The organism is Streptomyces sp. NPDC020747 (genome assembly GCF_044334695.1).
GTDB lineage: Bacteria > Actinomycetota > Actinomycetes > Streptomycetales > Streptomycetaceae > Streptomyces.
Genome location: NZ_JBIRTJ010000013.1, coordinates 218048 through 272094 on the forward strand (window position 1 = coordinate 218048; position 54047 = coordinate 272094).

Annotated in this window: 75 protein-coding genes and 1 pseudogene (2 of these 76 running past the window's edge); 69 read left to right on the plus strand and 7 right to left on the minus strand. The window is 68.1% G+C overall.

The annotated features are described in order from the left end of the window. From ACH4YP_RS31780 to ACH4YP_RS31960, 37 genes are all read left to right on the plus strand, one after another. Nucleotides 1–12 carry the 3' portion of a hypothetical protein gene (locus tag ACH4YP_RS31780; protein WP_398494134.1) on the plus strand. 501 nt of this gene lie to the left of the window's left edge, so 12 of the gene's 513 nt are visible here — the last part of the coding sequence; its start codon lies off the left edge, out of view; the stop codon is at nt 10–12. Further along, nucleotides 9–329, plus strand: coding sequence for a hypothetical protein (locus ACH4YP_RS31785; protein WP_398494135.1), 321 nt, complete (start codon nt 9–11; stop codon nt 327–329). The genes ACH4YP_RS31780 and ACH4YP_RS31785 overlap by 4 nt, the downstream gene beginning before the upstream one ends. Beyond that, nucleotides 326–577 carry a hypothetical protein gene (locus ACH4YP_RS31790; RefSeq protein WP_398494137.1) on the plus strand — a complete coding sequence of 84 codons (252 nt, stop codon included), beginning with the start codon at nt 326–328 and terminating at the stop codon, nt 575–577. The genes ACH4YP_RS31785 and ACH4YP_RS31790 overlap by 4 nt, the downstream gene beginning before the upstream one ends. 132 nt (nt 578–709) lie before the next feature. Then, nucleotides 710–991 (plus strand): hypothetical protein, encoded by a 282-nt coding sequence (locus ACH4YP_RS31795; protein ID WP_398494139.1) that lies wholly within the window; start codon nt 710–712, stop codon nt 989–991. 333 nt (nt 992–1324) lie between these two features. Next, the gene (locus tag ACH4YP_RS31800; protein ID WP_398494140.1) at nt 1325–1720 is read left to right on the plus strand and encodes a hypothetical protein; all 396 of its coding nucleotides are present in this window, start codon (nt 1325–1327) and stop codon (nt 1718–1720) included. 40 nt (nt 1721–1760) lie between these two features. Further along, a complete protein-coding gene (locus ACH4YP_RS31805) occupies nt 1761–2219 on the plus strand; it encodes a hypothetical protein (RefSeq protein WP_398494142.1) in 459 nt (152 codons plus the stop codon). Next, nucleotides 2219–4669, plus strand: a complete 2451-nt coding sequence (locus ACH4YP_RS31810; protein ID WP_398494144.1) for a hypothetical protein — start codon at nt 2219–2221, stop codon at nt 4667–4669. Before ACH4YP_RS31805 ends, ACH4YP_RS31810 begins: the two co-directional genes overlap by 1 nt. After that, entirely contained in the window at nt 4666–4953 is a 288-nt protein-coding gene (locus tag ACH4YP_RS31815; RefSeq protein ID WP_398494146.1) for a hypothetical protein, read from the plus strand. Before ACH4YP_RS31810 ends, ACH4YP_RS31815 begins: the two co-directional genes overlap by 4 nt. 3 nt (nt 4954–4956) lie before the next feature. Further along, on the plus strand, nt 4957–5349 hold the full coding sequence (locus ACH4YP_RS31820) for a hypothetical protein (RefSeq protein WP_398494148.1): 393 nt from the start codon (nt 4957–4959) through the stop codon (nt 5347–5349). Between the two features lie 13 nt (nt 5350–5362). After that, nucleotides 5363–6487, plus strand: a complete 1125-nt coding sequence (locus tag ACH4YP_RS31825) for a hypothetical protein (RefSeq protein WP_398494150.1) — start codon at nt 5363–5365, stop codon at nt 6485–6487. Continuing rightward, on the plus strand, nt 6484–8226 hold the full coding sequence (locus ACH4YP_RS31830; RefSeq protein ID WP_398494152.1) for a right-handed parallel beta-helix repeat-containing protein: 1743 nt from the start codon (nt 6484–6486) through the stop codon (nt 8224–8226). Before ACH4YP_RS31825 ends, ACH4YP_RS31830 begins: the two co-directional genes overlap by 4 nt. Further along, a complete protein-coding gene (locus ACH4YP_RS31835; protein ID WP_398494154.1) occupies nt 8223–8915 on the plus strand; it encodes a glycosyltransferase family 2 protein in 693 nt (230 codons plus the stop codon). The genes ACH4YP_RS31830 and ACH4YP_RS31835 overlap by 4 nt, the downstream gene beginning before the upstream one ends. Next, nucleotides 8912–9694 (plus strand): class I SAM-dependent methyltransferase, encoded by a 783-nt coding sequence (locus tag ACH4YP_RS31840; protein WP_398494155.1) that lies wholly within the window; start codon nt 8912–8914, stop codon nt 9692–9694. Before ACH4YP_RS31835 ends, ACH4YP_RS31840 begins: the two co-directional genes overlap by 4 nt. Continuing rightward, nucleotides 9691–10941 (plus strand): hypothetical protein, encoded by a 1251-nt coding sequence (locus tag ACH4YP_RS31845; protein WP_398494157.1) that lies wholly within the window; start codon nt 9691–9693, stop codon nt 10939–10941. Before ACH4YP_RS31840 ends, ACH4YP_RS31845 begins: the two co-directional genes overlap by 4 nt. Beyond that, the gene (locus tag ACH4YP_RS31850; protein WP_398494159.1) at nt 10938–11135 is read left to right on the plus strand and encodes a hypothetical protein; all 198 of its coding nucleotides are present in this window, start codon (nt 10938–10940) and stop codon (nt 11133–11135) included. Before ACH4YP_RS31845 ends, ACH4YP_RS31850 begins: the two co-directional genes overlap by 4 nt. Continuing rightward, complete coding sequence (locus ACH4YP_RS31855) at nt 11132–11725, plus strand: class I SAM-dependent methyltransferase (protein ID WP_398494160.1); 594 nt, start codon at nt 11132–11134, stop codon at nt 11723–11725. Before ACH4YP_RS31850 ends, ACH4YP_RS31855 begins: the two co-directional genes overlap by 4 nt. 90 nt (nt 11726–11815) lie before the next feature. Continuing rightward, nucleotides 11816–12271 (plus strand): helix-turn-helix domain-containing protein, encoded by a 456-nt coding sequence (locus ACH4YP_RS31860; RefSeq protein WP_398494162.1) that lies wholly within the window; start codon nt 11816–11818, stop codon nt 12269–12271. Next, on the plus strand, nt 12268–12951 hold the full coding sequence (locus ACH4YP_RS31865) for a glycosyltransferase family 2 protein (protein ID WP_398494163.1): 684 nt from the start codon (nt 12268–12270) through the stop codon (nt 12949–12951). The genes ACH4YP_RS31860 and ACH4YP_RS31865 overlap by 4 nt, the downstream gene beginning before the upstream one ends. A 14-nt stretch (nt 12952–12965) precedes the next feature. Continuing rightward, the gene (locus tag ACH4YP_RS31870) at nt 12966–13148 is read left to right on the plus strand and encodes a hypothetical protein (protein ID WP_398494165.1); all 183 of its coding nucleotides are present in this window, start codon (nt 12966–12968) and stop codon (nt 13146–13148) included. Nucleotides 13149–13174: 26 nt separating this feature from the next. Beyond that, a complete protein-coding gene (locus ACH4YP_RS31875; protein ID WP_398494166.1) occupies nt 13175–13483 on the plus strand; it encodes a hypothetical protein in 309 nt (102 codons plus the stop codon). A gap of 12 nt (nt 13484–13495) precedes the next feature. Then, nucleotides 13496–13927, plus strand: a complete 432-nt coding sequence (locus tag ACH4YP_RS31880) for a hypothetical protein (RefSeq protein WP_398494168.1) — start codon at nt 13496–13498, stop codon at nt 13925–13927. 21 nt (nt 13928–13948) lie between these two features. Beyond that, nucleotides 13949–14137, plus strand: a complete 189-nt coding sequence (locus ACH4YP_RS31885; protein ID WP_398494170.1) for a hypothetical protein — start codon at nt 13949–13951, stop codon at nt 14135–14137. After that, a complete protein-coding gene (locus ACH4YP_RS31890; protein ID WP_398494172.1) occupies nt 14137–14847 on the plus strand; it encodes a hypothetical protein in 711 nt (236 codons plus the stop codon). The genes ACH4YP_RS31885 and ACH4YP_RS31890 overlap by 1 nt, the downstream gene beginning before the upstream one ends. Before the next feature lie 2 nt (nt 14848–14849). After that, nucleotides 14850–15053, plus strand: a complete 204-nt coding sequence (locus ACH4YP_RS31895) for a hypothetical protein (RefSeq protein WP_398494173.1) — start codon at nt 14850–14852, stop codon at nt 15051–15053. Between the two features lie 3 nt (nt 15054–15056). Further along, nucleotides 15057–15299, plus strand: a complete 243-nt coding sequence (locus ACH4YP_RS31900; RefSeq protein WP_398494175.1) for a hypothetical protein — start codon at nt 15057–15059, stop codon at nt 15297–15299. A 547-nt stretch (nt 15300–15846) separates the two neighbouring features. Then, entirely contained in the window at nt 15847–16326 is a 480-nt protein-coding gene (locus ACH4YP_RS31905) for an HNH endonuclease (RefSeq protein ID WP_398494177.1), read from the plus strand. Nucleotides 16327–16525: 199 nt separating this feature from the next. After that, complete coding sequence (locus ACH4YP_RS31910; protein ID WP_398494178.1) at nt 16526–17125, plus strand: DNA primase; 600 nt, start codon at nt 16526–16528, stop codon at nt 17123–17125. A gap of 17 nt (nt 17126–17142) precedes the next feature. Then, complete coding sequence (locus ACH4YP_RS31915) at nt 17143–17574, plus strand: hypothetical protein (protein WP_398494180.1); 432 nt, start codon at nt 17143–17145, stop codon at nt 17572–17574. Further along, nucleotides 17564–19243, plus strand: coding sequence for a Terminase (locus tag ACH4YP_RS31920; RefSeq protein WP_398494182.1), 1680 nt, complete (start codon nt 17564–17566; stop codon nt 19241–19243). The genes ACH4YP_RS31915 and ACH4YP_RS31920 overlap by 11 nt, the downstream gene beginning before the upstream one ends. A gap of 26 nt (nt 19244–19269) precedes the next feature. Continuing rightward, nucleotides 19270–20655 carry a phage portal protein gene (locus ACH4YP_RS31925; RefSeq protein WP_398494304.1) on the plus strand — a complete coding sequence of 462 codons (1386 nt, stop codon included), beginning with the start codon at nt 19270–19272 and terminating at the stop codon, nt 20653–20655. Further along, complete coding sequence (locus ACH4YP_RS31930; protein ID WP_398494184.1) at nt 20655–21440, plus strand: hypothetical protein; 786 nt, start codon at nt 20655–20657, stop codon at nt 21438–21440. Before ACH4YP_RS31925 ends, ACH4YP_RS31930 begins: the two co-directional genes overlap by 1 nt. Nucleotides 21441–21582: 142 nt before the next feature. Further along, nucleotides 21583–22230 carry a hypothetical protein gene (locus tag ACH4YP_RS31935; RefSeq protein ID WP_398494185.1) on the plus strand — a complete coding sequence of 216 codons (648 nt, stop codon included), beginning with the start codon at nt 21583–21585 and terminating at the stop codon, nt 22228–22230. 71 nt (nt 22231–22301) lie between these two features. Next, on the plus strand, nt 22302–23252 hold the full coding sequence (locus ACH4YP_RS31940; RefSeq protein WP_398494187.1) for a phage major capsid protein: 951 nt from the start codon (nt 22302–22304) through the stop codon (nt 23250–23252). Nucleotides 23253–23315: 63 nt separating this feature from the next. Further along, a complete protein-coding gene (locus tag ACH4YP_RS31945) occupies nt 23316–24323 on the plus strand; it encodes a glycosyltransferase family 4 protein (protein WP_398494306.1) in 1008 nt (335 codons plus the stop codon). A 1-nt stretch (nt 24324) separates the two neighbouring features. After that, the gene (locus ACH4YP_RS31950; RefSeq protein ID WP_398494188.1) at nt 24325–24939 is read left to right on the plus strand and encodes a hypothetical protein; all 615 of its coding nucleotides are present in this window, start codon (nt 24325–24327) and stop codon (nt 24937–24939) included. Then, nucleotides 24936–25937 carry a glycosyltransferase family 4 protein gene (locus ACH4YP_RS31955; RefSeq protein ID WP_398494189.1) on the plus strand — a complete coding sequence of 334 codons (1002 nt, stop codon included), beginning with the start codon at nt 24936–24938 and terminating at the stop codon, nt 25935–25937. The genes ACH4YP_RS31950 and ACH4YP_RS31955 overlap by 4 nt, the downstream gene beginning before the upstream one ends. Further along, nucleotides 25930–26283 carry a hypothetical protein gene (locus ACH4YP_RS31960; protein WP_398494190.1) on the plus strand — a complete coding sequence of 118 codons (354 nt, stop codon included), beginning with the start codon at nt 25930–25932 and terminating at the stop codon, nt 26281–26283. The genes ACH4YP_RS31955 and ACH4YP_RS31960 overlap by 8 nt, the downstream gene beginning before the upstream one ends. Here ACH4YP_RS31960 and ACH4YP_RS31965 read toward each other — a convergent pair. Then, nucleotides 26280–26603, minus strand: coding sequence for a DUF4429 domain-containing protein (locus ACH4YP_RS31965; protein ID WP_398494192.1), 324 nt, complete (start codon nt 26601–26603; stop codon nt 26280–26282). The two genes, ACH4YP_RS31960 and ACH4YP_RS31965, sit on opposite strands and share 4 nt — an antisense overlap. Before the next feature lie 35 nt (nt 26604–26638). Here ACH4YP_RS31965 and ACH4YP_RS31970 point away from each other — a divergent pair, with 35 nt between their 5' ends. From ACH4YP_RS31970 to ACH4YP_RS32055, 18 genes are all read left to right on the plus strand, one after another. Further along, nucleotides 26639–26965 carry an HK97 gp10 family phage protein gene (locus ACH4YP_RS31970; RefSeq protein ID WP_398494193.1) on the plus strand — a complete coding sequence of 109 codons (327 nt, stop codon included), beginning with the start codon at nt 26639–26641 and terminating at the stop codon, nt 26963–26965. Next, nucleotides 26965–27357: a hypothetical protein gene (locus ACH4YP_RS31975; protein ID WP_398494195.1), complete on the plus strand. Its 393-nt coding sequence runs from the start codon at nt 26965–26967 to the stop codon at nt 27355–27357. Before ACH4YP_RS31970 ends, ACH4YP_RS31975 begins: the two co-directional genes overlap by 1 nt. Nucleotides 27358–27417: 60 nt before the next feature. Beyond that, a complete protein-coding gene (locus ACH4YP_RS31980) occupies nt 27418–28020 on the plus strand; it encodes a phage tail protein (protein WP_398494197.1) in 603 nt (200 codons plus the stop codon). A 90-nt stretch (nt 28021–28110) separates the two neighbouring features. Next, entirely contained in the window at nt 28111–28536 is a 426-nt protein-coding gene (locus ACH4YP_RS31985; RefSeq protein WP_398494199.1) for a hypothetical protein, read from the plus strand. A gap of 74 nt (nt 28537–28610) precedes the next feature. Next, nucleotides 28611–28940 (plus strand): hypothetical protein, encoded by a 330-nt coding sequence (locus ACH4YP_RS31990; RefSeq protein WP_398494201.1) that lies wholly within the window; start codon nt 28611–28613, stop codon nt 28938–28940. A gap of 19 nt (nt 28941–28959) precedes the next feature. Next, nucleotides 28960–33837 carry a hypothetical protein gene (locus tag ACH4YP_RS31995; RefSeq protein WP_398494203.1) on the plus strand — a complete coding sequence of 1626 codons (4878 nt, stop codon included), beginning with the start codon at nt 28960–28962 and terminating at the stop codon, nt 33835–33837. 10 nt (nt 33838–33847) lie between these two features. After that, complete coding sequence (locus ACH4YP_RS32000) at nt 33848–36082, plus strand: hypothetical protein (protein WP_398494204.1); 2235 nt, start codon at nt 33848–33850, stop codon at nt 36080–36082. A gap of 3 nt (nt 36083–36085) precedes the next feature. Next, nucleotides 36086–37177 (plus strand): DUF5047 domain-containing protein, encoded by a 1092-nt coding sequence (locus ACH4YP_RS32005; protein ID WP_398494205.1) that lies wholly within the window; start codon nt 36086–36088, stop codon nt 37175–37177. Beyond that, on the plus strand, nt 37174–37842 hold the full coding sequence (locus ACH4YP_RS32010; protein ID WP_398494207.1) for a hypothetical protein: 669 nt from the start codon (nt 37174–37176) through the stop codon (nt 37840–37842). The genes ACH4YP_RS32005 and ACH4YP_RS32010 overlap by 4 nt, the downstream gene beginning before the upstream one ends. Before the next feature lie 8 nt (nt 37843–37850). Further along, the gene (locus ACH4YP_RS32015; protein ID WP_398494209.1) at nt 37851–38474 is read left to right on the plus strand and encodes a hypothetical protein; all 624 of its coding nucleotides are present in this window, start codon (nt 37851–37853) and stop codon (nt 38472–38474) included. A 38-nt stretch (nt 38475–38512) separates the two neighbouring features. Beyond that, nucleotides 38513–38938 (plus strand): hypothetical protein, encoded by a 426-nt coding sequence (locus ACH4YP_RS32020; protein ID WP_398494210.1) that lies wholly within the window; start codon nt 38513–38515, stop codon nt 38936–38938. Nucleotides 38939–38961: 23 nt separating this feature from the next. Then, complete coding sequence (locus ACH4YP_RS32025) at nt 38962–39393, plus strand: hypothetical protein (protein WP_398494212.1); 432 nt, start codon at nt 38962–38964, stop codon at nt 39391–39393. 15 nt (nt 39394–39408) lie between these two features. Further along, nucleotides 39409–40320, plus strand: a complete 912-nt coding sequence (locus ACH4YP_RS32030; protein ID WP_398494214.1) for an N-acetylmuramoyl-L-alanine amidase — start codon at nt 39409–39411, stop codon at nt 40318–40320. Beyond that, nucleotides 40317–40892 carry a 3'-5' exoribonuclease domain-containing protein gene (locus tag ACH4YP_RS32035; protein ID WP_398494215.1) on the plus strand — a complete coding sequence of 192 codons (576 nt, stop codon included), beginning with the start codon at nt 40317–40319 and terminating at the stop codon, nt 40890–40892. Before ACH4YP_RS32030 ends, ACH4YP_RS32035 begins: the two co-directional genes overlap by 4 nt. A 7-nt stretch (nt 40893–40899) precedes the next feature. Continuing rightward, nucleotides 40900–41217, plus strand: coding sequence for a hypothetical protein (locus ACH4YP_RS32040; protein ID WP_398494217.1), 318 nt, complete (start codon nt 40900–40902; stop codon nt 41215–41217). Then, nucleotides 41218–41655 carry a hypothetical protein gene (locus ACH4YP_RS32045; protein ID WP_398494219.1) on the plus strand — a complete coding sequence of 146 codons (438 nt, stop codon included), beginning with the start codon at nt 41218–41220 and terminating at the stop codon, nt 41653–41655. Beyond that, nucleotides 41645–41998, plus strand: coding sequence for a hypothetical protein (locus ACH4YP_RS32050; protein WP_398494221.1), 354 nt, complete (start codon nt 41645–41647; stop codon nt 41996–41998). The genes ACH4YP_RS32045 and ACH4YP_RS32050 overlap by 11 nt, the downstream gene beginning before the upstream one ends. Before the next feature lie 14 nt (nt 41999–42012). After that, nucleotides 42013–42177 carry a hypothetical protein gene (locus ACH4YP_RS32055; RefSeq protein WP_398494223.1) on the plus strand — a complete coding sequence of 55 codons (165 nt, stop codon included), beginning with the start codon at nt 42013–42015 and terminating at the stop codon, nt 42175–42177. A 67-nt stretch (nt 42178–42244) separates the two neighbouring features. On the opposite strand, the gene ACH4YP_RS32060 is transcribed toward ACH4YP_RS32055, so the two are convergent. Next, on the minus strand, nt 42245–42493 hold the full coding sequence (locus ACH4YP_RS32060; protein WP_398494224.1) for a hypothetical protein: 249 nt from the start codon (nt 42491–42493) through the stop codon (nt 42245–42247). A gap of 116 nt (nt 42494–42609) precedes the next feature. Between ACH4YP_RS32060 and ACH4YP_RS32065 the strand changes: the two genes are divergently transcribed. Continuing rightward, a complete protein-coding gene (locus ACH4YP_RS32065) occupies nt 42610–43584 on the plus strand; it encodes a tyrosine-type recombinase/integrase (protein ID WP_398494226.1) in 975 nt (324 codons plus the stop codon). 418 nt (nt 43585–44002) lie between these two features. Here the strand turns inward: ACH4YP_RS32065 and ACH4YP_RS32070 are convergent, their stop codons facing one another. After that, nucleotides 44003–44341, minus strand: a complete 339-nt coding sequence (locus ACH4YP_RS32070) for a DUF6233 domain-containing protein (protein ID WP_398494228.1) — start codon at nt 44339–44341, stop codon at nt 44003–44005. A gap of 57 nt (nt 44342–44398) precedes the next feature. Here ACH4YP_RS32070 and ACH4YP_RS32075 point away from each other — a divergent pair, with 57 nt between their 5' ends. The 5 genes from ACH4YP_RS32075 (at nt 44399) to ACH4YP_RS32095 (ending at nt 46152) form a co-directional block, all read left to right on the plus strand. Then, a complete protein-coding gene (locus ACH4YP_RS32075; protein WP_398494230.1) occupies nt 44399–44770 on the plus strand; it encodes a hypothetical protein in 372 nt (123 codons plus the stop codon). Beyond that, nucleotides 44760–45122, plus strand: coding sequence for a hypothetical protein (locus ACH4YP_RS32080; protein ID WP_398494231.1), 363 nt, complete (start codon nt 44760–44762; stop codon nt 45120–45122). Before ACH4YP_RS32075 ends, ACH4YP_RS32080 begins: the two co-directional genes overlap by 11 nt. Next, the gene (locus ACH4YP_RS32085; protein ID WP_398494232.1) at nt 45100–45309 is read left to right on the plus strand and encodes a hypothetical protein; all 210 of its coding nucleotides are present in this window, start codon (nt 45100–45102) and stop codon (nt 45307–45309) included. The genes ACH4YP_RS32080 and ACH4YP_RS32085 overlap by 23 nt, the downstream gene beginning before the upstream one ends. A 220-nt stretch (nt 45310–45529) precedes the next feature. Next, the gene (locus tag ACH4YP_RS32090) at nt 45530–45781 is read left to right on the plus strand and encodes a hypothetical protein (RefSeq protein WP_398494234.1); all 252 of its coding nucleotides are present in this window, start codon (nt 45530–45532) and stop codon (nt 45779–45781) included. Continuing rightward, nucleotides 45778–46152 (plus strand): hypothetical protein, encoded by a 375-nt coding sequence (locus ACH4YP_RS32095; protein WP_398494235.1) that lies wholly within the window; start codon nt 45778–45780, stop codon nt 46150–46152. Before ACH4YP_RS32090 ends, ACH4YP_RS32095 begins: the two co-directional genes overlap by 4 nt. Here ACH4YP_RS32095 and ACH4YP_RS32100 read toward each other — a convergent pair. Then, nucleotides 46149–46355: a hypothetical protein gene (locus tag ACH4YP_RS32100; RefSeq protein ID WP_398494237.1), complete on the minus strand. Its 207-nt coding sequence runs from the start codon at nt 46353–46355 to the stop codon at nt 46149–46151. The genes ACH4YP_RS32095 and ACH4YP_RS32100 overlap by 4 nt on opposite strands. A 79-nt stretch (nt 46356–46434) precedes the next feature. On the opposite strand from ACH4YP_RS32100, the gene ACH4YP_RS32105 reads away from it, so the two are divergent. The 3 genes from ACH4YP_RS32105 to ACH4YP_RS32115 are packed head-to-tail and all read left to right on the plus strand — an operon-like array spanning nt 46435 to nt 47260. After that, nucleotides 46435–46677, plus strand: a complete 243-nt coding sequence (locus tag ACH4YP_RS32105) for a hypothetical protein (protein WP_398494239.1) — start codon at nt 46435–46437, stop codon at nt 46675–46677. Then, on the plus strand, nt 46674–46985 hold the full coding sequence (locus ACH4YP_RS32110; RefSeq protein WP_398494241.1) for a hypothetical protein: 312 nt from the start codon (nt 46674–46676) through the stop codon (nt 46983–46985). The genes ACH4YP_RS32105 and ACH4YP_RS32110 overlap by 4 nt, the downstream gene beginning before the upstream one ends. Next, nucleotides 46985–47260, plus strand: coding sequence for a hypothetical protein (locus tag ACH4YP_RS32115; RefSeq protein WP_398494242.1), 276 nt, complete (start codon nt 46985–46987; stop codon nt 47258–47260). The genes ACH4YP_RS32110 and ACH4YP_RS32115 overlap by 1 nt, the downstream gene beginning before the upstream one ends. Before the next feature lie 395 nt (nt 47261–47655). On the opposite strand, the gene ACH4YP_RS32120 is transcribed toward ACH4YP_RS32115, so the two are convergent. Both ACH4YP_RS32120 and ACH4YP_RS32125 read right to left on the minus strand, forming a co-directional pair. Then, on the minus strand, nt 47656–47796 hold the full coding sequence (locus ACH4YP_RS32120) for a hypothetical protein (RefSeq protein WP_398494244.1): 141 nt from the start codon (nt 47794–47796) through the stop codon (nt 47656–47658). 82 nt (nt 47797–47878) lie between these two features. Next, the gene (locus ACH4YP_RS32125) at nt 47879–48124 is read right to left on the minus strand and encodes a GntR family transcriptional regulator (protein ID WP_398494246.1); all 246 of its coding nucleotides are present in this window, start codon (nt 48122–48124) and stop codon (nt 47879–47881) included. Between the two features lie 153 nt (nt 48125–48277). Between ACH4YP_RS32125 and ACH4YP_RS32130 the strand changes: the two genes are divergently transcribed. Continuing rightward, on the plus strand, nt 48278–48529 hold the full coding sequence (locus tag ACH4YP_RS32130) for a hypothetical protein (RefSeq protein ID WP_398494248.1): 252 nt from the start codon (nt 48278–48280) through the stop codon (nt 48527–48529). A 182-nt stretch (nt 48530–48711) separates the two neighbouring features. Here the strand turns inward: ACH4YP_RS32130 and ACH4YP_RS32135 are convergent, their stop codons facing one another. Beyond that, nucleotides 48712–48975 (minus strand): helix-turn-helix transcriptional regulator, encoded by a 264-nt coding sequence (locus tag ACH4YP_RS32135; RefSeq protein ID WP_398494249.1) that lies wholly within the window; start codon nt 48973–48975, stop codon nt 48712–48714. A 461-nt stretch (nt 48976–49436) separates the two neighbouring features. Between ACH4YP_RS32135 and ACH4YP_RS32140 the strand changes: the two are divergent. The 4 genes and pseudogenes from ACH4YP_RS32140 to ACH4YP_RS32155 all read left to right on the plus strand — a co-directional run. Further along, nucleotides 49437–49595 (plus strand): annotated as a pseudogene (locus ACH4YP_RS32140) (chorismate mutase); the annotation flags it as partial. A 183-nt stretch (nt 49596–49778) separates the two neighbouring features. Next, nucleotides 49779–50252, plus strand: a complete 474-nt coding sequence (locus ACH4YP_RS32145) for a response regulator (protein ID WP_361058525.1) — start codon at nt 49779–49781, stop codon at nt 50250–50252. A gap of 96 nt (nt 50253–50348) precedes the next feature. Then, entirely contained in the window at nt 50349–52856 is a 2508-nt protein-coding gene (pepN, locus tag ACH4YP_RS32150) for an aminopeptidase N (protein ID WP_398494251.1), read from the plus strand. Nucleotides 52857–53279: 423 nt separating this feature from the next. Further along, nucleotides 53280–54047: the 5' portion of a pyridoxal phosphate-dependent decarboxylase family protein gene (locus ACH4YP_RS32155; RefSeq protein ID WP_398494253.1), read on the plus strand. It continues 606 nt past the right edge of the window; 768 of the gene's 1374 nt are visible here — the first part of the coding sequence; its start codon is at nt 53280–53282; its stop codon lies off the right edge, out of view.

Below are 54047 nucleotides of genomic sequence, written 5' to 3' on the forward strand. Positions count from 1 at the left end.
TGGGCGCCTTGAGCGAGACCGTCCCCAACCAGGGCCTGTTCAGGATGTACGCCGTCGCGTGGGTCGTCGCCGCCAGCATGGTGGTTGTGGTCGCCTTCGCCGTCACCGATCTGCCGCCCGAAGGCATCGCGGCTTACCTGCTTGTCGGGGCGATCCTGTGGGGCATCGACATGGTCCTCACTAAAGGAGGACCCCGGCCCGGTCACGCCGCCTCGCACGCCGTGCTCGTCGCGGCCTTCGCCCTCATCTGGCCGCTCATCCCCGTCGCACTGATCGGGTACCTCGCATGGGGAGCGGTGCGGGCATTGAGGGACGAGCGGGCAGCATGAGCGCCCCGCTCTGGGGCCACAAGCCGCCGAGAGTCGCCGACTCTACGGCCTACTGGAATCAGGCGCCGCCCGTGATGTCCCCACGCTGCGCCTACTGGCTCGACCGCCATGCCGCCGGAACATGGCGCCCGAACCGGCGAATCCGCACCGAGGGCTACCACGCCGCCGCCGAACACCTCGGCATCTGGATCTGGGAGTACCTGCATGTCGTCCGCCCGCTATTCGATGACGACAATGGCACGAACTAGGCAAGCTGCTTGACGAAAAATCGCCCATCTGTAATCGTGATCCTTGATCGTGGCACACGAATCACATCACGCCCCTGGAGCCCCCGCCGTGACAACACCGGTGGGGGCTTTCGCGTACCTCGGGGAGGTGCCGTGGTCGCTTACCCCAACCCGGACGGGCTTGAGATCCACTTCGCCCAAGTCGCAGGCAACCGCGACCTCGGAGATCTGTGGGAAGCAGCCCGTGAAGCCGGAGTGAAGCCCGGCACGATTCGCGTCTGGGTCTCCCGAGGAAAGATCGAACCCATCCTCGACGGCGAAGCGGGCCAGTACTTCCACCTCCCCACCGTTCGGGCAGCGGCAGAAGGCGGAGCCAAGCACCGGCCCGCCGACCCCGCCGCCAACAGTCGCGGCCCCCACGCTCACGCCGCCTGAGACTCCTGCGCGGCGGCGCGCAGGACGGCCCTCGAAGCGCCCCCAGCGCTCGGGCCTTCGTCCGCCTCAGTCCTAGTGGGGGGCTGAGGTGGACGCACGACCAGAGCCGGGGCGGCTGCTCACCGCCCCGACGTCCCGCCGCCCCACTTCACCCATGCCCCGGGGCGGCGGGACCCCCGAACACCCCCGATGCGCCACAGCGGCGCTGCACAGGAAGGCGCGTCGCTGTGGCCGACAGCCAGACGATCGTGATCACCGTGGAGGCCTCAGGCGAGGTCACCCCAGCCCCCAAGCCGGAGACCGACGAGTCTCCCACCGACGAGGAGGAGACCGATGGCTGAGGGCCTGTCCACAAGCCTCGTATCCAGCTGGCTCAACACCCTGCGCGCCGCAGGTGCCGCCTACGGGCCCATCACCACCTACGCGCAACTGCACACCGCCAACCCGGGCGCCGCCGGAACCACGGCGATCAGCGTCGGGTCGACGACCCGTCCGGTGTTCACGTTCGCCGCATCGACGACCGGGTCTGCGCTCGCCCTCACCGGCACCAACCCCAGCTGGACCAACGGCGGCACGTCGGAGACGATCACGCACCTGTCGATCTGGTCGGCATCCAGCGGCGGCACGTTCCTGTTCTCGGTGGCGCTCACCGCTTCGAAGGCTTGGGCTAGCGCCGACACCTTCACCACAACTGCTCTTTCGCTCTCCCTGGCCCCGCAAGCTTCCTGACCTGCGGCTTTAACTCCCGCGTCGAGTAGAGGAGTCGCAGATGGCCCGCTACAGCGTTGCCTCCGCCGCCGCGAAAGCCTCGGTGAACGCGACCGACAAGGTCATGTGGAACCTGAAAGCCGGGTCGGCGAAGTCGCTGGCCGTCTACGAGGTCGGCGTCTTCCTGGAGAGTGGCACTGCCGCAGCGATCGGGTTCGCGATCTGGCGGATGAACGCCGTCGGCACCGGCGCCATCACAAGCGACACCCCCGTCGCTGAAGACCCGGTCCTCGGCGCCACTGCAGCCGTCCTCGAAAAGACGTGGGCCACCGCCGACCCGACCCTCCTCGGTCTCGCCTTCCGGCGCGGCACCACGCCCGCGACCTTGGGCACCGGCTTCATTTGGACGTTCCCCGACCCGGGCCTCATCATCGCGGCGGGAGGCGGCATGCCCATCACCCAGACCGCGGCAGCAACCACCGCCAACCTCCGCTGCTACGTGGCCTACGACGAGCGCTGATGCCCGGCGGCCGGGCCCGCACCACCGGCGCCGTCACCACCAGCGGCACCTCCCGGGCGGGATCGCGATCGTCGATCGTCTCCCGGCCCGTCGCCCGCATGACCCCCAACCGGGCCGCCGTCCTCGACCCGCGCAAGCAGCCACAAGCCGTCGGAACGCAGATCGCCGTCATCGGCACGGCACTCAGCTCCATCAGCGACGACTTCGACGACAACACCATCAACACAGTGCTGTGGTCGAACTCGTTCGGCACCGTCAGCGAAGTAGGCGGCCGGGCCCGCATCCCCTGCAACACCGGCTACAACGCGTACAGCACCGGACTCCTCTACACGCTGCGGGAATCCGGCATGACCATCCGGGCCTACCCGATGGCCAACGGCGGCGCCACCACCGAAGTGTGGGTGCAGGCCCTCATCAAGCAGCAGACCCCGGGCACGGACATCTGCTTCGAGATCAGCGCCCTGTCCGGATCGCTGTTCATGTACAGCAGGGTCGGCTACTTCGACGGCGGCTCCGTGTCCACGCCCTACGATCCGGTCGCCCACGCCTGGCTGCGGATCCGTGAAACCGGCGGCACCGTCTACTGGGAGACCTCTCCCGACGCGTCGACGTGGACGACCCGCCGTACCCTCGCCTCCCCGGCCTGGGTCGGCGAACCCAACCTGGAATTCCAGCTCATCGCCCACCGCGGCGAAGGCGTCGACGACTACGCCGAATTTGACTCCCTCAACGTGCCCCCCGCCGGAGTCCCCGTCGACGGGGACGGGGCGCTCGACGGAACAGCCACCGGCAGCGCCAGCGGCGAAGTCGGGCGCCTCGGCGCAGGAAGCCTCGCGGCAACCGCGACGCCGTCCGCGACCGGGGCCATCGACGCCAACGGCGTTGCGGTGCTGGCCGTCACGGCAACAGCGACAGCCGCGGTAGACCGCGCAACCACCGGCACCGGATCGCTCTCCGGGACTGCCACGGGTACGACCGCGGGACGCATCGATACGGCGCTGGCCGCAGCCCTCGCGGCAACTGCTAGCACCACCGCTGGCGGTGTCCGGGCCGCCAGCTCCACAGCGAGCCTTGCCGCGTCAGCGACAGCCGATGCAGCGGTCGCTCTCGACGCCGTCGCGGCTGGCGAACTGCAGGCGACAGCAGGGCTCACCGCAGATAGCCGACTCGATGCGACGTCAGCGGCGGCCCTCGCAGTTACGGCTGGCCGCAACGCCACCGGCCTTGTCGGACATCCGGCTGCTGGAACCCTCGCCGGGGCCGCGACGGCTACAGCGGACGGCGTCCGGGCTGCTGCGGGAACCTCGACGCTCGCCGCCGCCAGCACCACGGCCGCGGCCGGATCGGTCGGCACGGAAGGTGAGTCGGAGGCTGCGGCCACCGCCAGCCCGACGGCGTCCGGCAGCACTGGGCGCGCCATCTCAGGCGTACTCGCCGCCACAGCCACGTCGGCTGGCACCGCACTTCGCACCGCATCCGGCACCGCCGCGCTCGACGTCACAGGCGACGGCGAGGCAGCTGGCTCCGTTGCGACAGAGGCAACGGGTGAACTCGACGCCACTGCCGGGCTATCCGGTAGCGGCATCGCAGGACGGACTGGTGAGGCCAGTCTCGATGGGGCAGCCGTCCTCTCCGGCGATGGTGTTCGCGCCACGACCGCCGACGGAGCCTTGACGGGCATAGCCACGCCAATGGCCGACGGAATGGTGGCGGCCCAGGCGGTCGCCGCACTCGCAGTGTCTGCGGGCCTCTCGTCTGCGGGCACCGTCACAGGGAACGGCGACTCCAGCGCGGACCTCACCGCCACCGCGGCGGCGGCAGCCGAAGGTCAGCTCGCGCTGGTCGGCGTCGGCAGCCTCGCAGCCTCCGCCAGTTCGGCGAGCTCCGCGACCCGCGGAGCGAACGGCACCGGCGCACTGGCCGCAACGGCGACCGCCAGCACGGAAGCCGTCCGCGCTACCGCAGGCCAGGCGGCCAGCCTGGACGTGACGGCCGAATGCAGCGGGAACGTCGTCCGCGGCACCAGCAGTGACGCAACCCTCGCCGGGGAAGCTACGGCATCCGCTGCAGCGACGGTCACCGCGAGCGGGACCGGTACGGCAGCTCTCACCGCCACGGCCATCCTGCAAGCGACCGGCACCCGCACCACTCAAGGAGCGGCCACCCTCGCAGCGATCGCGACCCGGACGGCGGCAGCCAGCCTCGCCACCGCAGGCGGCGGGCAACTCGCAGCCACGGCAGTACTGCAAGCGGCGGGAATCGTCGGCGAGCCGGTCGAGGACATCGACGTCACCGTCGGCGCCCCCTACCTCGCATGGTCGACAGGCCAGCCCCGAACCACCCCGTACACCAGCCGGCCACCCGCAAGCGGCTGGCCGACCGGGATCCTGCGCGGCAGCCCGTACCAGTCCGAAGCGCCGGTCGACGAGTGGGAGGTGGCCGACCTGTGATAATCCCGGCCACCTCCACCGAATACCTGCACATCCCCGTGACCGTGCCCACCGGCATCGACACCGGATCAACGCCGGTGCGGGCCGCTGTCGTCGCGCACCGGGCGAACCCGGACGACGACGAATGGCACACCGCGGCCTGGGTGGGCAGCGAAGTCCGCATCCTCATCGGCCCCGGCACCGACATCGAGTTGGCAGCCGGCGACTACCGGGTGTGGGTCAGCATCGACCCGCCCGGCAGCGAGAACGTCGTCCGTAAATCCGGGGTCCTCAGCGTCTCCTAGGAGGTGAGTCCGATCGCAGACAATCTCAGCGGGACCGGCGAAAACCGGTGCCTCGATTTCATTCTCGGCCTGTCATCGACCGCCCCCACGACCCCCATCAAGGTCGCCCTGGTGACGGCGGCAGGCTCCGACACGGCCGCGGGTACTGAGGTCACCGGCGGTTCGTATGCCCGCCAGACGCTCTCCGTGGCCGCCGCGGCCAGCGGGGCGACTAGCAACTCGGCCGACCTCGTATTCGCGGGCATGCCCGCCGCGACGGTCGTCGGCGTTGAGGTGTGGGACTCCGCGGGGTCGCCCGTCAGGCTCTGGTATGGGCCGCTCACAGACCCGCGCACCGTGCTGGCTGGCGACGAGCTTCAGATCCTCGCAGGCGAGTTGGACTTCACGCTCTCGTGATGGGAGGCGGCCGGTGCCAAGCCTCTCGACCCTGGTGGACAATTTCAACGACGGGATAGTCGGCCCCAACTGGGGCGACTCGTATGGCGGCGTGACCGAGACCGGCGGCCAGGCGCGCGTGCCGCTCGTCGCCGACACCTACGCCGGCTACCAGACCGGCCGCGCCTGGACACTCGCCGGTGCCACCGTCTATCTGAAGATCCCCACCCTGCCTGTCGTGTCGACCGGCACGGACGTCGGCGTCCACTTCATGGTCACGTCGAACGTCGACGGCACCGCCATCGGCTTCAAAATCAACGTGGTTACAGGCATGCTGCGCATGCAGTCGAACGTGGCGTATTTCGACGCGGGCGCCGTCGAGATCGCGTACAACGGCACGACGCACCTGTGGCTGCGGCTCCGTGAAGACGGCACCAACGTCTACTGGGACACGTCGCCGGACGGCAGCACCTGGACCAACCGCAGGACGCTCGCCACACCCGCCTGGGTGACCGCGGCCGTCGACACGTGCGCCCTCGACCTGTTCTGCTACCGCGACGCCGGAACGACGGATCATGCGGCCTACGACAACGTGAATACACTGTCCGACGGTGCAGTCTGGACCGCGTCCGCGCCCCTCACCGGGCAGAGCGGCCTCACATCGGCAGCCGCCCTTGCCGCCCGAGCCTCCGCCAGCCTCACCGCAGACAGCGGCCTCGAAGGCACGGCGGCACTGTCCGCACTCGCTGCCGCCAGCCTCACCGCGCAGAGCAGCCTCCTCGCCGACGCAGCAGGCATCGAGATCCCGGAGGTGGCTGAGTTGAGCGCCGGCGACTGGGACCTCTACATCGAACAAGGCAGCACGTTCGTCCAGACGTACACCGTCACCGATCACCCAGACTTCACGTGGGACGGCTGGACGGCCCGCGCGCAGATCCGGTCGCAGGCCTCCGAGAACGCCGACCTGCTCCTCGATCTCACCGACTATCTGACCGTCGGCGCCCCCACACCTGACGCGATCCGCCTCGCCATCCCTGCCGCGATCACCGAGACCCTCACCCGCAACGGGCGCTGGGATCTCGAAGTCGTCCAAGGCGCTGTCGTGGTCCGCCTCCTGAACGGCAAGGCGATCGTGTCCCCGGAGGTGACCCGGGCGTGAAGATCCAGGTCACCGGCGAACAGCCCGTCGACGAGATCACCGTCAACGGCGGCACACCCTCACGGGTCATCGAAGTCGCAGCCGGGCTCGTCTCGTCCGTCAACGGGCAGACCGGCGGCGTCACCATCGACGCCGCCGGAGTCGGAGCCGACCCGGCCGGAACTGCCACCGCAGCCGTCGAGGCGCACGTCGAAGCGGATGACCCGCACGGCGACCGCGAGTACGCGGACGACACCTTCCTGCCCAAGGCGGGCGGAACCGTCACCGGCGACCTCGGCATCGACGGGACCCTTGACGCGCTCGGCGTCACCGACTGGGTCAACGTTCGCCGCCACGGCGCCATCGGAGCCGTCGCCGACGAGCAGCCGGAGATCCAGGCAGCCGTCGACGCCACCCCCATAGGCGGCACCGTCTACCTCGAAGCCCGCATCTACCACACCGGCAGCCCGGTGCGCGTCCCGCCCTACGTCACCCTCATGGGCACGCATGGTGCAGGCGAAGCACAGCCGGGCGCACCCGCCCCCGTGACCTGCCTGAAGCCACTGGCAGACTTCGACGGCGACGCCGTCATCGAGATCCTCGACCAGCAGCTCGGCGGCTACGACATCCTGGCCAGCCAGCAGCGCATCGAGCGGCTGACGATCGACGGATCCGCGGTCCCGGAAGAGACGCCGGTCGACGGCATCCGCATGACTGGGCAGATCCAGAATCCGATCATCCGGGACGTCGGCATCCGCGACACCAGCGGCAAGGGGATCAATACGGAGTACAACTTCTCCGCGCCGCCCGGACCGCAGGCCCCGTTCTGCATCCACATGGACCGCGTCAGCGTGATGTGGCCGAAGGACATCGGCGTCGCCCTCAACAATGCGACTGACAGCAACCTGAACGACGTGTACGTGCTGGGTGGCAGCGCGTGGGGCTGGTGGATCTCAGGCTCTGGCAACTCGACGATGACCGCCTGCCGCAGCGAATGGTCCGGCTCCGACGGCTACAAAATCACCATCGGCCCCGGCGTCCTCCGCATGATCGGATGCTCCACCGACCGCAACAACGGGCACGGGCTCGACGTCCGCGGATCCGACCCTGGGTTCCTCGTCCTCAGCAACTGCTCGCTGACGAGGGACGGCAAGTGGTTCGGTGGCGGCGGCGGCGACCAGGCAGCCCTCAACATCGAAGGCACACCGTGCCACGTCCTCGCCGACGGACTCGTCGTCACCCCCGGCGTCGACGACGGCGGCGGCGGCACACAGTCCCCCCAGTACGGGGTGCGGATGATCGGCAGTGCGTACCTGTCGCTCGCCTCCGGCCTCATCAACGGGGTCACCACCGCCGTCCACGACGCAGGCGGCAACACGACGTTGCTCCGGGGCGCGAGCCTCAAGGAAGCGACCGGGCCGGCGACCGCCGTCGTGCTCGACCCGGCAGCCTTCACCCGCACCACCGGCGCCTACTCGGCTGTCGGCGCAGACCTGCGGATCGCCACAGTCGGCAAGGGCCTCAAGGTCGCCGAGGGTGCGAACGGGAAGCTGGGCAGCTCCACCCTGGTCGGCGGCACGGTGACCGTCCTCAACACGTCCGTCACCGCCAACAGCCACATCTTCATTCAGCGGCGGGTGGCGGGCGGAACGCTCGGCAACATCACCTACACCCGGTCGGCTGGAGTCTCCTTCACGATCAACAGTTCCAGTGGCACCGACACGTCCACCGTGGACTGGCACATCGTCGAGCCCGCATGACCGAGAACGGAGCCAGCGCCATGGCCGACGGCCCACTGATCACTGTGCTGCTGCCCTCCCGAGGCCGCCCCACGGCCCTCGCCGAATCCGTCGGAAGCCTCCTCGACCTGGCCGACCAGCCTAACCGGATCCAGATTCGGATCGCCGCCGACCCCGACGACCCCGGCACGCGCAACACAGAACTCCCGCAGCAGGCCACGATCTGGACCGCACCGGAACGCTACGGCTACTCGCGCCTCCACGAATACGTCAACCGGCTCGCCGAACAGGCAGACGGCGACTGGCTGATGCTGTGGAACGACGACGCCCGCATCCTCACCGCAGGCTGGGACACCGCCGTCGCCCGGCGCCAGCCGACAGTGCTGTGGCCGCACAGCAACGACATTCCAACCTGCAACACTTTCCCCATCTGGCCCCGCATCTGGACCGACCGCCTCGGGCACGTCTCGCTGTCGCCGCACTGCGACTCGTGGATCCAATACCTCGGCCAGGCCCTCGACCGGCACGAACGCGTCGATGTGGAGATCCTCCACGACCGGGCTGATCTCACCGGAGGCCACGACGACCAGACCCGCGCCGAATCGTCAGTCGGCTATCGCACCGCCGACTACGGCAGCCCCGTCATGGAAGCCGCCCGCGCCGCCGACGTCGCCACCTTGCGCGCCTTGCTCGACCCGGAGGCGCCGTGACCGACGAAGGCTTCTACGACCGGCAGCGCGAAGCATGGTCGCGACCTCCCGTCGATGACGTCGGCTACATCCCCGCCACCGAACTGCTCGCCAAACCGGACGACGAACTCCGGGCAATCGTCGAACAGATGCGCACCACCCGCTACACCGGCTGGCGCAACCACGGTGGCCTGTGGCGAGACCTCATGGGGTTGGACGAACCCGGCGGCCGCGACATCCTTGACTTCGGCTGCGGCACCGGCGTGGAAGCCCTGGAGCTCACACTCGCCGGAAATCGCGTCGACCTAGCCGACATCAACCTCGACAACCTGCACCTCGCTGGCCGCATCCTCGGCCTCCATGTAGACGAGATCCCCGACCGGCACGCACTGACGGCCTACCTGGCGCTCGGCGAGTCGCCATACATCGAGGGCCGCCCCGAAAGGTACGACGTATTCCACTGCAACGGCGTCCTCCACCACATCCCGTGGGCCCGCCAGATCATGGAACGCGCCCACCAGATCCTCCGCCCCGACGGCATCGCACGCCTGATGCTGTACAGCGAGCGCGGATGGATCCAGGCCACCGGCACCGAACCGCCCGACGACGTCACCGCCGACCCCGGCTTCGAACGCTTCGTGCGCCACTTCGACCAGGTCGGCGAATACGCCGACTGGTACAGCCGCGACCGCATCGAGCAGCGCTTCGGCGACCTGTTCACCGTCGAACGCTGCGAATACCTCACCCCCACCGGCCAGTACCTCGCCGCCGTCCTACGCAAAAGGGAGGCTGCCGCGTGAACATCGGATGGTGCGGCCTCGGCCGCCTCGGCATCACCTGCGCGCTCGCCATGGCGAAACACGGCAGCCACCACATCACCGGCTACGACCCCTCCGACCGGCCCCGCCAGATCCTCGCCGGCGAAGTGCCGCCGCCCGAAGAGGCAGGCATCGAAGACCTCCTCGACGCCACCGCCATCGACTTCGCCGACTCGCCGGCCGGTGTGGTCGCCGCAACCGATGGCGTCGTCCTGGTGTCTGTGCAAACTCCGCACGACCCGCGCTTCGGTGGCGAATCCCGCATGCCTGACCGGCCCGTCGACTTCGAGTACGGCTACCTGGTTCAGGCCGTCCGTGACATTGCGCAGGCTGCCGAGAAGCAGGCCAAGCCGATCACCATTGTCGTCGTCTCCACGGTGCTGCCCGGTACTACGCGGGCCCGTCTGGCGCCGCTGTGCGGGCCGAATGTGCGGCTCGTCTACGGGCCCTACTTCATCGCCATGTCGACGACCGTGCAGGACTTCCTGCAGCCCGAGTTCGTGCTCCTCGGCTCCGACGACCCGCACGCCCTGGCCGACGTCGCCGACATGTACAAGACCATTCACGACCGGCCCGTACACGCCGTGTCCATCGAGTCGGCCGAGCTGCTGAAGGTCGCCTACAACTGCTTCATCAGCATGAAGATCGTGTTCGCGAACATGGTCATGGAGATCTGCCAGAAGACCGGGGCCGACTGTGACCAGATCGCCGACGGTCTCGCGTTGGCCACGGACCGCATCGCGTCCCCGGCCTACATGCGAGGCGGAATGGGCGACTCGGGGGGGTGTCATCCACGCGACAATCAGGCCATGTCCTGGCTGGCTGGGCGGCTCGCGCTGTCAGTTGATTTGATGGGCTACGTGTCGGAGGCCCGCGAGCGGCAGTCCGCCTATCTTGCCGACTTGGTTGAGCACTGGCATCGGATGAGTGGCCTGCCTGTCACGCTCCTTGGGAAGGCGTACAAGCCGAACGTCAGCCTCACGCAGGGATCGGCTGGGTTGCTGCTCGCCGAGCAGCTCCGCGAGCGCGACCTTCAGGTCGATCACAAGGACATCTGGGTCGACGACGACTTTGATCTTCCGGTCGGCCCGCAGGTCTACGTGATCACCGCGAAGCACGATTACCACACCGCTGCGGCCATCGCCCCCGGCTCCGTGGTCATCGACCCGCACGGATACATGCCCGACCAGCCCGGCGTCACCACCATCCGCGTGGGCAGGAAGACATGACCGGCCTCGCCGATTACCGGGTCACCGCCGATGAGCCTTCGGTGGACGCGCCGATCGTCGCACTCGCCTGCAAGATCTGCGGGCAGCACGGTGGGCCATCCGATGTCCGCTGGTGGGATCCCGGCTACAGCCCGTCCATCCCCGAACTCATCGCTGAAGCCGAGCAGCACGAGAAGAAGGGACACGCGACGTGAAGGCCGACGAGGCGATCGCCAACTGGAGCCGCCCCGGCGCCACCGACTTCATTCACCCCTCGCGAGGCATCTCGGAAGACGCCTACTGGGAGTCCGGCAGCAGGCAGGCCGAACTCCTCGCCCAGGACATCCCGGCCGGGGTGAAGGTCATGGACTTCGGGTGCGGTGACGGCCGCGTCGCCATCCCGCTGCGGGCCCTCGGCTACGAGGTGACGGCAGTCGACGGCTCCGCAGGCATGGTCGACGCGCTCGCCGCCAACGACCCCGACCTGACGGCCTTCCAGTCCGACGGCACAGACTTCGGCAGCCACCTCGGTCGCCGCAAGATGGACGCCGTGTACTGCCTGGCCGTGCTCATCCACCTCGACTATGCCTCCGCCGAGATGCTCATCCGTAACCTGCGGGCCATCGTCAAGAAGGGCGGGCTGCTCATCCTCGACTGGCCCGTCGCCGACGAGCCCGCGGAGGGTGTGGCCTGGCTGGACGTCACCACTTGGTCCGAGGCGCAGCAGGAGGAACTCGCCGCCGAGCTGGGGCTCACCCGGGTTGACGACCAGCACGTTCCCTGGCAGGTGTTCCGCACTACCTGATCCCACCACCCATACGCCTGCGGCTAGCTACCGCAGGAAGGAAGCCGCGACGTTCCAGGCGTCGCGGCTTCCGCCTTCCCTGGAGAAGAAATGACTGACACGACAGAGCGACAGTACGGACGTCGGGCCGTTGAGTTCGGCCCGACTGGCGAGACCGTGGCCGCCAACATTGCCCAGCTCCGGAAGATTCGCGGATACACCACGCGAGGGTTGTCAGCGGAGCTCCGAAAGTACGGTCGCGTCATCCCGCCCTCCGCGATCTCTCGCATGGAGTCCGCGCGGCGGCATGTCACCGTTGACGACCTGATGGCGCTCGCGTCGATCTTCGATGTGTCGCCCTCCGCTCTCTTGCTGCCGTTGACGGATGATCCTTCGACTCGCATCCCAATCACTGGGGCGGGCATGGTCCCAGCGGATCAGGCGTGGGACTGGACGGACGGGCGCCGTCGTCTCGACCGGCCGTGCCCCGATCCAGGAGCAGCCGCTTTGGAGTTCGCCATCTACTCCCGCCCGCCGATTCGCAGGAACCGGGAGGTGGGCGCGTGACCGTCGCAGTCGTCATCCCGTGGCGGCCCGGCACACCCGAGCGCAACGCCCACCACGAACACGTGCGAGCCCACCTCCAGCAGTTGCTGCCCGACGCGATCCATCTCGACGTCGACAGCGGACACACGCCGTTCTCCCGCGCCGGCAGCCGCAACGAAGGCGTCCGGCAGGCGCAAGCGGCCGGGGCCGACGTCGTCGTCATCTGCGACGCCGACACGCTGCCCGAGGCCGAGCCTCTGCACGCGGCCATCGAAGCCGCCGACGACGGGCGGCTGCATCTGCCGTACACCTGGTATCAGGGACTCTCCCGCCCCGGAACACTCGCCTACCTCGCAGGAGTTCCGGCCGCAGACTGCGCCACCGACCTCGCCCACGAATGGGCCACCGGCGGCGTGCTGGTCATCCGGCCCGCGAGCTGGTGGGCGGCAGGCGGGATGGACGAACGCTTCGTTGCCTACGGCTTCGAGGACGCCGCATACCGCATCGCCGCCGACGCACTCCTCGGCCCGACCGTCGCTCATCAGGGCGCCATCACCCACCTGTGGCACCCGTCCGAGGTGGGTCACGGCAGCCCCCAGCACATCGCCAACGGGCAGCTCTGTCAGCGGTACGTCGACGCCACCGACAACCCCGACGCCATCCGGGCGCTCATCGCCGAACGGGCCACCGTCCCCGTCTGAACTGGGAGGCGCCCATGCCAGCTCCGGACTACCGGCGGATCGCCCAGCTCGAACGCGAACTCGGCATCGATCAGCCCGAGCCGGAACGAAGCGTTCCTACCGCGCGGCCCGTCTGCCTGATCAAAGACTGCACCGGCAGCGACTACGAGATCCACACCTGGAGCGGCGTGGTCCTGCGCCGTGTCCACGAACACTGACCACCCCACCCGGAAGGCCCGCGCCCATGGCTTCCGCAACGCTCGCCCTCATCCGCAGCAACCATCACGGCCACGGCAGCGACGTGCCCTGGCAGTTCATCGTCGGCTACATCGCCATCGGCCTCGTCGCATGGTTCGTGACCGCTGTTCTCGTCCTCCGTCACGACCAGGCGAAGAAGGGCCGCCCCGTGGACAGCGAGGACAGGTTCGTAGCCGTCTTCAGCGGACTGGTCTCCTTCATCGGATGGCCCCTCGTCGTAGTCGGGTACGGCATCTGGCGCGCAGTGGAGCACTACACACGGCAGCCTGTCGACCTCACGAAGAACGCCGAGTGAGGGGGCTGCGCCATGGATCTCCACGCCTGGATCACCCAGCAAGTCGACGCCGTTGAGCGGCTGATCGAAGACAACTGCATTGCGAGCGACGAAGCCGCACCCATCCTGCGCCGCTGCGAAGCAGATCGCCGCATTCTCGCCCGGCACAGGCTCGACCCGAGCGAGGCGGACGACTGGCTACGCGCCGCCGCCTGCCACGGCTGCGGGGTCATGGGCGACTGCGACGACCCGGTCACCGACAACATCAACGACTGCCCGGAACTCCGCGATCTCGGCCACGCGCACGGGCTGACGGACGAGATCCTCGCCGGACTCGACCGGCCACAACCGCCCGAGCCGAGCCCGGCGCGGAAGCGGCGCCTTCGCGAACGCGCCCGCCTGACAGTCCCCATCACCACCAGCGACGTACCCGCCGCACTACGCGGCACCAACTGGAAGCCGTAACCCCACACAGGAGCCCGCGCCATGGCCCGCTACTTCATCACCTTCGACAACGGGATGAAAGCCCCCGTTGTCGCCACCAAGGTCGAGCAGAACGTCGACGGAAGCGAGTACCGCTTCCTCGACGAGAACGGCCGCATCGTCGCCTACGTCCCTGTCATCAACGTCCTCAGTGTCATCCTCGCCGAGGAGCCCATGGCGGTGACCGACTGATGGCCCGCCTGCAGATCCTCGAACTCCCCGAAGGCGCCAACGACGACCGGCCGCCGTTCGTGCTCGTCGTCGACCAGTGGCCCGACACCGTCACAGCCAACGAGCCTGCCGTTCTGGACGCATGGAAGAAGATGGCCGAACAGGCGGGCGCCCGCACCGTCCTACTCACCGAAGACACCATCGACATTCCCGCCAACGACGTACCCGTCGACGAGAACGGGCACCCGCTGTTCCTCAAGGTCCACGTCGAGGGTGAGTTCGAGAAGTTCCGCGAGCAGGTCCAAGACGAGATCCGCAAGGCGCCGGCCGAACTGCGGCAGGCGGTCAACCGCGACGCATCCGCGGATGCGAGCGCCGAGCTGATCCGTTCCGAGAACGCCCGAGACCAACTGCGCAACGACCGCGACGAAGCCCGCAGTTGGGCCCGACACGGCTACGAGATCGGACAGAAGCACTGCTCCTGGACCGACCACGGCGTCGCCCCGGAGTGGCTCACCGAAGGATGGCCGTCCCACATCGACTCGTGCGAACACCTGCAACTGGCCGCGCAGTACGACGAAGCGATCAGCCGCGTGCGCGCCCTTGCGCTCGGCAACCAGACCCAAGGCGAAGGCGGCGGGCTCGTCGACGCAGACACACTCTGGCCGTCCCAAGTCCTCGCCGCCATCGGCCCCCTCGGCAGCGACACCGAACGCAGCCCCGAGGAGTAGCGATGCCGGCGTACCTCGTCATCCACCCGCGAGGACAGAAGAAGGACGACGTCCTCCTCGAAGCCGACGACCTCACACTCGTCATCCACGACGGCTGGGCCATCTTCTCCGACAGCCACGGCGTCTGCCTCGCCGTACCCAGCGGACAAGGCGCCAGCATCCAACGCGTCGACCAGCAGCCTGAGGACCGCGCCGAAGGAGCGTGAACCGTGGCCACCGAAGAGACCAGCGCAGCCGGAGCAGCCGGAACCCAACGCCTCCTGAAGTACTGGGCCTTCGGGGCAGGCGCCGCGAAGATCCAGGCCGGAACCCCAGGCGCATTCCGCAGATGCCAAGCCGAACTCGGGCGCTACATCCAAGGCCGACAGCTCGACGGCTTCTGTGCACGCGTCATCCACGAAGTCACAGGCGAATGGCCCGGCCAGCACCGAGACGGCAAGGACGACGACTGATGGGCAGCCAAGGCAGGCGCTCAGCACCACTACCCAAGGACTGGCCACACATCCGCAAGCGCATCCTCAAGCGCGACCGATGGGTGTGCCAGTGGATCGTCTCCACTGGCGGACTCTGCAACGAGCCCGCCAACCAGGTGGACCACAAGGTCAACGCTGCCTCGGGTGTAGATGACCACAGCGAGGCGAATCTTTGGGCCCTGTGCCAGTGGCACCATGATCAGAAGACCGGGCGCGAGGCGTCGGCTGTAGCCCATGCCCTGCCGCCGAGAGCAAGACCACAAGAACAGCACCCCGGACTCATCAACTGACCTGGGATAATAGAGAGATGAAGACCTGCCCCGTCTGTAGCGCGACCATCGAACGCGGCGGACGCAAGGGCGGGCCACTGCCCACATACTGCACGCCCAGATGTAAGCAGCAGGCACGCAGCGAACGCGAGGAACTCGACGGCAGAGCCGAAGCTCGCCGACAGCGGAAGCTGAACGACGCAGCACGAGAGTGAGCACAACGACCCCCGCGCCCCTGCCCGCACTGCAGTGACCCCATGCCGGGCAACAGGACCGCCCATTGCGGCAAGGTCGAATGCAAGCGCCGCTTCAACGCTGCCCGCTCGCGCGAGACCATGCGCAGGGTTCGAGCCGGCGAGTCCGGCGAGCGCTATCGCGACTACGACCGCAAGTCCCAGCGCAGACGGCTTGAGACCGTCGGTCACTGGCGCGTCGTCTATCCCGAGAGGGCGTCACGAGTCGACGCCCTGCGCCGCATGCGCGTCCAGGCCGCCACCGTCGAGGACTTCGCACCACGCGACGTGTACGAGCGGGACGGCTGGGTGTGCCAGCTCTGCCTGCTCGGCATCGACCCCGCGGTCGCATGGCCCGACTCGATGAGCCCATCAGTCGATCACGTCGTGCCCTTGGCCAAGGGTGGCGAGCACTCGATGGCCAACGCTCAAGCGGCCCACCTGGGATGCAACAGTCGGAAGTGTGATCGACTGGAGCAGCCCGGCTCGCCGGCCGCTGCTTGATCGTCACGGATCAAGATCACCCTGGGGGGCCACTCCAAGATCATCCCAATCGGCGGATCGGGCTGGTTACCTTGGCGCGGCGTCTACGGGTCTGTGACCTGCGATGATCACGCATGGTGGCCTCGGGTGGTGCTACCTGAGTGTGGATTGGTGCTGGTCAGGGCTTCTACTCGTTACGCCTGTCCGGTACCATAGACCCATGGCCAACACGGTGTGTGAGCGATCCGGGTGTGAGGCGGCGTTGCCGGTTGCCGGCCGCGGTCCGATGCCCCGCTTCTGCTCAACTCGCTGCCGTGTTGCCGCCCATCGGGCTCGCCGCGCCGAGTCGGCGCTGCCGACCGAGATGACCGGGCGCAGGCGCTGGGTGCGGCGCGATGAGCGCAAGGCACCGCGAACGGTCGGTGGCGGATTCGCCTCGGTGTCGGACCCGGAGACGTGGACTGCCCACCGCGAAGCTGCGGCGTCAAAGGTGGGCGTCGGCCTGGGGTATGTACTCGCCGAGGGTGACGGCATTGTCTGTATCGACCTTGACCACTGCCTCGATGAGGGCCAGTTGGCCCCGTGGGCTCGGGCAATCCTGGACGACTGTCCCGCCTCCTACACGGAGGTCAGTCCTGGCGGCGACGGCCTGCACATCTGGGGCCATGGCGAGTTGAAGCGTGGCCGAAGGATGCGCCAGGGAGGCTCGTCCGTTGAGGTGTACGGGCAGGGCCGGTACGTGGCCATGACGGGCCGCCGATTCGAGGACGCTCCCCTGGAACTGACCGATCTCTCCGAGGTGGTTGCCTCGCTGGTCTGACAAGGGGGGTGGTCGCCATGGCCGGCTATGGCCCCCCGCCGTCGGAGAATAAGCGGCGCGCGAACAAGGACGAGTTCGAGGAGCAGGCGGTCACGGTTGCCGATGACGGCACGCTTCATGGGCCGGAGCTGCCGCACGACGCGCTGTATACGCCTCGGACGCTCGACTGGTATGAGACGTGGCGACGTGCTCCGCAGGCTTCCGCGTTCACCGGGACGGACTGGCAGCGGCTTCACATGCTTGCGCCTCTGGTGGATGCGTTCTGGCTGGAGCCGTCGACGAAGCTGTTGGCGGAGATCCGGCTGAACGAGTCGCTGCTCGGTGCGACGCACGTCGACCGGATGCGCGCCAGGATCAAGATCGAGGCCCCTAAGCTTGTTTCGCGCCCGGCGGCAGGCGTGCCGGACCTTTCGGAGCGGCGCCGTCGGCTGATGACCGATGCCTCGTGAGCTGGTTCGTTCGCCCAACCATGACCGGGACCGGTCTTTGGGGCTGTTGGCCTGGGATTGGATCGAGTATTGGTGCGTCCACGGGCCGGGCGACATTCAGGGCGACACAGTCGAGATGGACGGGGAGTTCGGCGGCTTCATCGTCGACGCCTACGCTCTGCGCGACGACGGGCGGAAGCTCTACGACTCGGCTGTCCTCTCCCGGGCGAAGGGGCGAGCGAAGAGCGAGTTGGCCGCGTTCATCGGACTGTTCGAGGCTTTCGGGCCTTGTCGGTTCGCTGGTTGGGCTGAGGGTGGCGAGGTTTTCGAGTGGCATGACTTCCGGTACGAGTATCAACCGGGCGAGCCGATGGGGCGCCGGATTACGTACCCGTTCATCCGCTGTCTGGCTACGGAGGAGTCGCAGGCCGGGAACACCTACGACAACATCCACTTCAACCTGACCGAGGGGCCGCTGGGCGAGGATCTCCCGTCTGGATCGGCTGGCCTGACCCGGGTGTTCCTGCCTGGCGGCGGCGAGATCGTCCCGTCTACGGCCTCTTCGTCGTCGAAGGACGGCGGGAAAGAGACCTGCACGATCTTCGATGAGCCCCACCTGTATGTGACGCCGGAGCTCAGGCGGATGTATACGACGGTTGACCGCAACTGTCGCAAGCGCAAGGACGCTCAGCCGTGGACGTTGCAGACGACGACGATGTACCAGCCTGGCGACAACTCGGTGGCCGAGAAGACGCACGAACGGGCCAAGCTGATCGCCGAGGGCAAGACCCGCGGAACGCGGCTGCTGTTCGACCACCGCGAGGCGCCGGCCGAGGTTGACCTGGCGGACGGCGACGCCATCAAGGCGGCGCTGCGGGAGGTCTACGGGCCGTTCGCCGACGTCCTCGACTTGGACGGCATCGTCGAGAACGAGTTTTGGAACATCGAGAAGGACATTGAGGACTCGCGCCGGTACTTCTTCAACCAGCCGACTGGCGCCCGTGAGGCGTGGACGACAAAGCCGTTGTGGGCGGCGTGTGCGCGCCCGGACATTGTCGTCGCGGACAGCGATCCGATGGTGATGTTCTTCGATGGCTCCAAGAGCGATGACGCCACCGGGCTTGTGGGCTGCGACGTGCAGACTGGCCATCTGGTCACGTTGGCGGCCTGGGAGAAGCCCGACGGGCCCATGGCGAAGGGCTGGGAGGTCGACAGGAAGGACGTCGACCGAATTGTCCGGCAGACCTTCGAAGCGCGGAACATCGTCGCCTTCTTCGCCGACGTGAGGGAGTTCGAGTCCTATATCGACACTTGGGCCCAGGACTTCGGAGACCGGCTCGTGATTCAGGCAGTCACCGGGCGCAACGCCCACAGCGTCGCCTGGGACATGCGCACCAAGGTCCGGGAGTTCACGGACGCCTGCGAACGGGCCGACATCGACATTCGCGAGAAAACCCTGACTCACGACGGAGACAGCCGACTCCAGCGGCATGCACTCAACGCCCGGCGGCGCCCCAACAAGTACGGGGTGTCGATTGGCAAGGAAGGTCGAGGCTCCCCGAAGAAGATCGACTTGGCGGTGTGCGCGATCGGCGCGCGAATGGTCCGGCGGCTCGTTCTGGCGTCGCCGGACTGGGCGAAACGGCAGAAGAAGCGGCAGCGCACTGGGCGCGTGCATGGGTTTGCGTGAGGGACGGAGGTGGGCGGCGCGTGGTGATGGGCCAGGATGATGCGGTGTCGACAGCGCGGCGCCTGCTGGAGTTGCGCGACGGCGAGCAGGGGCGGCTGGACCGGATTCAGCGCTACATGTGCGGCGAGCACGACAGCGTGTATGTGCCGAGGGGCGCCCGGGCCGAGTATCGGTGGCTGATCGAGCGGGCTCGGGTGAACATTTTGCCGCTGGTGGTCACGGTGGTCGCGCAGAACATGTACGTGGACGGCTACCGGCCGGCGGGCTCGGACGAGAACGCTGATCCGTGGGCGGTGTGGCAGGCGAACCGCATGGACGCCCGGCAGCACGGCATTCACCGTTCCGTGCTCACCTATGGCGCTGCGTATGCGGTGGTGATGCCGGGCAAGCCGGTGCCGGTGATCACGCCGTTCTCGCCGCGGCGCATGACGGCGCTGTATGCGGATCCGGTGAACGACGAGTGGCCTGTGCTCGCGGTCGAGGATCGACTGGAGAGCACGGCGAAGGGGAAGCGCCGCGTGGTGCGGGTCTATGACGATCAGGCCCGGTACACACTGGCGGGGAGGCCGGACGGCTCGCAGTTGGAGGCCGACGGCGAGAGCTGGGTGATGGAGCATCGGCTGGGCGTGTGTCCGGTGGTGCGGTACATCAACACCGAGGATCTTGACGGGGATGGCGTGGTCGGCGAGGTTGAGCCGCTGATCGAGGTCCAGGACCAGCTGAATATGACGACGTTCAACTTGCTGATGGCGCAGCAGTACGCGGCGTTCAGGCAGCGCTGGGTTACTGGCATGGCGCCCCCATTGGACAATGACGGCAATCCGGTCGAGCCGTTCCGATCCCGTGTGGATGGACTCTTCGTCGCTGAGGACGCCGACACGAAGTTCGGTGAGTTCGGGCAGACCGATCTGAAGGGTTATCTCGACTCGCGGGAGTCGACGGTCCGGAACATCGCAACGATCTCCCAGGTGCCGCCGTATCACCTGCTCGGGCAGATGGTGAATCTGTCGGCTGAGGCGCTCGCCGCGGCCCGGGATGGCCTGGATCGTAAGACGGATGAGCGTGAGTCGCTGTGCGGCGAGGGGCACGAGCAGACACTCCGCCTGTGTGCCCTGGCCTCCGGCGACAAGACGGCGTGGGCGGACACGGCCGCTCAGGTGGTGTGGCGCGACACGTCTGCACGCTCGCTGGCGCAGACTGTGGACGCGCTCGGCAAGCTCGTCACGATGCTCGGAGTGCCCCCGCAGGAACTGTGGGAACGGGTTCCTGGCGTGACGCAGACCGATGTGGAGCGGTGGAAGTCGGCCGCCGAGCAGGGCGACGCGATGGGGCGCCTGAACGGCATCATCGAGAAGCAGATGTCGCAGCACGACACCGCTCCTGTCGCCCCGGTTCCTGACGTGGCGGCCTGATGGCGGCCGATCCGGCGGCGCCGCAAAAGTACCGCGGCGTTCAGGCGCTGTTGGCGGCCCGGATGGCTCAGCAGGTTCTGCGCGTGTGGCGGGATTTGATGAACCCGGCGAAGGTGGATGCGTCGTGGCCGGCGGTGCGCGCGGCGTTGATGCCGATTGTGCAGCAGGCTCGCGAGCAGTCGGCCGTGCTCGCCCGGGCTGGTTACATGGATGCGCGGCAGGATGCGGGCGTGCCGGATGATGGTTTCGTTCCGCCGGAGCCGCTCCAGTTGGCGATAGACCGTCTGGAGTCGACGCTCGATGTGACGGGCCCGGTGGAGTTCAAGAAGGCCATCGCCGCCGGGAGGACCCCGCAGCAGGCGATGGATGCCGCAGCGGTCCGCATGGTCGGCTCGACGCAGTATCTGGCGCTTGAGGGCGGGAGGTCGGTGATGAGGCGGTCGATCGACGCCGACGAGCGCGCCACGGGTTACGCCCGGGTGACGGACGACGATCCGTGCGCTTGGTGCGCGATGCTTGCCAGTCGCGGGCCGGTCTACAAGACCGCCGTGACGGCGGGCGATCCGCGTCAGGGCGGCGACCGCTATCACGACCATTGCGGCTGCGCCGCGGTCCCATCCTTCAGCCTCGACGAGCCGTTCGTCGGTACCGCCGAGGGGCTGTATGACGACTGGTTGCGCGTGACGCGAGGCCGCGGCGGGCGACATGCCGTGAACGCGTTCCGCCGCTGGTGGGAAGCGGAAGGGCGGGCCGCCTATGCGGCTCCGGACCGACCCACCACCTAGATCTCCCCAAGCTGGGTGCCGCCTGCGGGCGGCTTCCTGAATCAGTTCAACCCGAGGCGTGTGCCGACACGGTGCACGCCTTCGTCATGCCCAATCTGCGTCAGCCGTCAGGCGGGCGCAGATCCCGACATGGGAGCACCACATGTCCACACCCACCGCGGAGCCCGCTGGCGCCACGCCGGCCGTTCCGACCCCTGCCGAGGCTGTCGCAGCCGGGCATATCCCCGCCCAGGCTCCGACTCCCCCCGCCGCATCACCCTCGCCGACCCCTGCGGCTCCCGCGCAGCCCGCCGACAGCGGGAAGCCGGAGGAGCCGACGGACTGGGAGGCCGAAGCGGCGAAATGGAAGTCGCTGGCCCGGCGCCACGAGGGCAAGCACCTCGATGCGCTGGGCTTCAAGTCGAAGGACGAGATCGATCAGCTTCGGCAGTCCGCTCAGAAGTACTCGGAGTTCGAAGAGACCCAGAAGTCCGAGATCCAGAAGGCGACCGAGCGGGCGCAGACCTTCGAGCAGCAGCTCGCGGACGAGCGGGCACAGAACGCGCGTCTTCTGGCCGCTGCGACGCACAACATCCCGCCGGAGCTCATCGAGCTTCTCGGCTCCGGCACCGCCGAAGAGATCGGCGCGCGGGCCGAGGTGCTTGCCGAGCGACTCAAGGCGGTGACTCCGGCCCCGACTCCTGCTTCGCAGCGGCCGGTGGAGTCGCTGACCCCTGGCGCGGCGCCCTCGTCTGCGGCGCCGGCTACGGCGGACGACTGGATCCGCCAGATGGCCCGCAGCAAGTCCTGATCTGACATTCGCAGCGCCGGAATCTCCCATGTCACGGGGCCGGGGTCGCTGCTCTTCCGGAAGGAGCCCCCGTGGCCACGTACAACTCTTTGATCTCTCGGGACGCCAGTAACGATCCGCTGGTGCCCGAGCCGGTCTCCAAGGAGATCATCCAGGAGCTGCCGACGCAGTCGGCGGTGCTGCAGCTCGCCCGCCAGGTGCCGATGTCGACGAAGACGCAGCGGCAGCCGGTCCTCGACGTCATGCCAATCGCCTACTTCGTGGGCGGCGACACTGGTCTGAAGCAGACCTCGGCGCAGGACTGGAAGAACGTGGACCTGATCGTCGAGGAGATGGCGACGATCGTCCCGATCCCCGAGGCGTACCTCGACGACGCGCAGGTGCCGATCTGGGACGAGGTGAAGCCCCGGCTGGTGGAGGCCCTCGGTGCGCTGCTGGACGGGGCGGCCCTGTTCGGCACGAACAAGCCGTCCACGTGGCCGACGGCCGTCTATCAGTCGGCGGTCGCCGCGGGCAACGCGGTCATCTCGGGCACGGGTGACGATTTCGCGCAGGACGTGTCGAGCACGGCCGAGCTGGTCACCCGGGACGGCTTCGCTGTCAACGGGTTCGTGGCCCGCCCGGGCCTGAACTGGAAGCTCGTCGGCATGCGGTCGACTGAAGGCATCCCGATCTACCAGCCGAACCTGGACGGGCGCCCCGGCGGCAATCTGTACGGCTACCCGATGGCGGAGCTTTCCAACGGCGCCTGGGACATGTCCGAGGCCGAGCTGCTGATGGGTGACTGGAGCAAGGTCATCATCGGGAAGCGCACGGACATCAGCTTCAAGCTGTTCACCGAGGGCGTCATCTCCGACGACGACGGCAAGGTCATCCTCAACCTGATGCAGCAGGACAGCGTGGCGCTGCGCGTGGTGATGCGAGCGGCGTTCGCCACGGCCAACCCGGCGACCCGCCTCAACACCAACTCGGCGACCCGCTCGCCGTTCGGTGTTGTTCAGGCGACGACGGCCGCGTCCTGACGGTCCGCGGCCGGCAGCCTCGACGGGCTGCCGGCTGTCGGGAGATCGGAGTTCCTGTTGCGGGTGCTGGCGATGTTTCACGCCTACCCTCCGGACCACAACGCGGGCGCCGAGTGGGCGGCCCACAGCCTGTTGCGCGAGCTGGCGGCGCGCGGGCATGACGTGGACGTGCTGCTCTCGCAGGCCGAGGCCGGGGATGCCGCCTATGAGATTGACGGCGTGAGCGTCCACCCGTACCGGGGCAAGGCGGATCCTTCTCGGTGGATGCGGGGCGACGGCCGGGCCCGGGTGATTGTGACGCATCTGGAGAACACGGCCAGGGCGTCGGTGCTGGGGGAGTTGAACCGGATTCCGGTCGTTCACCTGCTGCACAACACCTTCGAGAAGTCGAAGTCGTGGCTGGTGAAGGGTTCGCCGTCGCTGGTCGTCTACAACACGGCTTGGATGAAGGCGGATGCGGAGGCGTGGTGGCGTATCCACCGCGGTGACCGTCCGATGCCGTGGGGTTTGACCGTGCATCCGCCGGTTGCCGTCTCCGACTATGAGGCCACGCCGGGCGACCGGATCACTCTGATCAACCTGACGGAAGAGAAGGGCGCCAAAGTTTTCTACGCGCTCGCCGAGCGGATGCCGCGCCGCAAATTCCTCGGCGTGATCGGCGGATACGGCCATCAGATCGTGCGCGAGGATCTACCGAACATGGAGGTCGTGCCGCACACGCCCGGCGACCGCATGGCCAAGGACGTGTACGCACGCACCAGGCTCCTGCTGGCCCCGTCGGCATACGAGTCCTACGGACGCGTCGCCGTGGAGGCCATGTGCTCAGGCATCCCCGTCATCGCCCACCCAACCCCGGGACTCATGGAGTCGCTGGGGGAAGCAGGCACATTCTGCGACCGGGACGACCTCGACGCCTGGCAGGCGGCCATCAAGCGGCTGGCGGCGCCGAACGTGTACCGGCAGGCATCGAAGGCGGCGGCAGCACGCGCTGCCGGTCTCGATCCGGCGACTGAACTCGACTCCTGGTGCACGGCGATGGAGGGGGTGGCAAAGCGTGGATCCCCTCGCTAACTTGGCGGATCTCTCCGACCGTCTCGGCAGGCCGCTCACGGCAGCCGAGGAGGCCCGCGGGCAGGCATTGCTTGCAGACGCTTCCGCTCTGGTCCGATCGTTCACAGGGCAGGACTTCACCCGCACCGATGACGCAACCGTGGTGATGCGGGCCCAGCAGGGCGAGATCCGGCTACCGAAACGGCCCGTGATCGATGTGACGGAAGTTGTTGCGGTGGGCGCAGGCGGGGCACCGGATCTGCCCATAGTCGGATGGCAGTGGGACGGCATCGACATCGTCCGAACGGCAGTCGACAGCCCCTCAATCAACCTGCCGGAACTCTGGTACGACGAAGACGTTGAGGCCTATCCGGGCACCTACCGGGTGACCTACAGCCATGGCGACGCCGAGGTACCTGCCGACGTGGTCGCAGTCGTGGCCCGGATGGCGCTGCGAACGATGACCGCCCCATCCATGGCTGGCGGCCTCACGAGCGAGACGATCGGCCCCTACAGCTACCGGACCGACGGATCCGGTGTCGGCGTGGCCGTCGTCATGACCGACGACGACCGCAAAATGCTGGAGCTCGCCGGGTATCGGCGCAAGGCCGGCATGTCGATGACGAGGTGGCGATGACCAGGCCGTTGCGGGTCGTCGCCCGCGTGCATGCGATGCCTCCGGAGCACAACGCGGGCGCCGAGCACATGCTGGTCGGCATGCTGCGCCCGCTCGTCGAGCGCGGCCACGACGTCCAGGTGTGGCTGTCCCAGCACGGCGAGGCGCGCGAGTCCTACGAGTACCGTGGCATCCCCGTCGTTCCGTTGGCGGCACGTCTCGACTTCGGGAGTGCAGTTCGTCGGGCCGACGTGGTGCTGTCGCATCTGGAATCCGTCCCGGCGACGGCGTCGCTGGCCCGCGGCTTCGGCAAGCCGATGGTCGTGGTCTGCCACAACACGCACAGACCCAGCTTCCGCGACATGGCATCCGGCGGCACGGCCCTCGCGGTCTACAACAGCCAGTGGATGGAGCGGGAGGCGGAGTTGTTCTTCGCCGAGTATCCGAAGGGTGTCCGGCCAGCGCAGTCGCTGATTGTGCGACCGCCGGTGGTGGCCGCGGAGTACGCGGCCAAGCCTGGCGGAGCGGTGACGCTCGTCAACTGCAGCAAGGAGAAGGGCGGCGAGGTTCTCGCTGCCCTGGCCCGGCGCATGCCTGAGCAGCACTTCCTTGCCGTGAAGGGCGCCTACGGGGAGCAGGTTCTGCCAGCCCCGGAGAACGTCGAGATCCTTGAGCACGTCCGCGGCGAGGACATGCGGGAGCAGGTGTACGCCCGCACTCGGGTGCTGCTCATGCCCAGTTCCTACGAGTCCTGGGGGCGTGTCGGAGTCGAGGCGATGGCCAGTGGCATTCCGGTCCTGGCTCACCCCACGCCGGGCCTGTGCGAGTCGCTCGGCGATGCCGGCGTGTACGTCGACCGTGAAGACATCGACGGCTACGAGGCGGTGCTTCGGCAGCTACTCACGCCGGGTGGGTGCCGACTGGCGTCCAAGCGGGCGAAGGCCCGCAGCGTCGAACTGGATCCCTCCGAGGATCTTGCAGCGTGGTGCGCAGCAGTCGAGGGGGCCGTCCGTGCGTGAACTTCCCTCCGGGGACACGGTCACAATCCTGCGGCCCGGACCCTCGACTCGGGACGTCTACCAGAACGACGTCCCAGGCCCGCCCGTCGAGATCCCCATTCCGGGCTGTGCCATCGCGCCCCGGGACGGAACAGGGGCAGGCACCAACGAGATCGTCGACGCCCGCGACACGGTCATCACAGGCCTCACCCTGTACGCCCCCTACGGCACTGACATTCGGGCCACCGACCGGGTGCGCGTCGGAGGCGACGAGTACGAGGTCGACGGCCACTCGGGCAGCTTCCGGTCGCCCTTCACGGGCTCTACCGGACCGGTGGTCGTCGCCCTGGAGTTGGTCACTGGCTAGCCGCGGGCCTGTTCAACGGCGGCCACGAGCTTCTCGGCTGCGTCGTTGCTCTTGTGCGGGATGGAGAGGCTGTGTGGGTCGTCGTAGTGCGGCCGGCCGCCTTGCCCGAAGCTGGGTTTGAGTTCGTCGCCTGCCGCTGCTCCTGGTAGCACGAACTGCACGTAGCCGTGGAACAGTCTGTTGGCCTTCTTGAGTCGGGTGCCGGTGACGTCGGCGGCCCGGATCCGGTAGTCGGTTCCCCGCTGGCCGATGGGCTTCTTGCTGACGGTGATCCACTCGCCGTCGAAGCTGATGCTGCCGAGTACGCCTTTGACTTCCATGTCCGCCCCCAGAGACGTGAGTGAGTGGAGGGGCTATGGCAGCACGGGTCAAGCCGAACCGCAAAGGCATCGGACAGATGCTGAGAATGCCTGGTATGCAGGCGGAGATGCTGCGCCGCGCCCAGGTCATCAAGGGTGTCGCCATCGCCATTTCACCGGTCGACGAGAACAGCCCGCACCCCGGCCACTACAAGGCCTCATGGTCCACGGACAGTACGAGCCGCGGTGGCCGGCGCAGGGACCGGGCCGTTGCCTACGTCCGCAACGGCGCCTACTACGCCCGCTGGGTGGAGTACGGCACGGAGCGGGTGCACGCCCACCATGTGCTGCTGCGCGCCGCCCAGTTGGGGGGCCGGAACTGATGGCCGCCGTCGGCAGCGTGGATGTCGAGGTCGAACTCGTCGCCTGGCTGACGGGCAGACTCGACGTGCGAGTCCTGACGGACCTGCCCGAGAACCTGGGCGACGTCCTGCCCGTCGTTCAGATCCAGCGAGCGGGCGGCGGTGACGACGGCATCCGGCTTGACCGCGCTTTCATCGACATCGACGTGTACGGAGCCACTCGGCAGGCGGCATCCCAACTCATGAGCCAGGCCCGCTCCCTGCTCCTCACCGAGCTGAGAGGGGTGGTCACGGCCGCCGCGGTCTTCACTTCGGCCCGCACCATCACGGCGCCGTTCTGGCGCTCCTACGAGAACCCTGGTCTGCGCCGCTTCGGCGCAACGTTCGAGATCTTCTGCCATCCGGTCTCCTGACCGACCTATGGGCCCGCGCCGGACCCCGTAAATCGACCCCGCCAGCCGCGGGGTCTCTTCATGTCTGGAGACCCAATGGTCAACATCACCCGCGCGGCGGACCTTCTGGAGGTCGGCGCGAATGGCGGCGGATGGGTGGCGCCTCTCGGCTCCACATCCCCCGGAGATCCTGAGGTTCAGCCTGTCTCGCCGTGGCTGCCGCTTGGCGCCATCAGCGACGACGGTCTGGTGCAGGGCTTCGAGGAGGACTCGCAGTCCTACACGCCGTGGGGCTTCACGTCGCCGATCCGCACCACCATCACGTCGAGCCTGCGCACGTTCGGGCTGACGGCGTGGGAGGTCGGCCGCACCACGGTGCAGTCGCTGCAGTACCGCCTCGACGTCGCAGACCTGGCGCCGGCCAGTGGTCTGACGTCGTTCGCGGAGACTGCGAGCCCGGTTCCGGACCGTCGGGCGTTCTGGTTCGTCGTCCTGGACGGCGACACGTTCAAGAGGGGTTTCTACGTCCCCGAGGGCGAGATCACCGAGCGCTCGGACGTCACCCACAAGCAGGACGAGGTCGCCGGCTTCGAGTGGACGATCACCGCCTACCCGGACGCCGAGGGCAACACCGTCTACCACTTCGACCGGGTGCCGGACACGGCTGCGTACACCGGGTCCTGAGACAGGTGGGCGGGTCGCTATCCGTCGGCGCGGGCCCGGCCCGTCCACCTCTGATCCTTGCCCGCGCCACTACAGAAGGAGGCCCGCGCCGTGGCCGCACGAAGCACCACCGCAGGCAGCAGGAAGCCCCGCACCGCCGCCCGGGCGGCATCCCGTCCGGCCACGACCCGCAGCGCACCGGAGCCGGGGATCGAGGAGCCGGAGGTTACTGCGGCCGACGCTCAGGAGATCGAGGCCGAGGGGCACTACGTCACAGCCGAACTCTGCGGCGACGAAGTGCAGGTCATCCCTCCGGCTGCATGGCGTATGTCGTGGCAGCGGATGCTGGTGCAGGGGCAGTTCTACGCCTTCGCGGAGAAGGTGCTGCACCCGGATGACTACGACTACTTCGTTGAGGTCGACCCTACGAACGAGGAGTTCGAGGCGTTCGTCACGGACGCCGGTGAGCGGGCGGGGGAGAGCCTGGGAAAGTCCAGGCCACGGTCGCGCTCTGGCAGGACCACGCAGAGGCGGTAGAGGCCGACCTGATCGACCGGCACTACGACATCGCCGATGTGTTGTCGGGCCGCCGGTCGTGGCGGTGGCTGCGGGTGTTCATCGAGCACCTTCCCGCCGAGTCGCACACGATGACCGCGCTGCGCAACGAACTCTCCGACGAGGAACTCGCCAAGCTTGCGGACCGTGGCGAGCCGGAGAAGGCCCGCTGGTCGCAGACGGAACAGCTCCTGGCTGGCATCTCTGACCGGCTTGCCCGGCTGGAGTGGGTGTACAGCTGCGCTCACGCCGAAAGCAAGGCCAAGCAGACGCCACCGCCGGAGCCGATGCGGCGCCCGGGCGCGAAGCCGAAGTCGGCGAAACCGCGCCTCGTGAACAAGCGGGCAGACGAGTTGTTCAAGCTGATCAATGGGGGCGCCTCGTAGCGCTGGGGGGAGGCCCTCAGTGCCCGCGATCACTGTCGGATCGGTCGAAGTCGATGTTCTGCCCAGTGCGCAGGGATTCCACAACAGGCTCCGCGCCGCGCTGATCCCGGCGGCTACGCAGGTCGGTGACGAAGTCGGCCGGATCATCGGGCGTCAGATCGTCACGCACATCACGCCAGCCGTCCGTGACGGCATTCAGAACGGCGCGAAGGCCGCGAAGCCGGTGGCGACCCGTCAGGGATCCGACACGGGTGGCGCGTTCGCCCGTTCGCTGCGGGCCCGCCTTGAGGCTGCGTTCCGCAGTATGCCCAAGCTCGACGTCCGACTCTCCGACACGGGCGTTGACGCCGACCTGGCGCGTCTGCGGGCCCGCCTGGAGGCGTTGGCCGGCAAGACCGTCGGCATCGACATCGATGCGGAGACGGCGCGTGCGCAGGCTGCGGACATCGAGGAGCGGCTGCGCCGTATCGGCGCCGCGCACCCGAATGTTGCGGTGCGCGCGGACACGGCTGCGGCGATCGCACAGCTGCGGCTGCTGCGGGAGCAGATCGACGAGATCTCCGCAGACCCGCTGCGGATCCGGACGGAGACGGACGGCCAGCTCGGCGCCCGTCTGCGGGCTGCGGTGCAGCAGGCCGAGGCGTCACTGCCGAACATCAACATCAACGCCGACACCACGCCCGCGCAGGTCGAGATTGCCCGGCTGCGGGCCCAGCTGACGGCGTTGAAGGATGCCCGCATCGGTATCGACATCGATGCGGCAACAGCTCTGGCGCGTGTCGAGGAGATCCAGGCCCGGCTACAGAGGCTGTCTGCGCAGGACGCTGACGTGGCTGTCCGTGTAGATGCTGGCGCAGCTCGCGCCCAGCTCGCGGCTTTCCAGCTTCAGGTGAATCGCCTGGACGGCAGGAATGTCCGCGTCGACGTGAACACGGGCGTAGCACAACTGGCTCTCGGGAATCTTGCTACAGCGGCACTCGCCTTCGGCCCGGCGATTATTCCGGCGCTGCCGGTGGTGGCAGCTGGCTTGGGCGCCATCGCGGCTGCCGGCGTGGCGGCGGGCGTTGGTATCGCGGCGATCGGCTTGGTCGCGATCCCCGCTCTCAAGGGCATTGGGTCGGCTCTGCAGGCACAGAAGGCTGCCCAGGATGCCGCCACGAATGCGAGCTATCAGGGCGGCCAGGCCAATTCGCAGGGCGCGTCGAAGGCGTTGCAGTTGGCGGGCGCGCAGCAGTCGCTGGCGACCGCCCACCGCAACGCGGCACGGCAGATCGGGCAGGCGGAGCAGGCTGTCGGGGATGCGGTGCGCTCGTCGGCGGAGGCGAACCGGCAGGCCTCGCAGCAGGTGAAGCAGGCGCGGCAGTCTCTGGCGGATGCGGTGCGGCAGGCTGCAGACCAGCAGTTGCAGGCCGCCGAGCGGGTTCGGGATGCCGAGGACTCTCTCGCTGATGCACAGCGCAGCGCCCGACAGGCCCAGCAAGATCTCACTCAGGCCCGGAAGGACGCTACGGCGGAACTTGCCGAGCTCGGCGACAAGCTCACCAACGCCCAACTGTCCGAGCGGGACGCCGTCCTGTCGGTGCAGGAGGCGAGAAGGCGCCTCCAGGGCGTTCAGGCGGCGGGGGCAAATGCTTCGCTGATCGAGCAGCAGCGCGCACAGTTGGCCTACGACCAGGCCGTGCAGCGCCTGAAGGAGCAGAAGCAGGAGACGAAAGACCTCACCGCAGAGAAGAAGGCTGCGGACAAGGCTGGCGTCGAGGGTTCTGAGACAGTCCGGAATGCTCAGGAGCGGTTGACTGCCGCCGAGCAGGGCGTAGCCGAGCAGCAGAAGGCTCTGGGTAAGAGCCGCATCGAAGCGGCCCGCCAGCAGGTACAGGGGCAGCGGGACATCGCCGCAGCGCAGGAGAAGGTCGCCGAGAGTCAGCGCAACGTTGTTCGTGTCCAGGAGGACGGAGCCCGCTCGGTGGCCCGCGCCCAGGAGTCCCTGGTCGCTGCCCAGCAGTCCGCCGCCGACTCGATTGCCTCTGCTCAGCGTCAGATTGCCTCCGCGTCGCAGTCTGCGGCCGGGGGTGTGGATCAGGCTGCCATCGCACAGGCCAAATATCAGGCAGAGCTGGACAAGCTGACGCCATCGGCCCGGGACACATTCGACGCCTTCGTAGGCCTGCGCACCGCGTTCGGCGCATGGTCGAAGACGTTGCAGCCTGCGGTGATGCCGATCTTTACGCGGGCTCTGATCGGCATGAAGAACGCCCTTCCGGGATTGACGCCGTTCGTGAGGGAGGCCGCTGATGCGATCGGTGATCTCCAGGACCGGGCGTCGAAGGGCTTCAAGTCGAAGGGCTGGAAGGAGTTCAAAGCCGACCTGACGGGCTCGATGAAGCCTGCGATCGTCGGCCTGGGCGTGGGGTTCGCGAACCTGTTCAAGGGCATGGGCGGGATCGTGCAGGCCTTCCTGCCACACATGGATTCGATCTCACAGCGGATGCAGGACATCACGGGCCGCTTCGCGAACTGGGGTACTGGCCTGAAGGGCAGCCCCGATTTCGAGAAGTTCCTGTCGTACTCGGCGGAGATGGCACCCAAGTTGGGTGACGCGCTCGGCGAGATCGGGTCGGCGTTCATGAACGTTGCTCAGGCGCTGAAGCCGATCTCCGGTCCACTGTTGAAGTTCATAGGCGCGGTGGCGAACTTCATTGCGGTCGTCGCCGAGCGGGCGCCCTGGTACATCCTGCTGCTCTACAGCATCGTCCTGGCGACGAAGCTGTGGGCGATCGCGATGGCCGCTCTCAACTTCGTGATGTCGGCGAACCCGCTGGTGCTGATCGGTCTCGCGATCCTCGCCTTGATGGCGATCGTTATCTACGCCTACGACAGGTTCGGCTGGTTCCGCGCGGGTGTGCAGGCAGTCTGGGACGGCATCAAGACCGGTGCGCTGTTCTTGTGGAATTCCGTCCTCAAGCCTGCCTTCAACGGCATCATGCTTGGGCTGCAGACGGTCGGCCGCTGGGCGATGTGGCTGTGGACCAATGCGCTCCAGCCCGCATTCAACGGCATCGTCCTGGCAGGAAAGATCCTGGCCACCGCACTGGTGACGCTGATCCTGCTGCCGATCATCGCGATCATCAAGATTGTCGGCGCCATCGCCATGTGGCTGTGGGAGTACGCGTTCAAGCCCGCATTCGAGGGCATCGCCACAGCCGCCATGTGGCTGTGGACGAACGCGATCAGCCCGGTCTTCACGTGGATCGGCAACAAGGCGAAATGGCTGTGGAGCAACGCCATCAAGCCTGCCTGGGCGGGCATCCAGGCTGGCGCCAAGTTCATGTGGGAGAACATCCTCCGGCCCGTATTCCGCTTCATCTGGGAGGGCATGAAGGAGGTCGGACGCTGGGCTACTTGGCTGTGGAAGACCGCGATCAAGCCCGCCTGGGACGGGATCGTCGCCGCAGGCAAATGGGCGTGGGAGAAGGGCATCAAGCCCATCTTCGACGGCTGGAAGCGGATCATTAAGGGTCTCGGCGGCGCCTTCGACAGCGCCGTCGGCGCGATCAAGACGGCCTGGGACCGGCTGAAGGGCATCGCGAAGAAGCCCATCCAGTACGTCGTCGACTTCGTCTACAACAAGGGCATCGTCGGCGTCTGGAACAAGGTCGCCGGCGCATTCGGGGCTCCGAAGTTGAAAGAGTTCAAGTTCGCGGACGGCGGCGTCATGCCTGGCTACACGCCGGGCAAGGACGTGCACCGCTTCGTGTCTCCGACGGGCGGTTCGCTGGCTCTGTCCGGCGGCGAGGCCATCATGCGGCCCGAGTTCACCCGGGCCGTCGGCAGTGGCTTTGTCGGGGCGATGAACAGCATCGCCAAGTCCCGCGGCGCGCAAGGCGTGAAGGCGGCCCTGGCGCCGGTATTCGGCGGCAACCCGCCGTCGTCGACCGACACGTCCCTGCGGTACGCCAACGGCGGCGTCCACCAGGCATTTGCCGACGGTGGCGTCTTCGGCTGGATCGGCGGTGCAGCCAACAAAATCGCAGGTGCAGGTTCGGCGGCCTGGAACAAGATCAAGGAAGGGGCGTCCTGGCTCAAGGACACCTTGGAGGCTTCGGCGCGGGCGGGCGTCAAGAACATCGTCGACCCGCTGCTCAAGTCGTTCCCCGGCATGGACAACGGGTTCGGCTCAATGATTCGCCGCATCCCCGACAAGATCCTCGACACCATGTTCGGGTACTCGAAGGACGCCGACAAGAAGGGTGCCGGCGGCATCGGAGGGCTGCGGATCCAGGCCGCGCAGAAATGGGCGAAGACCCAGAGCGGTCTGCCATACCAGTGGGCCGGCAACGGCAACCCGTCGTGGGACTGCTCCGGCTTCATGTCCGCCATCGAGTCCGTCATCCGAGGTCAGAAGCCTCACCGGCGGTGGGCGACGATGGCGTTCCATGGACAGACGGCACCTCCCGGCTGGGTGAAGAACGGCAACAGCGCCTTCAAGGTCGGCATCACCAACGCCGGGGTCGGCCACACCGCAGGCACCTTGGGCAAGATGAATGTCGAGTCCCGGGGTGGCGACGGTGTGGTGGTCGGCAAGCCGGCCAGGGCGTACAACGACAAGCTGTTCGGGTCGTGGTACGGCTTCCAGCCCGGCAAATACGACTCCGGCGGCTACCTGCAGCCCGGGCTGAACTTGGCCTACAACGGCACCGGGCGGCCGGAGCCGGTCTTCACGTCGTCGCAGGCCAGCGCCCTGACGTCGATGGCGTCGAAGGGCTCGTCGGGCCCGGCGTCGTTCGAGGGCAGCCTCTACCTCGACTCCGGCGAGTTCTTGGGCCGGGTGCGCGGTGAGGCAACCGAGGTCATGGTGCAGGGCCAGCGGGAACTGATCTCCGCCATCCGGTCGAGCTGAGGAGGTCATCTTGGCGATCCCCGGGAACTTCCTGTCGGAGACGACCTCCACCATCGACCCGAACACGTCCGGCTGGACACCCAAGCTGAACTGCACCCTCAGCAAGGGTGTCGGCGGGCGGGTCGGTGACGGCTGCCTCGTCGTCAAATCGGTGGCTGCGGGGGAGATGCAGGCCCGCACCGTCTCCTCCTACCCGGTCACGGCAGGCACCGTCTACCAGGTGTTCTCGGATGCGGCCGGGGCGTCCGTTCCGGAACGGATCGGGATCCGCTGGCTCAACGCGGCGGGCACGGAGATCAGCATCACCTGGTCGCTGTACACGATGGCGGCCTCTTCTGGCTGGCATCGGGTCGGTGTGGCCGGGGCGGCACCGTCGGGGGCGACGCAGGCGCAAGTCCTGCTGTCGTCGTCTCCACTGGCCGGGCTGGTCAACCAGTACTGGGAGAACGTCTATCTCGGGTTGCCGATCCGCACGACCGGCAATCTCTTCGGATTCGGCACGGAGTCCAGCGAGATCGACGCCTCCGGGTGGACGCCGCTCGCCAACGCGACGATCTCCCGGCAGGTGCCGGTCATTTCGTGGGCCGTCGACAACTGGACGGCCGGCGGCCACACGATCGCGATGACGGCGGTCGCCGCGGGCAACGCGTCGATCCTTGCGGTCAACGGGCCGTCGGTGACACCGGGCGTCGAGTATCTGGCCTACGCGTATCTGCAGCCGCCGGTGTTGACGGCGAATGCATGGATTGAGCTGCTGTATTTCGACGGCAACGGCAACCAGATCGCCTCGTACCGAAGCGTACTGGCGGCCCCGGGTACAGGCATGTACCGGCAGCGGGTGTCGGCGAAGGCGCCTGACAATGCCGCCTCCTGCTCGGTCACGGCCGGGCTCGACGGGGCGTCGGCCGGGCAGATCCTGCGCATCGAGACGGTCGTCGTCACGGCCGCGCCGCAGCTGCAGGCGGGCACGGTCGTGCCGTATGCGGACGGCTCGATGGAGCAGGGTGTCGGTCAGTGGACGGTCGCCTCCGGTGTTGCCACGCTGGCCCGGTCGACGCCGTGGGGCGCTCAGGCGAGTGACGGCTCCTACTCCCTGACCGTCTCCTCGTCGACTGCTACGGCAAGCGTCGTCCGGTCCGGGAAGTTCCCGGTCTCCGACGCCCCGGGAAACAACTTCCGGGCGCAGGTCACCTCGCATGTCACCGCGGGCACATGGTCGTCGGTGAACGTCAAAATCCGCTGGTACGACGCCGCCAACGTCGACCTCGGCGCATCGACGGGCGTCGCCTGGTCGCTGCCCGGCTCCGGCTGGTACTCGATGCCGGCCGATGGTGTTGCCCCGGCGGGTGCGACGCAGGCGTCGATCGAGCTCACGACTACCGCCACCGCTGGCAGCAGTGTGCTGCAGGTCGATGCGGCGTCTCTGTGGCCGGTGCTGCCGCTCACCGCGGTCACTGGCTTCGACGCCGACGGCTATGTCCGGTTGACGCTGCGGGAGTTGCCGTTCGGGTTCCTGCTGCGGGTCCAGCGGGAGGGCCCCGACGGGCTGCGCACTCTGGTGCGGGGCCCGTCGGGGCTGATCGACGGGGATCCGACCGTCTCGGACCTGCTCATCATCGAGGACCACGAGGCGCCGTTCGGAGTCTCCCTCAGATACCACATAGAGATCTTGAACGCCGACGGGTCGGGGGCGTCCACGCGCAGCTCCGCGCAGATCATGCTCACACTCGCCGACTTCAACGAGGCATGGCTGAAAGACCCCGGCAATCCGCAGCGCAACATGCGGGTTGTGGTGCAGCAGGCCCCGGACTGGGATCTGCCGATCGTGCAGACCAAGCACAAGGTCCGTAACCGGCAGAACGCGGTCGTGCTGTCCGACAGCCGAGGCGGCCTGGAAGGCGACCTCGCCGTGTGGACGCGCTCGGACGAGGAGCGCAAAGCACTGCGCCTGCTCCTCGGGTCGGGCAACACGCTGCTGTGGCAGGTCGCGCCGGGCATGGGCGAGGACGACATGTACGTCAACGCCGGCCAGGTGGGTCTGGATCGGGTCGGCCGGTTGGCGCAGGAGCCGTGGCGGACGTGGTCGCTGCCGCTCACGCAGGCCGACATGCCCGTCACCACTGGCGTCAACGGTGCGGCGGGCCGCACCTGGCAGGACGTGGTCGCCGTATACGCGACCTGCGCGGACCTCCTAGCTGTGTATGCGACCTGCGAGGATCTGTTGCTCGACCGCAGAACGGGGTGATCGATGTACCCCGTCTCGGACCGGTTCCTGAAGCGGCTGGCCGAGTCGCACCAGGTCGCCACCCGCGTGCAACTGTTCACGACGGACGGGCGTGTGCTCGACCTTGAGCACACCGGCGGCAGCGTGACGGTGGACCGGGCGCAGGCCATCCGCCGCTCCTGCACCGTCACCTGCGCCGACCCGTCGCTCATCCCGCGATCACCGACGGACCAATTGGCCACGTATGGGGCGCGACTGCGGGTGAGCCGCGGCGTCTACTACGGCGACGGCACCAGCGAGCTGGTGCCGCTCGGCGTGTTCCGCCTCGACAGCGTGGAAGGCGACGTCTCCGAAGGCCCGGTCACACTGCAGGGCAAAGACCTGTCGGCGATCGTCGCCGACGACAAGTTCGTCGAGCCCTACACGGCGACGGGCACGATCGTCGGCGCGGTCACCGCACTGATCCAGCGCAGCATCCCCGACGCGGACGTCATCAGCCTCATCGTCGACGCACCCATCGGCAGCAGGACGTTCGACGTCGAAGCCGACCCGTGGGCGGGCGCGCAGGAGATCGCCGCTGCTGGCGGCGCCGAGGTGTACGCCAATGCCGACGGCGTGTTCGTCATCGCCACCTTGCCCGAGCTGCTCACCACGCCGCCCGTGTGGTCGGTGGAGGCTACCGAGGGTGGCGTGTACATCTCCGGTAACCGCGGCATGACCAGCGACAACGTCAAGAACGGGTGGCTGGCCCGCGGCGAGAACACCGCAGAGAATGTGGCGCCGGTGCAGTACCTGGCCGTCGACACGGACCCTAACTCGCCGACGTACTGGGGCGGAAGGTTCGGGCGCAGGCCGGGTTTCCACTCCTCGTCGACCTTGACGACGCTGGCCGCCTGCACGCAGGCCGCGAACCTGAAGTTGGCCCAGGCGAAGGCCCCCAACTCCTCCGGGGACTTCTCCAGCCTGCCCAACCCGGCGCTGGAACCCGGAGATGTGCTGCGGGTCCTGCACCCGGACGGCACCCGCGAACTCCACCAGGCCGCGTCGTTCAGCGTGCCGTTGGACGAGGGCGGCGACTTCCCGATCTCGACGATCTCGGCGAAGGAGGATGCGTGACGACGTCCTCGCACGCCACACAGCGCGACCTTGTCGCCTCGCTCAAAGGCCAGGCCGTCCGTACCGGCGCCTCGACACCGTCGGTGCGCGGGGCGGACTGGCGGCTCGCCACCGTCACCGCCGTCGGAGCCGGCACCGTCACCGCGGACGGCATCGTCGCCCGCTGCATGGAGTGGTATTCGGCACCGGCCGTCGACGACGTTGTCCGTCTCGACCAGTCCAGCAGTGGCAACTGGGTGGCCATGGGGCGCCTTGCTGTTGCTGGTGGCACCGGGTGGACGACACCAACGCTCGGCACCGGTTACACGCAGGGCAACACCACGACGACCGGCAACAACAACGGGGCCATCCGCTACCGAAAGATCAACATCCAGGGCACGTGGTTCATGGAATGGGACGGCGGCGCCGACCGCGCCAACGGGGCCCAGACCGCCAACCTGCTGTCCGCAGCGCTTGCGACCGCGTTCCGGCCGGTACGCAAAGCGAGCATGGTCATTGCCCGCAACGCCACCGCGATCACCGGCGTCGCCGCGTCCAGCAACGTCTTCCACTCGCTAAAGATCGACTTCAACCAGGACGGGACGCTCACCCTGATCAGCGCCGTAGCGGGCGACGTCGAAACCAACTGGCTCTCCCTCAAGGGGATCCGCTACCCCCTCGACTAGGAGGACCCGTGCCGACAACGGACATCTACGGGCAGGGCATTGGTCTCTGGGCGATGACCGACGCCCCTGACATTCCCGCCGCCATCAAGGCGCTCGCCGACGGCGTCATCCCGCGCGGCGTCCTCTCGTTCGCGTCCGGTACGGAGCGCGGCGCGACCCTGTACGGCCCGGACCAGGCGCCAGTCGAGGGCATGCTGACGTGGCTGCGGGACGTGAACAGGCTCGACCTGTTCGACGGCACCAGCTTCGTCGCAGTCTCCACCGGCGCCTCGGCGTGGACCACGATCAACTTGGTGTCCCCGTTCACACAGAACGGCAACACGAACGGCACCCTGCAGTACCGGCTGTTGAACATCTCCGGCGAGGAGTCCCTGCAGCTGCGCGGTGCGATCGGCCGGTCCTCGTATCCGGCATCGCCCGCCTACAACACGATCATCAACTCGGCGCCGTTGCCGTCGATCGTGCGGCCGTCGACACTGCGGACCGTGCTGATCCCCTGCTCGGACCAGTCCTCGGACCGCATCTCCATGAAACTCGACGTGCAAACCGACGGCTACCTGCAAGTCTTCGGGTTCGCGACCACGACGAAGCCGCCGTGGATCGGCTTCAACGGCGTCATCGTCAGCCTCTGACTCGCCCCGTCCGGGGCCCTTCACGCTCTGGAGGCGCCATGACGCTCGCAGCCCCTGAAAAGCTCCCTCTTGAGCTCGGCCCCGATGTCGAGCCCGGCTTCGACCCCGGCTACCTGGACCGGAACGGAACGGTCTCGTTCCTCGCCGACTACACACCCCGCGAGGCAGACGTCTTCCCCGTTGGTCAGCCGATCCGCCTCGGAGGCTTCCGCGAGGGCGAGTGGAACGCCGCGTACCTGCTGTCCACCCAAGTCGGTGGGACCACCCCGGACGAGCGGTTCACATGGGTGCTCATGGACGTCACCCGCGACGGAACGCTGCTCGCCTATTGCAAGACGGCAGTGAAGCGGATCTACCTGAGCGGCATATCCGTTGACCGCCCCCCAGTACCCGAGGCCCGCCGCCAGCAGTGCCCGGCGATAGGCCCCGCCTGTTCGCCTCTCTGCCCGCTGACCAGGCCCTAGCCGCTGACGCGTAAGGAGGCGCCGTGGCCACCGTGTGCAAGCTGTACCGCAGCGACAAGCCGCAGCTCATCCCGCCCGGCACGTGGACGCTTGTCACGTTCGAACGGACCATCAGCAACGACCGCTCGATGATGCGCAACCTGTCGCTGATCATGCCGCCGTTCGACGGCCACTTCATCTGGTCGCGGAACCTGCGCTGGGCCGCCATCACCCTGCCCGACGGCGACGTGCGGCCACGGCAGTTCATGTCCCGCTTCATCCGCGACCCGCACGGCGACCGCGACGACACCGGCGCCACCGACCACCCCGCCACACCGGGCCGCAGCTGGGAAACCACCACCTGGCAGTTCGCCGGCCAGGCCAACCAGCCCGTCGGCGTCGAGGTGTGGCACGACCACCACGAACCCTGGGCTGTCGAACACGCCCAGTTCGCCGGTCTCACCTGGGACTACTAGAAAGGGGCCCGCGCCGTGGCCACTCCACCGACTGCATCCAAGTTCGCCCAGATCCTCAGAGACGAGGGCCTCACTGTTGTGGAGGTGGGGAACTGGGAGACCCGCAACCGCAACTCGAAGGGCCCGTGGGGCCCCGTCCACGGCGTGATGATCCACCACACGGTGACGTCCGGCAGCGCCAGCACCGTCGAACTCTGCCGCAAGGGGCACAGCGCTCTGCCGGGCCCGCTGTGCCACGGCGTCATCACCAAGGACGGCCGCGTTCACCTCGTCGGCTACGGCCGCGCCAACCATGCCGGGCTCGGCGACGGTGACGTTCTCGCCGCGGTGAAGGCCGAGCGGACACCGCCCGTCGACAACGAGGCGGACACAGACGGCAACCGGGCCTTCTACGGCTTCGAGTGCGAGAACCTCGGCGACGGCCACGACCCGTGGCCCGACATTCAGCTGCTCGCCATCGAGAAGGTGTCCGCGGCCATCGCCCGCCACCACAACTGGGACGAGCGCTCCGTCATCGGCCACCTGGAGTGGCAGCCCGGCAAGGTCGACCCGCGCGGCTTCACCATGGCGGCGATGCGCTCTCGGATCGCGAAGCGTCTCGATGTCGATCCGACGCCAGTCACGCTTCCCGCACCACAGAAGCCCATCGTCGACCTGTCCAAGCTGGTCGCCGCAGCCCGCGGCAACCCGGCCGCGAAGGGCACCCCGGTCACCTACGCCGGTGTGAAGACCGTCGAGACCGCGCTCGTCGATGCGGGCCTTCTGGCCAAGACGTACAGCGACGGCCACTACGGCAGCGTCACCGTCGAGGCCTACGCCAAGTGGCAGCGGGCCTGCGGATACAGCGGTGCGGCTGCCGACGGCATCCCCGGCAAGACGTCCCTGGAACGCCTCGGCAAGAAGTACGGATTCGTGGTGGTCGCGTGACCGGCCTGGACTACGACTGGGAGTTCCTGGAGAACGGCAGGACCATCGTGCCGATCTCGATCGGCATGGTCGCTGACGACGGCCGCACGTACTACGCCGTCAACCGGCTCCTCGCCTCACGCTCCCCGCGCGGCTGGCTACTTCGACGTCGTATCCGCAAGCACGCATGGCTGATGGAGAACGTCGTTCCCAACCTGCCGCAGCCGCACGGCGACTGGCGCCTCCATATGCCGAAGTCATGGCTGTTCAACTACCTCGACCCGGCCGTGAAGCCGATCGAGCGGATCGCCGACGAGGTAGCCGAGTTCATCCGCGCATCCGGGCCCGACGTCCAGCTGTGGGCGAACTACGGCGCCTACGACCATGTCTGCCTGGCCCAACTCTGGGGCCCGATGATCGCGCTCCCCGACGGCCTGCCGATGTTCACGCACGACATCCAGCAGGAACGATCCCGCCTCGGTATCGGCTGGGCCGATCTACCCGAGCAGGAGTCCGGCGAGCACGACGCGCTCGCCGACGCCAGACACAACCAGACCGTCCGGCGCTGGCTCGCCGAACGCGCACAGAAGTGAGACACCCATGAACGAGTCGCTCGACAAGGCCTACTGGATCGGCCTGCTCATCTCCGTCGTCCTGCCCGTCCTCGTCGGGCTGGTCACCAAGCAGGTCACGCACGCAGGCTTCAAGGCGGTACTGCTGCTCGCGCTCAGCACACTGAACGGGTTCCTCGTCGAGTACGCGAACCCCGGGCCCGGCTACGACTTCGGCACCGCCGTCATCCTGACACTCGTCGCCTTCGCCGTCGGCGCGCTCTCCCACTTCGGCCTGTGGAAGCCGACCGGAGTCTCCGGCAAGGCGCAGGCCGCGCTCGGCGGCGGCACACCCCGGAGCGTGTAGGTGCGGTGCCGTGCGGCGCGGCGGATCGCCCGCATCCTGGGTCGCCGCGGCGTAATTCTCCTGTCCTACGGAACCGTGTGGGCCCTGTACGGCTACGGGCAGCTCATCTCTCCGCAGACCGACCAGCGCGGCCTGGCTATGCTCCTCAATCTGCTTCCGCTCGAAGCGTGGGCGGGCTTCTGGATCGCCACTGGCCTCATCGCGATCGTGTGCGCGTTCCTCCCTCAAGGCAGGGACGCTCCCGGGTTCGTCGCACTGGTGCTGATCGTCATCCCGTGGATGTCGTCCTACCTGCTGTCATGGTGGCCGCTGCAGACGTTCCCCCGCGGCTGGGTCGCGGCAGCAATCTGGGTGGTGATCGCCGTACCGGTGATAGTCGTAGCCGGATGGCGCGAGCCGCCCCGGCCCAAGAGAGTGGGGCCTCTGCATGAGTCCTGAGGTGATCGCATCCGTTGCCGTGTCGGTCCTCACCGCGATCTGCGGACTGTGGGCCGCACGGTCCGCCCGCAGGACGCCTCGGCAGGAGAAGCGGGACGACTTCATTGCTGTAACAGACCAGCAAGGAAAGGCCATCGAGCGCTTGGAGAAGCGCATCGAACTGCGCGAGGCTGAGGCGGAGAAGCAGCGCGACCGCATCGCCGACCAGGACGAGGCGATCGGCTGGCTCCTCGGACGAGTGCGCGGCCTGGTCAGCTACATCCGAGGGACGGGGCTGGAACCGCCGGCGCCGGAGCCGATGTCGGAGCGGGCGCGCCAGTATCTTCGCAACGTCGACGTGTGAGAACTGGAGTGCGAATGCCCGAAGCGATTCCCGCCGTCCCGCGCCCCGATGACACTGCGGCCGACGCCCGGTCGCTGGAGCAGATGGGCCGCATCGACCCGCAGCCCGTACCCGCGCCGAGCAACAGCCCGTTCCTCGAACCCGACCTGCCGCCACCGCCCGCCGAACCCGGCGAGTGAGAACGCGAGACGCCCCGCCCTCCTGCTTCGGCAGGGGAGCGGGGCGTTTCGTCGTGCACGGGTCGCGTCAGGCCTCGGCGAGCGCGTCGGCGGTCTCCTCGAAGCCGAACTGGCGCAGCGCGCCGACCGGGTCTGGGCTGGCGAAGCACTTCGCCACGTGGTGATCGAAGACAACGACGAGCTTCTTCAGCAAGACGTGGTTGCCGTCAGGGTCTTGGGGGTCGTGGTCGTCGGCTGCCACGAGGCGCGTGAGGTAGTCGAGGGGGATCCCGGCGCGCTCCGATGTCGTGCGCAGTTCCTCTGAGGTGTAGGCCATACCCTCAACGTACCCCAGATAATGCCCTATTATCTGGGGTACGGCCGAACGCGAGCAGGGCGAACGCTGCCTGGAGTCTGCGTGAAGCGACCCTGTTATCTGCGGCAAGGAGGAACGTGGGTTCCGTCGTCCAACTCCCCACCGGAAAAGCCCTCACCGTCCAGTCGGCAGCCGACCGCTACCTCGATGCTCTCGGCAACCCCAACACGGCGCGCAACTACGGCATCGGCGTCAGCAAGACCGTCGAGCGGCTCGGTTCTGGCCGGCCGCTTCAGTCTGTCGCCGACGATGAGATCGGCGAGACTCTTGAGCAGTTGTGGGGGAGTTCGGCCGTCAACACGTGGAACGCCCGCCGTGCCGCGGTTCAGTCCTGGCTCTCGTGGTGCCGCGACCGCGGGTACAGCGGCCCCTCTGTGCCGGTCTGGACCAAGAGGATCACCCCTCCCGACAGCGACACCCCTGCCCACTCCAAGTCGGAGATCGACCGACTCCTCGCCCGCCGCGACATCCACCTCCGCGAGAAGACGCTCTGGCGAATGCTGTACGAGACTGCGGCGCGGTCCGATGAGATCCTCGCCCTCAACATCGAAGACCTCGATTTCGCCGGCCGTCGCTGCCACGTCAAGGCGAAGGGCGCGAAGTCGAAGACGCGGCGCCGCGGCGAGTCTCGAGACGACTTCGTCCTCGAGGCCGTCTACTGGGACGCGGGTACTGCCCGGCTCCTTCCGCGCCTGCTGAAGGATCGGACTCGAGGCCCCGTCTTCACCACCCACCGGAAGCCCGGCCCCGGCAAAGTCGTCGGCGCTCGAGATGTCTGCCCGGACACAGGGCTCGCCCGCCTCTCTTATGGGCAGGCTCGAGCACTGCTGGACGAGGGGACCTCGAGCGGGAATCCGGGGAGCGGATGGGACTTGCACGAGTACCGGCACTCCGCCCTTACGCATCTCGGCGAGCAGGGCGCTTCTCTGTTGATGCTGATGGCGAAGTCCAGGCACAAGAAGCCGGAGAACGTCCGCAAGTACTTCAAGCCCTCACCCGAGGCGATCGCCGAGCTGACGAGCCTCCTCGCCCCCGGCAACGCCCAACGCTGATCACCACCCCGTGCCACACTGGCCATGCGCCTAGGAACGCATCACGCCCGGTTCGGGCAGGAGAAACCCGCCTCACCCCCCGTTGAGGCGGGTTTCTGGCATCCTGGCCATGGCCCCGCTCGACTGTCGCTGGATACGGCGTCACCCGGGTTCACCGGCTCAAGCCGGGCGGGCCAACGGCAGTGCGGCTTCGGCCGTCCGATCGGCTGCCGGATGCTGGCGTCATGACGCGGTGTCCGCCTGCGCCCGCCCCTAATCCGGGCGGGCGTTCGCTCGTCTGGGGATAGTTCCGGCCGACGTCTTCCGTGGTGGCCGGTTTGTGGTGCAGGGTGCTCGGTACGGGTCCCGCCAGTAGCTGCGAGCTCGGCGGGGCCCGCCGCTCCTCCCGGCTCCCCACGGGAGGCCAAGCGGCTGCACGTCAGCCGTCGATGATCCCAAGCTCCGTATCGGCCCGGCAGTGCGTGCAGGCATCGACCCCCTGAGCGAGCGCGTACCGGGCCTGCTCCCGCGTCACTCCCCGGCTCCTCTTACCGGCCATGTGGCAGCCGCCGACATGGACGTACACGGGTACGCCGCCGTTGAGCCCTTGCTCGATCAGCCAGTCGGGTTCGGGCGGTTTCCGCTGCTGACCGCGCTCGACTTCCACCTGCCGCCGTTCTTCGGCTGCGATCCACTGCCGGGTGCGTGCGAGGTCTTGCTGTTGGACGCGTTCGAGGAATCGCAGGAGGGCGAGTCGAGTGGCGGGCTGGTCGTTCACGTGTTCGATTCTATGGCTTAGGATCTCCACCGGCACATCGGGGACCCGGGAGGCGGCATGGACGACGTACAGCTGCTGGCATTCCTCGACGTCGACCCAGCCGACCTGAAGCCGGCGCCACCACCCCGGCCGCGCCCACCGGAACTGTGGGACCGCATCGGCCTCAACCCAGTCCAGTGTTCGGCGTGCGGCAACCCGGCGTGGACGACGCGCATCATCACCGTCCCGGGGTTGGGCTACCGCTGGCTGGACCAGTGCCGCGACCACGCCATGGCCGCCATCGCAGCCCGCCCGAAACGCCCGCCGGTGCCGGTGGAGGACACCCTGTCGGTGCTGCAGGCGGTGGCCGAGGAGTCCGGGCTGCGGATGCGGGTCATCGCCAGCAACACCGACGACGCGGGTCTGCGATCCTGGGGGAATGGCGGATGACTTCGACCTCAATGCGCTCACGCGTCCTCTTGGCGCGGACTTCCTGCGGGAGGTCGAGGATGCGCGGCGAGCAGCTGAGCAGGCGCCACCGCCTCCACCGTCCACGATTCCGATGCCCGATTTCAGGCCCGGCTGCATCGCTCGCTTTCGCTGCCCGCTGGAATGCGGTTGGCATCACGACGAGAGCACAGACCCTGGACCGATGGGGCCGCTACTGCTGCCCGCGAACTTCACGGCCGATGACCTGTCGGCGGCAATGTCTTCGCAGGCCGAGGTGCGCGGCAACAACTTTCGGCTGCGGGTCGAGTTGGCGATTTCGGAGCACTTCGATGCAGCCCATCCTGGCCGCTAACCCCGAACGCTTCCACCTCACTTTGTTCTCCGGTGGCGCCCCGATCGCGCACGGCTGGTGGGCGAGCAGAGCGACGGCGGACGGCAAGTTCAAGGCGTGGATTGGCGAGTTCCCCGTCAGCGATCCACGGCTCACCCTCGTCGACGAGGCGACCGGCGAGACGTTGACGGAGTGGCCCGACGTCTGACCGCGTCGTGTGTCATCCTGAAGCGGCTGGGCGTCGACGACGCGGGCGCTGGATCTCATCGAGGGTCGGCCTGCCGAGGCGCCCAGCCCTGTTGTCGGCGCCTGCCCGTAGCATGGGTTCATCCATCAACCGCCTGACGGGTTTTGATGGCTACTCGAATGGCGCCCCGTCTCCAGCGTGATGCACTGGGGCGGGGCGTCGCGATGTCCGGGAGGGGCCCGTGATCCGCCTTCTTCGCCGCGTCTTCCGTCGCCCCCGTGGCGGCCCGCTGTCGCCGTACCGGTCGCGCCCCGGCGAGCAGATGGTGATCCTCAGCCCTGGCCGCCGGATCGACGACCCGGACGAGGCGGAGGCGCTCGGGCTCACCGCCGACGCGAAGCGCATGCGTGAGCGGGGAAGCTTGCCGTCCGGGATGAAGGACCGCTTCTCGCCCGGCTTCATCGACCGCATCAACCAGGGGAGGCCGCGATGATTCTGCTCATCGCCGTACTGGTGTTGTATGCCGCGGCCTGCGGCACGTTCGGCTCGACCCCGCACGCCCCGCTGTGGCTGCGCTGGCCGCTGCCGATCTGGAACTTCATCGCCCACGACTGGCGGCGCCCTGCTCCCGTACCGGCACGCCCGGACTATGCGCGGATCGCCGTCCTGGAACGCGAACTCGGGCTCGTCGACAGCCACATGCCGGAGCTGTCCCCGTTCGAGCAGGGCATGCGGAGTGCCATGGCGGAGCGGCCGATCCGGCTGGACCCGACGGTCTGTCTGACGAAGGACTGCGCGGGCGACACGGACGAACTGCGCACCTGGTCGGGGCAGCTCCTCCGCCGGACCCACACCTGCGACTAGCCCGCCGTCTCGGGCTTCGGGTGCCGCACGATCCGCTTCAGCGACTCCTCGACGGCGAGCCGATTCTCCCCGCTGGCCTCCGCGAACGCGACGACGCCCTCATGTACGGCGGCTGCGGTCTTCACGGTCAACCGTCCGGCCCGGATTTCCTCCCAGGCGGTCGTCTCCAGCGCGATCAGGGTGTCGGGGATGTCGATGGTCACCGGGGGATCCTACGTGGCTCACGGGTGTTGTCTGGATCCGACCTACCCAACCTTGCATCACGTGCTGCATAGTTCAGGGGTGTCAGACGAAAGACCGCCCGACCTCTGGACCATCGACGACGTCGCCGCTTACCTCGGCATTCAGCCGAGCAGCGCACGCGGCGCCCTCTCGCGCATGAGAGTGCGGGCCCGCAGCTTTCGGGCTCACCCCCAGAGCCACCGGGCACAAGCCCTGTACAACCCCGAGCAGGTCAAGACCGCGAACGCCGCACGACCCGGCCGGGGGAAGCGAACCGACCTCAACGACAAGGATCAGGAATGACCACAGCAATTGACTGGCCCGTGGGTACCATCGCCCGCTACCTCACCGTGGGCGGCGCTACCGTCGACCTCACGTCCGGGGAGTACCCCTACGACGCGGGCGACGGAATCGTAGGCAGTCGGAACCTGACGCGCGGCGCCTGCACCGGATGTCCTACCGTCGAGGACTTCAAGCACTGGCGTCCCGTCCAGCGCATGACCTTCGTGGACGATGTGCGCGACCCAGAGACGGCCAATCGCGAGGCCCTTGAGTGGGCACAGGCGCACGCCGAGAGGTGCCGGGCCATGCCGAAGCCAGTGACGGACTGATGGCCGCCTATGAAGTGGTCGCCTACCGAGGCAAACGCAACTGGCACCTGAAGATCGCCGACTACCGGAAGACCGTCCGCGACGTCGAAGGCAAGCCGCCTGCTTGCGAGCAAGCCGAAGCGCTCCGCAAGGAGCTGGCCGACCGGTCGCACCGGAACCGGTTCGGCTGGACCCACATCGACATCCAGCCCAAAGTCGAGGCTGCGGCTGCGGAGCCTACTGGTGACAGGTCGGAACTTCGCCTCCCGGACCACACCGTCAACGAGGAGGGCTAGCTGCCGCAATACGACGCCCCGCCTGAAGCAAGCAGGCGGGGCGTCGCCACGTCACCGTACCCTCACCCGTAGGGGCGTCCCGTGCATGGCTGGCCAGCGTGCGCCCTCAAGAGCAGGGGACTGGGGTCCGGCGGCGGCCGGACTTGAACGAGGGAGCTGTACCGCGCCCACCCCCTGCAGCCGTCCGACGGCGGGACCCGGACGGCGCGACGTACAGTGGTGTCAACCTCGCGTCTGGCGAGGGGCCCCGGCTTGATCAGCCGACGGCTACCCGACGGCAGGTGGCAAGACCGGCAGGGAGTGCACGCCCGGCCCGGTGGAGCGCCTGGCCCGCAAACAGCGGGGAGATGGGTTCCCCGCGACAAGCCACCCCGCCCCTCGTGAGCGGGGTTTCTCTATGCCGCCTCGACGACGTCCCCGCGCTCGGCGGCCGTCGCCACAGTCCACTCATCCCGCAGCACCTCGTACCGCTGCCGCGTCTCCCCGTACAGCCAGCAGCCCGCCTCTGCGACCAGGGCGCGAATCTCCTCATTCACCACGGCAGCAGGCCGTAGGGAACCAGGAGTTGAGGGTGGGGGGATCATGCGGACCAGGGTAGTCCGGACGACTGACAGCGGGCTACGGCGTAGGCGGCGGTAGCGGATCGGTGACGAACGACCCCATGCCGTTCACCGTGTACACCAGCCCGTCCTCCCGCAGCCGCCTGAGTACCTTCTGTGCGGTCACGTTGGCGATGCCGAACTCCTCGGTCAACTTGACCGTAGACGGCACCTTCGTCCGGGGCGGATACACGCCCGACCGGATCCGCTCCACGATCACCTCGTGGACCTGCCTCCACCTGGGGCGATCTGCTGCGAACTCCATACAGCGCAACGTAGGACGCCATGATCTGCGGCGGCGATCCGTAGTACGCCAGGCAGGCTATAGCCTGCTATGTCATGGTGGGACCCACGAAAGACCCCCGCGACCGTCTGACCGGCCCGGGGGCGTGGCCGACACAGCTACCGGAGCGTCGACATGGACGAGCGTAGAGACCCCCAACCCGACAGCGGAACCAGTCCGCCGGAACCAGCCGCCAGCACGCTCCCCACCGCGCAGCAGGCCCACCTCGACTACAGCGGGCACATAGAAGGCGCCGGCCGGGTCCGCGGCTGCCAGCGCTGCAGCGACGTCGACCGCGACCGGTGCGCGGAAGGCGACCGGCTGTGGCAGGCCTGGAACACGGCCCTCAACGACGCCTACGACCGGCTGACCGAAGAGACCCGCTGACACCCCGTCACCACCCGGAGTCGCGTCGGTCGGATTATCGGGTTACGGGCAGGAACGTTTGGCCAGTGCTTGACCTGCGGTGAGACCTTCACACGGGGCACAGGATGAGCACACAGATATATGCGCCAGTCATCTTTCGCGGGTCACCCAACGTGCTATTGACTACAAGTCAGTCGCGCGCCCTAGACCCCGCCGTGCGGCTGCTCACTGTGGAGGAGGTCCGATACATGCACTCTCAGCGCGTGCGCAATGAGCAGCAGATCCGAGAACTGCGGGTCCCGTTGGGCGTTCTCGTAGCGCTGGATGCTTCGGCGTTCCATGCCGGCGAGGTTGGCCAGCTGCTCCTGTGAGAGTTCTGCTTGTCGTCGAAGGTCCGCGATTCGGTGGCCGAGGAGTCTTCGGCGGTCGATGACCCAGTCGGGTCGGGGAGTGCGGCGGCGGGACACCCGTCAAACGCTGTTGCCCAGATGATCTTGTGTCAGTACCCAAATGGTCGCCAGTCGATCAAGATTGAGCCGAGCCTCGCGGCGCTATGGCATATGCCGCAGGGCTCGCTGTAGTGTCCAAGATTCGAACGGGCGTTCGCTCGATCGGGTGAATTACCGCCTAGACCTGCATCCGTTAGGCAATGCGAACGGTCGAAGCACCCAGAACGTGTCGGGCCGTCACCTACGGATTAGCCCCCCCTCGGTGGCGGCTCGACACTTGGGGCGGCCCCTCGCTCCCCACCGACGTGGGACGGCGGGGGGTCGCCTGCACCCCTGACCTGCAGAGTCCCCATGATCGATTAGGGGAGTTTTAGGAGATTGGGCTGCGCGGCACTGTGGCGCACTGATGTATCGCTGACGCGCACTGGCGGGTCATTGAAACGGATGAGTGATCGCGCCAGGCCGTCAACCAGCTAAGACGCTCCCAGAGTTCGAGGTCAAGACTCGACCCCGCGTTCGCGGAGAAGCTCCTCAACTTCATCATCGCCGAGGTCATCCGCCACCACGAGAGCATCGCGGACAGCGCGGGCACCACAGGCGGCGACGGCGGCACAGGTGGCGCGGGCAGCCGGGAATGACCACAACCGCCTACCGGCAGGCCCTACTTCTCATGCTGTTTCTCATGCCGTTGTAAGCCCGCCCTCTCGGCGTACGCGCCGAAATGAGGCATCCTGCGCTGAGCACTCCTTGTCAGTACACGAGTACTCCCTGTCGGCCTGTTCGGACATAAGCTTGTCGTCCAAGCGAGGGGACTTCGCTCCATGCCGCCGGATGCCAAGATCCTCATAGTCGACGACCATGAGGAAACGCTCTACGCCCTGGAAAGCGCCCTGGCCCCGCTCGGCTACCACCTGACGCGGGCGACCAGCGGCGACGAAGCGCTGAAGGTAGTCCTGCGCGGCCACGTCGGCCTGCTCGTCCTCGACGTACGCATGCCCGGCGTCAGCGGCCTCGACGTGGTCCGCTACATGCGGGGCGTCGAACAGACCCAGCTCATCCCGATCATCCTGGTCACCGGCTTCGGCCCCGACGCCGAACTCACCACCACCGCCTACCGCCTGGGCGTCGCCGACCTCGTCATGAAACCCATAGACCCCTGGGCCCTGCGCACCAAGGTCCGCTACCTCTACGACTCCCACCAGCGCTACCGGTCCCTGGAACGCGAAGTACGCGAACTCCGCGCCCTGGTGAAGGAACAGCCACCCGCCGCACGCTACGTGGGACCGGGCGCGTAACCCCCACCGGACCAGGGACGTGACCCCGACCCGACCGGGGGCGCAACCCCACCCGGACCAGGCCGCCCCTGTGCCGCGCCCCGCCCATCAGGCAGCATGGCACCCATGTCCGTACTGACGCGCGACGAAGCGCAGACCCGTGCCAAGCTCCTCGACGTCCACCGCTACCAGATCGAACTCGACCTGACGCGCGGCGACGAGATCTTCGACTCCCGTACCGTCATCCGCTTCACCACCCGCGCGGACGGGGACACCTTCGTCGAGCTCAAGCCCGCCGAACTGCGCTCCGTCACCCTCGACGGCAACCTCCTCGACCTGGACACCCACTCCCTGGACGAGAACCGGCTGCCGCTCAAGGACCTCACCGCCGGCGAGCACGAACTGCGCATCGACGCCACCATGCGCTACTCCCGCACCGGCGAGGGCATGCACCGCTTCACCGACCCCACCGACGGCGAGACATACGTCTACACGCAGCTGTTCATGGACGACGTGCAGCGCGTCTTCGCGGCCTTCGACCAGCCCGACCTCAAGGCCGTCTTCGAGCTCACAGTGACGGCCCCCCAAGGCTGGACCGTACTCGCCAACGGCATCACCGAGCGCCAGGAGAACGGCAGTTGGCGGGCAGCGCCCACCCCGCTGATCTCCACCTACCTCGTCGCCGTCGCCGCCGGACCCTGGCACTCCGTGCGCACCGAACACCGCGGCCTGCCCTTCGGCATCCACTGCCGCCGCTCCCTCGCCCCCCACCTCGACACCGACGCCGACGAGATCCTCGACATCACCCGCGCCTGCTTCGACCGCTACCACGAGAAGTTCGAGGAGCCCTACCCCTTCGACTCCTACGACCAGGCGTTCGTCCCCGAGTTCAACGCCGGCGCCATGGAGAACCCCGGACTCGTCACCTTCCGCGACGACTTCGTCTACCGCTCCGCCGTCACCGACACCGAACGCCAGACCCGCGCCATGGTCATCGCCCACGAGATGGCCCACATGTGGTTCGGCGACCTCGTCACCCTGCGCTGGTGGGACGACATCTGGCTGAACGAGTCCTTCGCCGAGTACATGGGCTACCAGACCCTCACCGAAGCGACCCGCTTCACCGACACCTGGACCGACTTCGGCATCGTCCGCAAGGCCTGGGGCTACGACGCCGACCAGCGCCCCTCCACCCACCCCGTCGCCCCCGACCCCGAAGCCGTCCCCGACACCGCCTCCGCGATGCTCAACTTCGACGGCATCTCCTACGCCAAGGGCGCCTCCGCACTACGCCAACTCGTCGCCTGGCTCGGCGAGAAGGACTTCCTCGCCGGCATCAACACCCACTTCGCCCGCCACAGGTTCGCCAACGCCACCCTCGCCGACTTCATCGAATCCCTCGCCGCCGCCACCGAACGCGACGTCCACGCCTGGGCCGACTCCTGGCTGCGCACCACCGGCGTCGACACCCTCACCGCGTCCGTCACCGCACAGCCGGGGGAGTGGACCCTCACCCTCGACCGTGCGGGCAGCCGCCCCCACCGCGTCACCGTCGGCGTCTACGACCGCGACCTCAACGACAGCCGCGCCCTCCTCCTGCGCGAACGCTACGAGACGGACATCCCGCAACAGCCCGCCCCCGAACCCCGCACCGGCCCCCGCCCCGCCCTCGTCGTCCCCAACGACCTCGACCTCACCTACGCCAAGATCCGCCTCGACGACGTGTCCAAGGAGACCGCCCTGCGCGGCATCTCCGACGTCCCCGACGCCCTCACCCGCGCCGTCCTGTGGAACACCCTGCGCGACATGGTCCGCGACGGCGGCCTCGCCCCCGCCGCCTACCTGGAGACCGCCCGCGCCCACCTCCCCGCGGAGACCGACCTCGCCGTCGTCCAGGGCGTCCTCACCTTCGCCGCCGCCCAGGTCGCCGACCGCTACCTGCCCGCCCACGAACGGCCCGCCGCCCTCGCCACCCTTACCTCACTCTGCCGCGACCTCATCCGCCGCACCGAGGACGGCGACCACCCCGGCCTGCGCCTCATCGCCGTACGCCACCTCATCGACGTCGCCGCCCAGCCCGACACCATCAGCGCCTGGTTCTCCGAGGGCACCGTCCCCGGCGGCCCCGAACTCGACCCCGAACTGCGCTGGCGCATCCTCGGCCGCCTCGCAGTCCTCGGCGCCATCGACGACGCCGTCATCGACGCCGAACTCGTCCAGGATCCCAGCGCCACCGGCCAGGAAGGCGCCGCCCGCTGCCGCGCCGCCCTCCCCGACCCGGTCGCCAAACGCGCCGCCTGGGACGCGATGTTCACCACCGACGACCTCTCCAACTACCTCTTCACCGCCACCGCCCAGGGCTTCTGGCAACCCGAACAGACCGACCTCGTACGCCAGTACGTCGACCTCTACTGGAACGACGCGGTGGCCGTCGCCGCCCGCCGAGGCCCCGCCATCGCCGAAGCAGCGGGCCGCTGGGCCTTCCCCGTCTACGCCATCACCCCGGACACGGTCCACGCAGGCGAACAATGCCTGACGGAATCCACCCCCACCCCAGCCCTCCGCCGCAAACTCACAGACCAACTGGACGACCTGGCACGGGCGTTGCGAGTACGAGAGGCATAGCGGACAGGGACTGATCGACGGCCCGCGCCCCTCCGCGCACAAGGGCGCGGGCCCGCTTCAAACAGGGGCGCGGGCAACCGCCTGCTTTGGCTTTCAGGGGCGCGGGCCAGCTTTCCGACTGGGGCGCGGCGAACTGCCCGTCTTTTTCGCGGACGTGGTCCTGCCGTCTTGCGGGGCGCGGCGAACCGCCATCTTTTTAGGGGCGCGGGGAACTGCGCGACCAGCCCCGACCGACCCGCACGTCACCCACAAACCCGCACGTCACCCACAAACCCGCACGTCCCCCACAAACCCGCACGTCCCCCACAACCCCGGCGCGGAGCGCAATACCCCCTTTCGAGTGCTGATCACCGCACTCTCCACGCACACCGCCCCAAACACAGACACGCTGGAAGTCCCCGCCCCGCGCCCCGGAGGACGACCATGAGCCCGCTCGCATCAGGCCCCCAAGGCCCGAACACCCTGCGACCGCTGCTCACCACCGTGCTCGAAGCACTACAAGCCGGCGCGGCCACCCGAGACGGCCCCCTCCCGGCCGGCGGCCCCACCGAAGTCGCCGCCCGCCTCCGCGAGGCACTCGGCGACCCCTTCCCGGACCACGGCGACGAAGACGCCCTCCGCACCCTCGTCCAAGCCTTCGCGGCAGGCGCGGCAGACCCCGCGGACCCCCTCTGCACGGCCCACCTCCACTGCCCACCCCTCGCCGTAGCCGCCGCCGCGGACCTCGCCGCCTCCGTCCTCAACCCCTCCCTCGACTCCTGGGACCAGGCCCCGGCCGCCTCCGAACTGGAAGCCCTGGTCACCGGAGCCCTCACCGCCGAGGTCTACGGGGAAGCAGGCCAGGCCCGGACAGCCGGCGACGCCCTAGTCACCACAGGCGGCACCGAGTCCAACCAACTGGCCCTCCTCCTCGCCCGCGAACACCACGGCCACACCCAGCTCGTCTGCGCCGAGAACGCCCACCACTCCCTCCGCCGCGCCACCTGGCTCCTCGGCCTCCCCGAACCCGTCACCGTGCCCGCCCCCGCAGGCACCATGGACCCCGCCGCCCTCGGCGAAGCCCTGACCGCGCTCCCGGGCCCACTCCTGGTAGCCGCCACCGCGGGCACCACCGACGCCGGCCTCATCGACCCGCTCCCCGACATCGCCACCCTCTGCGAAACTCACGGCGCCCGCCTCCACATCGACGCC

What these genes read in the sequence shown, in the direction of transcription:
- ACH4YP_RS31790 (WP_398494137.1), top strand. Translation starts at nt 326, where the DNA reads ATGAGCGCCCCGCTCTGGGGCCACAAGCCGCCGAGAGTCGCCGACTCT.
- ACH4YP_RS31800 (WP_398494140.1), top strand. Translation starts at nt 1,325, where the DNA reads ATGGCTGAGGGCCTGTCCACAAGCCTCGTATCCAGCTGGCTCAACACC.
- ACH4YP_RS31805 (WP_398494142.1), top strand. Translation starts at nt 1,761, where the DNA reads ATGGCCCGCTACAGCGTTGCCTCCGCCGCCGCGAAAGCCTCGGTGAAC.
- ACH4YP_RS31810 (WP_398494144.1), top strand. Translation starts at nt 2,219, where the DNA reads ATGCCCGGCGGCCGGGCCCGCACCACCGGCGCCGTCACCACCAGCGGC.
- ACH4YP_RS31835 (WP_398494154.1), top strand. Translation starts at nt 8,223, where the DNA reads ATGACCGAGAACGGAGCCAGCGCCATGGCCGACGGCCCACTGATCACT.
- ACH4YP_RS31850 (WP_398494159.1), top strand. Translation starts at nt 10,938, where the DNA reads ATGACCGGCCTCGCCGATTACCGGGTCACCGCCGATGAGCCTTCGGTG.
- ACH4YP_RS31860 (WP_398494162.1), top strand. Translation starts at nt 11,816, where the DNA reads ATGACTGACACGACAGAGCGACAGTACGGACGTCGGGCCGTTGAGTTC.
- ACH4YP_RS31870 (WP_398494165.1), top strand. Translation starts at nt 12,966, where the DNA reads ATGCCAGCTCCGGACTACCGGCGGATCGCCCAGCTCGAACGCGAACTC.
- ACH4YP_RS31875 (WP_398494166.1), top strand. Translation starts at nt 13,175, where the DNA reads ATGGCTTCCGCAACGCTCGCCCTCATCCGCAGCAACCATCACGGCCAC.
- ACH4YP_RS31880 (WP_398494168.1), top strand. Translation starts at nt 13,496, where the DNA reads ATGGATCTCCACGCCTGGATCACCCAGCAAGTCGACGCCGTTGAGCGG.
- ACH4YP_RS31885 (WP_398494170.1), top strand. Translation starts at nt 13,949, where the DNA reads ATGGCCCGCTACTTCATCACCTTCGACAACGGGATGAAAGCCCCCGTT.
- ACH4YP_RS31890 (WP_398494172.1), top strand. Translation starts at nt 14,137, where the DNA reads ATGGCCCGCCTGCAGATCCTCGAACTCCCCGAAGGCGCCAACGACGAC.
- ACH4YP_RS31895 (WP_398494173.1), top strand. Translation starts at nt 14,850, where the DNA reads ATGCCGGCGTACCTCGTCATCCACCCGCGAGGACAGAAGAAGGACGAC.
- ACH4YP_RS31905 (WP_398494177.1), top strand. Translation starts at nt 15,847, where the DNA reads ATGCCGGGCAACAGGACCGCCCATTGCGGCAAGGTCGAATGCAAGCGC.
- ACH4YP_RS31910 (WP_398494178.1), top strand. Translation starts at nt 16,526, where the DNA reads ATGGCCAACACGGTGTGTGAGCGATCCGGGTGTGAGGCGGCGTTGCCG.
- ACH4YP_RS31915 (WP_398494180.1), top strand. Translation starts at nt 17,143, where the DNA reads ATGGCCGGCTATGGCCCCCCGCCGTCGGAGAATAAGCGGCGCGCGAAC.
- ACH4YP_RS31920 (WP_398494182.1), top strand. Translation starts at nt 17,564, where the DNA reads ATGCCTCGTGAGCTGGTTCGTTCGCCCAACCATGACCGGGACCGGTCT.
- ACH4YP_RS31925 (WP_398494304.1), top strand. Translation starts at nt 19,270, where the DNA reads ATGGGCCAGGATGATGCGGTGTCGACAGCGCGGCGCCTGCTGGAGTTG.
- ACH4YP_RS31930 (WP_398494184.1), top strand. Translation starts at nt 20,655, where the DNA reads ATGGCGGCCGATCCGGCGGCGCCGCAAAAGTACCGCGGCGTTCAGGCG.
- ACH4YP_RS31935 (WP_398494185.1), top strand. Translation starts at nt 21,583, where the DNA reads ATGTCCACACCCACCGCGGAGCCCGCTGGCGCCACGCCGGCCGTTCCG.
- ACH4YP_RS31955 (WP_398494189.1), top strand. Translation starts at nt 24,936, where the DNA reads ATGACCAGGCCGTTGCGGGTCGTCGCCCGCGTGCATGCGATGCCTCCG.
- ACH4YP_RS31965 (WP_398494192.1), bottom strand. Translation starts at nt 26,603, where the DNA reads ATGGAAGTCAAAGGCGTACTCGGCAGCATCAGCTTCGACGGCGAGTGG.
- ACH4YP_RS31970 (WP_398494193.1), top strand. Translation starts at nt 26,639, where the DNA reads ATGGCAGCACGGGTCAAGCCGAACCGCAAAGGCATCGGACAGATGCTG.
- ACH4YP_RS31975 (WP_398494195.1), top strand. Translation starts at nt 26,965, where the DNA reads ATGGCCGCCGTCGGCAGCGTGGATGTCGAGGTCGAACTCGTCGCCTGG.
- ACH4YP_RS31980 (WP_398494197.1), top strand. Translation starts at nt 27,418, where the DNA reads ATGTCTGGAGACCCAATGGTCAACATCACCCGCGCGGCGGACCTTCTG.
- ACH4YP_RS32005 (WP_398494205.1), top strand. Translation starts at nt 36,086, where the DNA reads ATGTACCCCGTCTCGGACCGGTTCCTGAAGCGGCTGGCCGAGTCGCAC.
- ACH4YP_RS32020 (WP_398494210.1), top strand. Translation starts at nt 38,513, where the DNA reads ATGACGCTCGCAGCCCCTGAAAAGCTCCCTCTTGAGCTCGGCCCCGAT.
- ACH4YP_RS32040 (WP_398494217.1), top strand. Translation starts at nt 40,900, where the DNA reads ATGAACGAGTCGCTCGACAAGGCCTACTGGATCGGCCTGCTCATCTCC.
- ACH4YP_RS32050 (WP_398494221.1), top strand. Translation starts at nt 41,645, where the DNA reads ATGAGTCCTGAGGTGATCGCATCCGTTGCCGTGTCGGTCCTCACCGCG.
- ACH4YP_RS32055 (WP_398494223.1), top strand. Translation starts at nt 42,013, where the DNA reads ATGCCCGAAGCGATTCCCGCCGTCCCGCGCCCCGATGACACTGCGGCC.
- ACH4YP_RS32060 (WP_398494224.1), bottom strand. Translation starts at nt 42,493, where the DNA reads ATGGCCTACACCTCAGAGGAACTGCGCACGACATCGGAGCGCGCCGGG.
- ACH4YP_RS32075 (WP_398494230.1), top strand. Translation starts at nt 44,399, where the DNA reads ATGGACGACGTACAGCTGCTGGCATTCCTCGACGTCGACCCAGCCGAC.
- ACH4YP_RS32080 (WP_398494231.1), top strand. Translation starts at nt 44,760, where the DNA reads ATGGCGGATGACTTCGACCTCAATGCGCTCACGCGTCCTCTTGGCGCG.
- ACH4YP_RS32085 (WP_398494232.1), top strand. Translation starts at nt 45,100, where the DNA reads ATGCAGCCCATCCTGGCCGCTAACCCCGAACGCTTCCACCTCACTTTG.
- ACH4YP_RS32095 (WP_398494235.1), top strand. Translation starts at nt 45,778, where the DNA reads ATGATTCTGCTCATCGCCGTACTGGTGTTGTATGCCGCGGCCTGCGGC.
- ACH4YP_RS32110 (WP_398494241.1), top strand. Translation starts at nt 46,674, where the DNA reads ATGACCACAGCAATTGACTGGCCCGTGGGTACCATCGCCCGCTACCTC.
- ACH4YP_RS32115 (WP_398494242.1), top strand. Translation starts at nt 46,985, where the DNA reads ATGGCCGCCTATGAAGTGGTCGCCTACCGAGGCAAACGCAACTGGCAC.
- ACH4YP_RS32125 (WP_398494246.1), bottom strand. Translation starts at nt 48,124, where the DNA reads ATGGAGTTCGCAGCAGATCGCCCCAGGTGGAGGCAGGTCCACGAGGTG.
- ACH4YP_RS32130 (WP_398494248.1), top strand. Translation starts at nt 48,278, where the DNA reads ATGGACGAGCGTAGAGACCCCCAACCCGACAGCGGAACCAGTCCGCCG.
- ACH4YP_RS32145 (WP_361058525.1), top strand. Translation starts at nt 49,779, where the DNA reads ATGCCGCCGGATGCCAAGATCCTCATAGTCGACGACCATGAGGAAACG.
- pepN (WP_398494251.1), top strand. Translation starts at nt 50,349, where the DNA reads ATGGCACCCATGTCCGTACTGACGCGCGACGAAGCGCAGACCCGTGCC.